This window comes from Pseudomonas mucidolens (assembly GCF_900106045.1).
Lineage (GTDB): Bacteria > Pseudomonadota > Gammaproteobacteria > Pseudomonadales > Pseudomonadaceae > Aquipseudomonas > Aquipseudomonas mucidolens.
This window is the reverse complement of the sequence record NZ_LT629802.1, coordinates 4581298-4637696: the sequence shown is the minus strand read 5'-3', so window position 1 is coordinate 4637696 and position 56399 is coordinate 4581298. Positions and strand designations below refer to the sequence as shown.

54 protein-coding genes, 2 tRNA genes and 3 pseudogenes (2 of these 59 only partly in view) are annotated in these 56399 nt (G+C 56.1%); 14 read left to right on the top strand and 45 right to left on the bottom strand.

Going from position 1 to position 56399, the window contains the following annotated elements:
• Window positions 1–248, top strand: partial view of a peptidoglycan-binding protein LysM gene (gene lysM / locus BLU75_RS21365; protein WP_084380998.1) — the 3' portion only. 193 nt of this gene lie to the left of the window's left edge; 248 of the gene's 441 nt are visible here — the last part of the coding sequence; its start codon lies off the left edge, out of view; it ends in the stop codon at window positions 246–248.
• A gap of 106 nt (window positions 249–354) precedes the next feature.
• On the opposite strand, the gene yrfG is transcribed toward lysM, so the two are convergent.
• Window positions 355–1023 carry a GMP/IMP nucleotidase gene (gene yrfG, locus BLU75_RS21360; protein ID WP_084380997.1) on the bottom strand — a complete coding sequence of 223 codons (669 nt, stop codon included), beginning with the start codon at window positions 1021–1023 and terminating at the stop codon, window positions 355–357.
• Between the two features lie 91 nt (window positions 1024–1114).
• On the opposite strand from yrfG, the gene nudE reads away from it, so the two are divergent.
• Together nudE and cysQ are read left to right on the top strand one after the other, a co-directional pair.
• Window positions 1115–1681: an ADP compounds hydrolase NudE gene (nudE, locus tag BLU75_RS21355; RefSeq protein WP_084380996.1), complete on the top strand. Its 567-nt coding sequence runs from the start codon at window positions 1115–1117 to the stop codon at window positions 1679–1681.
• The gene (cysQ, locus tag BLU75_RS21350; RefSeq protein WP_084380995.1) at window positions 1678–2514 is read left to right on the top strand and encodes a 3'(2'),5'-bisphosphate nucleotidase CysQ; all 837 of its coding nucleotides are present in this window, start codon (window positions 1678–1680) and stop codon (window positions 2512–2514) included. Before nudE ends, cysQ begins: the two co-directional genes overlap by 4 nt.
• A gap of 60 nt (window positions 2515–2574) precedes the next feature.
• On the opposite strand, the gene BLU75_RS21345 is transcribed toward cysQ, so the two are convergent.
• The 7 genes from BLU75_RS21345 to rfbB are packed head-to-tail and all read right to left on the bottom strand — an operon-like array spanning window position 2575 to window position 9643.
• The gene (locus BLU75_RS21345; protein WP_084380994.1) at window positions 2575–3030 is read right to left on the bottom strand and encodes a thioesterase domain-containing protein; all 456 of its coding nucleotides are present in this window, start codon (window positions 3028–3030) and stop codon (window positions 2575–2577) included.
• A gap of 26 nt (window positions 3031–3056) precedes the next feature.
• Window positions 3057–4439, bottom strand: coding sequence for a sigma-54-dependent transcriptional regulator (locus BLU75_RS21340; RefSeq protein WP_084380993.1), 1383 nt, complete (start codon window positions 4437–4439; stop codon window positions 3057–3059).
• Window positions 4436–6244 carry a sensor histidine kinase gene (locus BLU75_RS21335; RefSeq protein ID WP_084380992.1) on the bottom strand — a complete coding sequence of 603 codons (1809 nt, stop codon included), beginning with the start codon at window positions 6242–6244 and terminating at the stop codon, window positions 4436–4438. Before BLU75_RS21335 ends, BLU75_RS21340 begins: the two co-directional genes overlap by 4 nt.
• 36 nt (window positions 6245–6280) lie before the next feature.
• Window positions 6281–7150 carry a dTDP-4-dehydrorhamnose reductase gene (gene rfbD / locus BLU75_RS21330; RefSeq protein ID WP_084380991.1) on the bottom strand — a complete coding sequence of 290 codons (870 nt, stop codon included), beginning with the start codon at window positions 7148–7150 and terminating at the stop codon, window positions 6281–6283.
• A complete protein-coding gene (gene rfbC / locus BLU75_RS21325) occupies window positions 7147–7692 on the bottom strand; it encodes a dTDP-4-dehydrorhamnose 3,5-epimerase (RefSeq protein ID WP_084380990.1) in 546 nt (181 codons plus the stop codon). Before rfbC ends, rfbD begins: the two co-directional genes overlap by 4 nt.
• A complete protein-coding gene (gene rfbA, locus BLU75_RS21320) occupies window positions 7689–8564 on the bottom strand; it encodes a glucose-1-phosphate thymidylyltransferase RfbA (RefSeq protein WP_084380989.1) in 876 nt (291 codons plus the stop codon). Before rfbA ends, rfbC begins: the two co-directional genes overlap by 4 nt.
• Window positions 8561–9643 (bottom strand): dTDP-glucose 4,6-dehydratase, encoded by a 1083-nt coding sequence (gene rfbB, locus BLU75_RS21315; RefSeq protein WP_084380988.1) that lies wholly within the window; start codon window positions 9641–9643, stop codon window positions 8561–8563. Before rfbB ends, rfbA begins: the two co-directional genes overlap by 4 nt.
• A 353-nt stretch (window positions 9644–9996) precedes the next feature.
• Between rfbB and aguB the strand changes: the two genes are divergently transcribed.
• The 4 genes from aguB (at window position 9997) to BLU75_RS21295 (ending at window position 14156) form a co-directional block, all read left to right on the top strand.
• Window positions 9997–10875, top strand: coding sequence for an N-carbamoylputrescine amidase (gene aguB / locus BLU75_RS21310; protein ID WP_084380987.1), 879 nt, complete (start codon window positions 9997–9999; stop codon window positions 10873–10875).
• Window positions 10876–10880: 5 nt separating this feature from the next.
• Window positions 10881–11987 carry an agmatine deiminase gene (aguA, locus tag BLU75_RS21305; RefSeq protein ID WP_084380986.1) on the top strand — a complete coding sequence of 369 codons (1107 nt, stop codon included), beginning with the start codon at window positions 10881–10883 and terminating at the stop codon, window positions 11985–11987.
• A gap of 244 nt (window positions 11988–12231) precedes the next feature.
• Window positions 12232–12444: a hypothetical protein gene (locus tag BLU75_RS21300; protein ID WP_084380985.1), complete on the top strand. Its 213-nt coding sequence runs from the start codon at window positions 12232–12234 to the stop codon at window positions 12442–12444.
• A gap of 416 nt (window positions 12445–12860) precedes the next feature.
• A complete protein-coding gene (locus BLU75_RS21295; protein ID WP_084380984.1) occupies window positions 12861–14156 on the top strand; it encodes an OprD family porin in 1296 nt (431 codons plus the stop codon).
• A 307-nt stretch (window positions 14157–14463) separates the two neighbouring features.
• Here BLU75_RS21295 and BLU75_RS21290 read toward each other — a convergent pair whose 3' ends face one another.
• From BLU75_RS21290 to BLU75_RS21275, 4 genes are all read right to left on the bottom strand, one after another.
• A complete protein-coding gene (locus BLU75_RS21290; protein ID WP_084380983.1) occupies window positions 14464–16029 on the bottom strand; it encodes a M48 family metallopeptidase in 1566 nt (521 codons plus the stop codon).
• 12 nt (window positions 16030–16041) lie between these two features.
• Window positions 16042–16407: a hypothetical protein gene (locus BLU75_RS21285; RefSeq protein ID WP_084380982.1), complete on the bottom strand. Its 366-nt coding sequence runs from the start codon at window positions 16405–16407 to the stop codon at window positions 16042–16044.
• 37 nt (window positions 16408–16444) lie between these two features.
• Complete coding sequence (locus tag BLU75_RS21280) at window positions 16445–17788, bottom strand: CHASE2 domain-containing protein (RefSeq protein WP_084380981.1); 1344 nt, start codon at window positions 17786–17788, stop codon at window positions 16445–16447.
• A 213-nt stretch (window positions 17789–18001) separates the two neighbouring features.
• The gene (locus tag BLU75_RS21275; protein WP_084380980.1) at window positions 18002–18880 is read right to left on the bottom strand and encodes a LysR family transcriptional regulator; all 879 of its coding nucleotides are present in this window, start codon (window positions 18878–18880) and stop codon (window positions 18002–18004) included.
• Window positions 18881–19028: 148 nt separating this feature from the next.
• Between BLU75_RS21275 and BLU75_RS21270 the strand changes: the two genes are divergently transcribed.
• Complete coding sequence (locus BLU75_RS21270) at window positions 19029–19922, top strand: DMT family transporter (protein ID WP_084380979.1); 894 nt, start codon at window positions 19029–19031, stop codon at window positions 19920–19922.
• 38 nt (window positions 19923–19960) lie between these two features.
• On the opposite strand, the gene BLU75_RS21265 is transcribed toward BLU75_RS21270, so the two are convergent.
• Window positions 19961–20425: an Lrp/AsnC family transcriptional regulator gene (locus BLU75_RS21265; protein ID WP_084380978.1), complete on the bottom strand. Its 465-nt coding sequence runs from the start codon at window positions 20423–20425 to the stop codon at window positions 19961–19963.
• A gap of 127 nt (window positions 20426–20552) precedes the next feature.
• Between BLU75_RS21265 and BLU75_RS21260 the strand changes: the two genes are divergently transcribed.
• Window positions 20553–21152, top strand: coding sequence for a LysE family translocator (locus BLU75_RS21260; protein WP_084380977.1), 600 nt, complete (start codon window positions 20553–20555; stop codon window positions 21150–21152).
• A 45-nt stretch (window positions 21153–21197) separates the two neighbouring features.
• Here BLU75_RS21260 and BLU75_RS21255 read toward each other — a convergent pair whose 3' ends face one another.
• The 4 genes from BLU75_RS21255 to BLU75_RS21240 all read right to left on the bottom strand — a co-directional run bounded on the left by BLU75_RS21255 (window position 21198) and on the right by BLU75_RS21240 (window position 23656).
• A complete protein-coding gene (locus BLU75_RS21255; RefSeq protein WP_169716219.1) occupies window positions 21198–21497 on the bottom strand; it encodes a DUF4156 domain-containing protein in 300 nt (99 codons plus the stop codon).
• A gap of 99 nt (window positions 21498–21596) precedes the next feature.
• Window positions 21597–22193, bottom strand: coding sequence for a LysE family translocator (locus tag BLU75_RS21250; protein ID WP_084380975.1), 597 nt, complete (start codon window positions 22191–22193; stop codon window positions 21597–21599).
• A 108-nt stretch (window positions 22194–22301) separates the two neighbouring features.
• Complete coding sequence (locus tag BLU75_RS21245) at window positions 22302–23138, bottom strand: AraC family transcriptional regulator (RefSeq protein WP_084380974.1); 837 nt, start codon at window positions 23136–23138, stop codon at window positions 22302–22304.
• A 188-nt stretch (window positions 23139–23326) separates the two neighbouring features.
• Window positions 23327–23656 carry a hypothetical protein gene (locus BLU75_RS21240; RefSeq protein WP_084380973.1) on the bottom strand — a complete coding sequence of 110 codons (330 nt, stop codon included), beginning with the start codon at window positions 23654–23656 and terminating at the stop codon, window positions 23327–23329.
• A 1428-nt stretch (window positions 23657–25084) separates the two neighbouring features.
• Here BLU75_RS21240 and BLU75_RS21230 point away from each other — a divergent pair.
• Window positions 25085–25741 (top strand): hypothetical protein, encoded by a 657-nt coding sequence (locus tag BLU75_RS21230; protein WP_084380971.1) that lies wholly within the window; start codon window positions 25085–25087, stop codon window positions 25739–25741.
• Between the two features lie 214 nt (window positions 25742–25955).
• Window positions 25956–27230: a hypothetical protein gene (locus BLU75_RS27375; RefSeq protein ID WP_130909367.1), complete on the top strand. Its 1275-nt coding sequence runs from the start codon at window positions 25956–25958 to the stop codon at window positions 27228–27230.
• Window positions 27231–27630: 400 nt separating this feature from the next.
• Here BLU75_RS27375 and BLU75_RS21215 read toward each other — a convergent pair whose 3' ends face one another.
• The 12 genes and pseudogenes from BLU75_RS21215 to BLU75_RS21160 all read right to left on the bottom strand — a co-directional run bounded on the left by BLU75_RS21215 (window position 27631) and on the right by BLU75_RS21160 (window position 36922).
• Window positions 27631–27831 (bottom strand): histidine phosphatase family protein, encoded by a 201-nt coding sequence (locus tag BLU75_RS21215; protein ID WP_231982585.1) that lies wholly within the window; start codon window positions 27829–27831, stop codon window positions 27631–27633.
• Window positions 27832–28222: 391 nt separating this feature from the next.
• A complete protein-coding gene (locus BLU75_RS21205; protein ID WP_084380968.1) occupies window positions 28223–28981 on the bottom strand; it encodes a retron Ec48 family effector membrane protein in 759 nt (252 codons plus the stop codon).
• On the bottom strand, window positions 28974–30170 hold the full coding sequence (locus tag BLU75_RS21200; RefSeq protein WP_084380967.1) for a reverse transcriptase family protein: 1197 nt from the start codon (window positions 30168–30170) through the stop codon (window positions 28974–28976). Before BLU75_RS21200 ends, BLU75_RS21205 begins: the two co-directional genes overlap by 8 nt.
• Before the next feature lie 393 nt (window positions 30171–30563).
• A pseudogene (locus BLU75_RS21195) lies at window positions 30564–30824 on the bottom strand (integrase domain-containing protein); the annotation flags it as partial.
• Window positions 30825–31303: 479 nt separating this feature from the next.
• Window positions 31304–31633: a hypothetical protein gene (locus BLU75_RS21190; protein WP_084380965.1), complete on the bottom strand. Its 330-nt coding sequence runs from the start codon at window positions 31631–31633 to the stop codon at window positions 31304–31306.
• A 309-nt stretch (window positions 31634–31942) separates the two neighbouring features.
• A tRNA-Thr gene (locus BLU75_RS21185) sits at window positions 31943–32018 on the bottom strand.
• Window positions 32019–32128: 110 nt separating this feature from the next.
• A complete protein-coding gene (locus BLU75_RS27370) occupies window positions 32129–32467 on the bottom strand; it encodes a hypothetical protein (protein ID WP_130909366.1) in 339 nt (112 codons plus the stop codon).
• A 203-nt stretch (window positions 32468–32670) separates the two neighbouring features.
• On the bottom strand, window positions 32671–33894 hold the full coding sequence (locus BLU75_RS21180; protein WP_084380964.1) for a methyltransferase: 1224 nt from the start codon (window positions 33892–33894) through the stop codon (window positions 32671–32673).
• Window positions 33875–34564 carry an ABC transporter permease gene (locus tag BLU75_RS21175; RefSeq protein WP_084381018.1) on the bottom strand — a complete coding sequence of 230 codons (690 nt, stop codon included), beginning with the start codon at window positions 34562–34564 and terminating at the stop codon, window positions 33875–33877. The genes BLU75_RS21180 and BLU75_RS21175 overlap by 20 nt, the downstream gene beginning before the upstream one ends.
• A gap of 38 nt (window positions 34565–34602) precedes the next feature.
• Window positions 34603–35298, bottom strand: a complete 696-nt coding sequence (locus BLU75_RS21170) for an ABC transporter permease (protein ID WP_084380963.1) — start codon at window positions 35296–35298, stop codon at window positions 34603–34605.
• Between the two features lie 75 nt (window positions 35299–35373).
• Entirely contained in the window at window positions 35374–36135 is a 762-nt protein-coding gene (locus BLU75_RS21165) for an ABC transporter substrate-binding protein (protein WP_084380962.1), read from the bottom strand.
• A gap of 13 nt (window positions 36136–36148) precedes the next feature.
• Window positions 36149–36922 carry an ABC transporter ATP-binding protein gene (locus BLU75_RS21160; protein WP_084380961.1) on the bottom strand — a complete coding sequence of 258 codons (774 nt, stop codon included), beginning with the start codon at window positions 36920–36922 and terminating at the stop codon, window positions 36149–36151.
• 554 nt (window positions 36923–37476) lie between these two features.
• Between BLU75_RS21160 and gabP the strand changes: the two genes are divergently transcribed.
• Window positions 37477–38868 carry a GABA permease gene (gene gabP, locus BLU75_RS21155; protein ID WP_084380960.1) on the top strand — a complete coding sequence of 464 codons (1392 nt, stop codon included), beginning with the start codon at window positions 37477–37479 and terminating at the stop codon, window positions 38866–38868.
• A 225-nt stretch (window positions 38869–39093) separates the two neighbouring features.
• On the opposite strand, the gene BLU75_RS21150 is transcribed toward gabP, so the two are convergent.
• Window positions 39094–39507 (bottom strand): hypothetical protein, encoded by a 414-nt coding sequence (locus BLU75_RS21150; protein WP_084380959.1) that lies wholly within the window; start codon window positions 39505–39507, stop codon window positions 39094–39096.
• 150 nt (window positions 39508–39657) lie between these two features.
• Here BLU75_RS21150 and BLU75_RS21145 point away from each other — a divergent pair, with 150 nt between their 5' ends.
• Window positions 39658–40635 carry an arsenic resistance protein gene (locus tag BLU75_RS21145; RefSeq protein WP_090221553.1) on the top strand — a complete coding sequence of 326 codons (978 nt, stop codon included), beginning with the start codon at window positions 39658–39660 and terminating at the stop codon, window positions 40633–40635.
• A gap of 175 nt (window positions 40636–40810) precedes the next feature.
• Here the strand turns inward: BLU75_RS21145 and BLU75_RS21140 are convergent, their stop codons facing one another.
• The 11 genes and pseudogenes from BLU75_RS21140 to BLU75_RS21090 form a co-directional block, all read right to left on the bottom strand.
• A complete protein-coding gene (locus BLU75_RS21140) occupies window positions 40811–41083 on the bottom strand; it encodes a YceK/YidQ family lipoprotein (protein ID WP_084380957.1) in 273 nt (90 codons plus the stop codon).
• Between the two features lie 33 nt (window positions 41084–41116).
• Window positions 41117–42007, bottom strand: coding sequence for a DUF3592 domain-containing protein (locus BLU75_RS21135; RefSeq protein ID WP_084380956.1), 891 nt, complete (start codon window positions 42005–42007; stop codon window positions 41117–41119).
• A gap of 348 nt (window positions 42008–42355) precedes the next feature.
• A pseudogene (locus BLU75_RS21130) lies at window positions 42356–42544 on the bottom strand (IS5/IS1182 family transposase); the annotation flags it as partial.
• A 95-nt stretch (window positions 42545–42639) separates the two neighbouring features.
• The gene (locus BLU75_RS21125; protein ID WP_090221552.1) at window positions 42640–45225 is read right to left on the bottom strand and encodes a T6SS phospholipase effector Tle1-like catalytic domain-containing protein; all 2586 of its coding nucleotides are present in this window, start codon (window positions 45223–45225) and stop codon (window positions 42640–42642) included.
• The gene (locus BLU75_RS21120) at window positions 45210–45731 is read right to left on the bottom strand and encodes a DUF3304 domain-containing protein (RefSeq protein ID WP_165447482.1); all 522 of its coding nucleotides are present in this window, start codon (window positions 45729–45731) and stop codon (window positions 45210–45212) included. Before BLU75_RS21120 ends, BLU75_RS21125 begins: the two co-directional genes overlap by 16 nt.
• A gap of 115 nt (window positions 45732–45846) precedes the next feature.
• Window positions 45847–46365: a DUF3304 domain-containing protein gene (locus BLU75_RS21115; RefSeq protein WP_165447481.1), complete on the bottom strand. Its 519-nt coding sequence runs from the start codon at window positions 46363–46365 to the stop codon at window positions 45847–45849.
• Window positions 46366–46480: 115 nt separating this feature from the next.
• Complete coding sequence (locus BLU75_RS21110) at window positions 46481–47002, bottom strand: DUF3304 domain-containing protein (protein ID WP_165447480.1); 522 nt, start codon at window positions 47000–47002, stop codon at window positions 46481–46483.
• A gap of 115 nt (window positions 47003–47117) precedes the next feature.
• Window positions 47118–47636 carry a DUF3304 domain-containing protein gene (locus BLU75_RS21105; RefSeq protein WP_165447479.1) on the bottom strand — a complete coding sequence of 173 codons (519 nt, stop codon included), beginning with the start codon at window positions 47634–47636 and terminating at the stop codon, window positions 47118–47120.
• Complete coding sequence (locus tag BLU75_RS21100) at window positions 47636–48442, bottom strand: DUF4123 domain-containing protein (RefSeq protein ID WP_084381827.1); 807 nt, start codon at window positions 48440–48442, stop codon at window positions 47636–47638. Before BLU75_RS21100 ends, BLU75_RS21105 begins: the two co-directional genes overlap by 1 nt.
• 36 nt (window positions 48443–48478) lie before the next feature.
• A complete protein-coding gene (locus BLU75_RS21095) occupies window positions 48479–50551 on the bottom strand; it encodes a type VI secretion system Vgr family protein (RefSeq protein WP_090221551.1) in 2073 nt (690 codons plus the stop codon).
• Between the two features lie 86 nt (window positions 50552–50637).
• Window positions 50638–51156 carry an Hcp family type VI secretion system effector gene (locus tag BLU75_RS21090; RefSeq protein ID WP_084381829.1) on the bottom strand — a complete coding sequence of 173 codons (519 nt, stop codon included), beginning with the start codon at window positions 51154–51156 and terminating at the stop codon, window positions 50638–50640.
• Window positions 51157–51667: 511 nt separating this feature from the next.
• On the opposite strand from BLU75_RS21090, the pseudogene BLU75_RS28400 reads away from it, so the two are divergent.
• Window positions 51668–51802, top strand: a pseudogene (locus tag BLU75_RS28400) (hypothetical protein); the annotation flags it as partial.
• A 1400-nt stretch (window positions 51803–53202) separates the two neighbouring features.
• Here the strand turns inward: BLU75_RS28400 and BLU75_RS21080 are convergent.
• From BLU75_RS21080 to BLU75_RS21065, 4 genes are all read right to left on the bottom strand, one after another.
• A tRNA-Phe gene (locus tag BLU75_RS21080) sits at window positions 53203–53278 on the bottom strand.
• Between the two features lie 103 nt (window positions 53279–53381).
• Window positions 53382–53654 (bottom strand): oxidative damage protection protein, encoded by a 273-nt coding sequence (locus BLU75_RS21075; protein WP_084381830.1) that lies wholly within the window; start codon window positions 53652–53654, stop codon window positions 53382–53384.
• Complete coding sequence (mutY, locus tag BLU75_RS21070; protein ID WP_084381831.1) at window positions 53651–54718, bottom strand: A/G-specific adenine glycosylase; 1068 nt, start codon at window positions 54716–54718, stop codon at window positions 53651–53653. Before mutY ends, BLU75_RS21075 begins: the two co-directional genes overlap by 4 nt.
• Window positions 54715–56399: the 3' portion of an AsmA family protein gene (locus BLU75_RS21065; RefSeq protein WP_084381832.1), read on the bottom strand. Its footprint extends 532 nt past the window's final position; 1685 of the gene's 2217 nt are visible here — the last part of the coding sequence; its start codon lies beyond the right edge, outside the window; the stop codon is at window positions 54715–54717. The genes mutY and BLU75_RS21065 overlap by 4 nt, the downstream gene beginning before the upstream one ends.

Here is a 56399-nt window from a genome sequence, read left to right as displayed (position 1 = left end):
AGAAAATTTTGCTGGCGCTGGGCAATATTGCCGGCGTGGCTACCGTGGATGACCAGATCACCGTGGCTGGGCCTGTGGTTGTGGCGGCGGTCTTCTATACCGTTGTGAAGGGTGACACGCTGAGCGCCATCTCCAAGAAGCATTATGGAGATGCCAACAAGTACAACAAAATCTTCGAGGCCAACAAGCCAATGTTGTCCCATCCGGACAAGATCTATCCAGGGCAGACGCTGCGCATTCCTGAGTAAGCTGCCCCTTTTGTAGGAGCGAGCTGGCTCGCGAAGGACGTGAACGCTGACGCGGACAGCCTGGCTGAACGCGTTGCCCGGAGGTTTTTCGCGAGCAAGCTCGCTCCTACGACGTTAACCCTGCGATCAATTCCCGATAATCGCCCACCGCGGCGAACTCTGCCGTGTCCTTCGGCCCCTTGTGGCTGTCCGGCGCTTGCACCGCCAGCAAATACTCCACGCCAAAATCCCGTGCACTGCGCAAGATCGGTAAGGTGTCGTCGATAAACAGGCTGCGGGCCGGATCGAAGTCGATGTCTGCTTGCAGGGCGTCCCAGAACTGCGGGTTTTCCTTGGCGAAACCATAATCATGGGAACTGATCAGCCGCTCGAAATACGGTGCCAGTTCGATACGTTCCAACTTCAACGACAGCGAATCGCGGTGGGCATTAGTTATCAGGATGACCCGCTTGCCGGCTTGTTTGATCGCCGCCAGAAAGGTGTCGGCGTCCGGGCGCAAGGCGATCAGGTGAGCCGTTTCCAATTTGAGTTCGCGCACCGGGAGCTTCAACTCGGCGCTCCAGAAGTCCAGGCAATACCATTGCAATTGTCCGGCGTTACGCTCGAACAGCGGCTGCAACTCCATCTCGGCCATCGCCCGGCTCACGCCATGCAGTTCGGCGTACCGCTGGGGCAAGTGTTCCATCCAGAAATGGTTGTCGTAGTGCAGGTCGAGCAAGGTGCCGTCCATGTCCAGCAGGACGGTATCGATATCGGACCAGGGCAATGACGGCATGATGAGCTCTCAAGCAAGTAAGTAAATATATCCGACACAGACAATCGGAAAAGCCACGGTATAGTAACCCGATCACGTCAAGGAGCCGTTTATGCGCCAGAAACCCACCGTCCTCGCCCGCGAAATCGTCGCCAGTAGCCGTTTGTTCCGAGTGGAGGAGGTGCAGCTGCGCTTTTCCAACGGTGTGGAACGAACCTACGAGCGGTTGGTGGGCAGCGGCACAGGTTATGGCGCGGTGATGATCGTGGCAATGATCGACGCTGACCATGCGCTGCTGGTGGAAGAGTACTGCGGCGGAACCGATGAATATGAGCTGTCGCTGCCCAAGGGCCTGATCGAGCCGGGTGAAGATGTTCTGGCGGCGGCAGACCGGGAGCTCAAGGAAGAAGCCGGTTACGGCGCTCGGCAGTTGGAGCACCTCACCGAACTTTCGCTGTCCCCTGGTTACATGAGCCAGAAAATCCAGGTGGTGTTGGCCACGGACCTCTACGAGGAACGTCTGGAGGGCGATGAACCCGAGCCAATGCGGGTCGATCGGGTCAACCTGCGCGAACTCTCGCAGTTGGCGCAGAACGAGCAGTTCAGCGAAGGCCGGGCGCTGGCCGCGCTGTATCTGGTGCGTGACTTGCTGACTCAGCGTGGAGCGTTCCAGCCATGAGTGAATTGTTCCTCGGTCATTCGTTGATTGCGCCTGTGATTGAGCTGGCCCGTCAGGCGGGCGAAGTCATCCTGCCGTACTGGCGTGCCGACGTGGCCGTGACGGCCAAGGCGGATGATTCGCCCGTCACGGCAGCCGACCTGGCTGCTCATCACCTGATCCTTGAAGGGCTCACCACACTGGACTCGAGCATTCCGGTGCTGTCGGAAGAAGACGCCGATATCGATCAAAGCGTGCGTGCCGGTTGGCAGCGCTGGTGGCTGGTGGACCCGTTGGACGGCACCAAGGAATTTATCAGCGGCAGTGAAGAATTCACCGTCAATATCGCCTTGATCGAACAGGGCCGCGTGGTGTTCGGCGTGGTGTCGATGCCCACCAGTGGTCGTTGCTACTTCGGTGGCGCGGGCCTGGGTGCGTGGCGCTCCGATTTGAATGAAGCACCCCGGCAGATTCAGGTACGTCAGACTCCGGCAACGGGCGAGGCCTTTACGGTGGTTGCCAGCCGTCGCCATACCAGCCCCGAGCAGGATCGTTTGCTGAACGGGCTGAGTGAAGGGCTGGGCGAATTGAAGCTGGCGAATATCGGCAGTTCATTGAAGTTCTGCCTGCTGGCCGAAGGCAGCGCCGATTGCTATCCGCGGCTGGCGCCGACTTCACAGTGGGATACCGCAGCGGCCCAAGGTGTGCTGGAAGGGGCTGGTGGGGAAGTGCTGGAGTTGAATGGCCGGCCCTTCAGCTATCCGCCGCGTGAGTCGCTATTGAATCCCTACTTTCTGGCCTTGCCGGCCAAGGCCGCCTGGCGTGAGCGCTTGCTGGCCTTGGCGCGTTCTTGAGCGCAATGCAAATCAATATGTGGGAGCAAACCCACCCACATTGGTCAGGTGTTGTGGCTTTTAGCGGTGCAGAACGTATTGGCCGGTAAAAGCCACCGCCTGCTCTTCACTGCCCTCATTCACAATCCATGTGTCCAACGTCAACCGCGCCCGGCCATAACGCTTGTACGTCGCCACAAAGCGTTTCCAGACCTTGTCCTCCGGTGCCTGGCAAAGCACCGTGGCATCGCGGGTGACGGGGAGCGGATAGCTGATCTGACCCTCTTGAATCACGATATGTCCGTCCTCGATCCCCTCTTCACGCAGTTGCAGGTGCAGCCAGCCCCAGCCCGCGAGTACCGCGCCACAATACAGGCTGCCACCGAACATGGTGCTTTTGTGATTGATGTTGGCTTGCAGCGGCAAATGCAACTGTAACTGCCGATCCTGCCAGCCGAGTACCTTGAGGCCCATCTCCCGGGTCAGGGGGATATCGTGATGAAGGATGGATTCCAGGTAACGGCTATCGCGGCTCATGGTGGTCTCTTGGCGGGTGGAAAGGGTTATTCGTCGTCGGTATTTTGGTTGCCGCTGTCGGCAAAGCTCAGCCCGTGTTTGCGCAATTTGTCGTGCAAGGTTTTGCGCGGTACCCCCAGGGCTTCGGCAAGGCTGCGCACGGAGCTGTGGGGACGCGCCAATTCGGCGGCGATCAAGGTTTTTTCGAAGTGCTCGACTTGTTCGCTCAGCCCGCCCATCGCCATCGGCGCACCAGCTGCCGGGCTGTTCGGCGTGTTATCCAGCGCCAACTCCAGGCCCAGCGCGAAGCGTTCGGCAACGTTTTGCAATTCCCGCACGTTGCCTGGCCAGTCATGGCGCAAGAGCATCGCCCGCTGACCCGGCTGTAACTCATGTAGTGGCAGGCCGTGACGACTGCTGGCTTCGTCGGCGAAGTGCTGGAACAGCATCAAGGCATCTTCGCCACGTTCGCGCAGGGGCGGGATGCGCAGGGGCGCGACATTGAGTCGGTAGTACAAGTCGGCGCGAAAGCGTCCCTGATCGGCAGCCTGGCGCAGGTCTTCCTTGGTCGCGGCGATGATACGGATGTCCAGCGGGATCAGTTGATTGCCGCCCAGGCGTTCGACCACCCGCTCTTGCAGCAGGCGCAGCAATTTGACCTGCACGTCCAGGCTCATGCTTTCGATTTCGTCGAGGAACAGCGTGCCGCCGTTGGCGAATTCGAACTTGCCGATGCGCCGTTTCTGCGCGCCGGTAAACGCTCCAGGTTCGTGGCCGAACAGCTCGCTCTCCACCACCGATTCGGCCAGGGCGCCCGCATTGATGGCCACAAACGGCCCGGTGCGACGGTTTGACAGGTCATGCAGCGCGCGCGCCACCACTTCCTTGCCCGCGCCGGTCTCACCGAGGATCAGCACGTCGGCCCTGGTCGCCGCCAGCGCACCAATTTGCTCGCGCAGACGCAGCATCGACGCAGATTGTCCCACCAGCCGGGTGCTCAATTGCTGACGATCGCTCAAGGCCAGGCGCAGGCTACGGTTGTCGAGCACCAGTTGGCGCAGGGCCAGGGCGCGGCGCACGCTGTCGAGCAAGGCGTCGCTGGCGAAAGGCTTTTCCAGGAAGTCGTAGGCGCCGGCGCGCATGGCCTGCACCGCCAGCGGCACGTCGCCATGACCGGTGATCAGCAGCACCGGCAGCTCCGCATCCTGGCCGTGAAGTTCAGCCAGCAACTCCAGGCCATCCATCCCGGGCATGCGGATATCACTGACCACCACGCCCGGCCAGTCCCGCGACAGGCGCGCCGTGAGGCCTTTTGCTTCGCCAAGCGGCAGGACTTTCAATCCGGCCAGGTCCAGGGTCTGGCACAGGGCCTGACGCAAGTGTGGATCGTCATCGATCAACACCACCTGAGTCTGGTTATCGATACTCATACGCTGCGGTCCTCGGACGGTTGCAAACTGACGCCCGGTGCTCCGGCACGTAGTTTCAAGGTTAACAATGCGCCACCTTCCTTGTGATTAGCGAACAGCAGTTCACCGCCAAAAGCACGCATCAGCGTGTCACAAATGGCCAGGCCCAACCCCAGGCCCTGAGTACGGGTCTTGGTGGTGTAGAAGGGTTCGCTAGCGCGACCCAAGGCCTCCATGCAGAATCCCGGTCCATTGTCGCGGATGTACAGGTTGACGCCGTCTCCGGTGGATTCGGCACTCAGCCACAGTTTGCGCGGCGGGCCTTTCTCGGTCAGCGCGTCGAGGGCATTGGCCAGCAGGTTGCCCAGCACCTGGCGCAGCCGGGTTTCGCCGGCTTCCACCCACAAGGTTGCCTCCGGCAAGTCGCGAATCAGCTCGACTTCCATCGCCCGGCGACGCTTGGCCAGCAATGCCAGGGCATCGTCCAGCGCCGGTTGCAGCGCCACGCTTTCCGGTGCATGCCGATCGCGACGGGCAAAGGCTCGCAAATGCGCAATGATCGAGGCCATGCGCCCGGTCAGTTCGCTGATCAGCTTGAGATTGCCCCGCGCATCGTCGTTGCGCTGATGATCGAGAAGAATTTCAGCATTTTCCGCGTAGCTGCGAATGGCCGCCAGTGGCTGGTTGAGTTCGTGGCTGATACTCGCTGACATGGTACCCAGCGCCGACAGTTTGCCGGCTTGTACCAAGTCATCCTGGGCCCGCACCAGTTCCTGCTGGGCGGTCTCGCGCTCCAGCACTTCCTGCTTGAGACGCCGGTTGAGGCCTTCCAGGTCGCTGGTACGCTCGATCACGCGCATTTCCAACTCGCGCCTGGCCTTGGCCTCGAAGGCGATGCGCTCAAGGTAATGGCGCCGACGCTGCATCATCAGCCCCAGCAGCAACATCAGCACCAGCAAGGTCGCCCCACCGACGGCAACCACCGTGTGCACCGGTCGATCAATCAGGGTGCGTGGCGCAAGAATCGAGACATTCCAGCCGGTTTCGGCGATTTCGGTGGATTGTCGCAGCCAGGCACTGGCGCTGAGGTTCAGCGGCTGTGGGTTGCGGGTGGGGTAGGGCTGGATGGCGATGATGGCCTGGCGTTCGGCGTCGGTCAGGGGGCGGGTGGCACGAAAGCGCCATTGAGGGCGCGAGGTCAGGATCACCACGCCATTATGGTCGCTGACCAACAGTTGTTCCGGGGTCTGGCCCCAGAGGCTTTCGGTGTGGTCCAGGTCGACCTTGACCACCAGTACGCCTATCACGTGTTCGTCTTCACGCACCGCGGCGGCGAAGAAATAGCCGCGCTTGGCCGACGTGGTACCCAGGCCGAAAAAGCGTCCCAGGCGCCCGTCCATGGCTTCCATGAAGTACGGACGGAAAGAAAAGTTGCGGCCAACGAAACTGTCCTGTTTGTCCCAGTTCGAGGCCGCCAGTGTCTTGCCGCTGGTGTCCATCAGGTACATCACTTCCACGCCAGCCTGGGCCGCGACCTGCTTGAGCAACTGGTTGGCGCTGACCAGGTTGGTGCTGACTTGCGGGGTTTTCAGGGCGATGCGCAAGGCCGGCAAGTCGCCGAGGATCTGCGGCAGGATTTCGTAGCGGTGCAGGGTGCCCAGCAGGTTGGCGACGTACAGGTCCAGGGTCTGGCGATTCTGTCCGGCCAGTTCACTGCGGTAATAGCGTTCGGCCAGATGCTCCAGCGGCCATAGCAGCGGTGCCAGGCACAGCGCCAGTAAGGCGAGGCTGCGCCAGCGGGGTCTTCGCGGAAGGGCTGGAGTCATGGAAGTCGTGCGCCTGTGGGTACAGGCGCATTATGCCTAGTGCTGCTGTGCAAGACACTCGCGCAATGCTTCGTGCCACTGCGGTTGAGCTATTTTCCATTGCTGGTGCAGGCGACTGCAGTCGAGACGCGAGTTCAGCGGACGCTGGGCTGGCGTTGGGTAGGCGCTGGAAGGAATCGGCTCCAGCTGGGCGCAGGGTTTACCTTCGGCCAGCAGTTGCTCGCCAATGGCTTGGGCAAAACCGAACCAGGACGTCTCGCCCCGGGCTGTCAAGTGATAGACACCCCACTCTCCGGCCTGACCAGCCTGCCAGCGCTCGATCAGTGCGCGGGTGCTGTGGGCGATGGTGCCGGCCCAGGTTGGTGCGCCAATCTGGTCGGCAACGATGCGCATCTGCGGTTTTTCCTGCAGCAAGCGCTGCATGGTCAGCAGGAAATTCTTGCCGTGGGACGAGTAGACCCAACTGGTGCGCAGAATCAGGTACTCGCCGCCCACTGCCGCGATGGCCTGTTCGCCGGCCAGTTTGCTCTGGCCGTAGACACCCAGCGGGTGGGTCACGTCGTCTTCGGTGTAGGGTGTCGATTTACTGCCGTCGAACACGTAGTCCGTGGAGTAATGAATCAGCGGAATGCCCAAGGCCTTGGCTTCCTCGGCGAGGATGCCCGGCGCGATGGCGTTGATCGCGAAGGCCGCATCCGGTTCGCTTTCGGCCTGATCGACGGCGGTGTGCGCCGCGGCGTTGATGATCAGGTCCGGACGCTGGGCGCGCACTTGCTGGCGGATCTGTTCGACGTCTGCCAGGTCTAGCTGGTCGCGCCCCAGGACGATTAACTCGCCCAGGTCGGCGAGTCGCTGCTGCAACTCACGGGAGACTTGGCCGTGCTGGCCGGTGATCAGGATTTTCATGGGAACAGGTCGGCTTCCGTCAGGGTTTTACCAATCCGGTCCTTCGCGGACAGTTGTGGCGGCTCGCTCAGTTCCCAGTCAATGGCCAGTGTCGGGTCATTCCAGAGAATGCAACGTTCGGCGCTTGGCTGGTAGTAGTCGGTGGTCTTGTAGAGGAACTCGGCGTGGTCGCTCAACACCACAAAGCCGTGGGCGAAGCCTTCCGGCACCCATAGCTGACGGTGGTTCTGCGCCGAGAGCCGCACGCCCACCCACCGTCCGAAGTTCGGCGAGCTGCGGCGGATGTCGACGGCGACGTCCAATACTTCGCCGACTGTGACGCGTACCAGTTTGCCTTGGGTGTGCTCGAGCTGATAATGCAGGCCCCGCAATACGCCTTTTTGCGAGCGGGAATGGTTGTCCTGCACGAAGTCGCGCTTGAGTCCCGTGGCATGTTCGAAAGCGCGGGCGTTAAAGCTTTCGTAGAAAAAACCGCGATCATCACCGAATACTTTCGGTTCGATGATCAGCACGCCTGGGAGCGAGGTCTCAACTGCATTCATTGGCGCTCACCCGCCAGCGAGTAGAGGTATTGGCCGTAGCCGGTCTTGCCGAAATACTTGGCGCGCTCCAGCAGATGATCGCGGTCGATCCAGCCGTTCTCGTAGGCGATCTCTTCAAGGCAGGCCACTTTCAAGCCCTGGCGGTGCTCGATGGTCTGCACGTAGGTCGAAGCTTCCAGCAGGCTGTCGTGGGTGCCTGTATCGAGCCAGGCAAAGCCACGGCCGAAGCGCTCCACATGCAGGTCGCCACGCTGGAGGTAGGCGTTGTTGACGTCGGTGATCTCAAGCTCGCCTCGGGGCGAAGGCTTGACCGCCTTGGCGATCTGGATCACATCGTTGTCGTAGAAATACAGGCCGGTCACGGCGTAGGACGATTTAGGCTTGGCCGGTTTTTCTTCGATGGACAGTGCGCGGCCTTGCTGGTCGAAGTCGATCACGCCAAAACGTTCCGGGTCCTTGACCCAATAACCGAAGACAGTGGCTCCGCTAGGACGCTCTGCAGCGCTGCGCAACTGGTCGCCAAAGTGTTGGCCGTGGAAGATATTGTCGCCCAGGATCAGGCATACCGGATCGTTGCCGATGAACGCTTCACCGATCAGGAATGCTTGCGCCAAACCATCCGGCGCTGGCTGCTCCGCATAGCTGAAGCGCACGCCGAACTGGCTGCCATCGCCCAGCAGGTTACGGTACTGCGGCAAATCCACCGGCGTGGAAATCACCAGGATGTCCTTGATCCCGGCCAGCATCAGCACCGAGATCGGGTAGTAGATCATTGGCTTGTCGTACACCGGCAACAATTGCTTGGAAACACCCAGTGTAATCGGGTGCAAACGAGTGCCGGAGCCGCCGGCCAATACGATTCCCTTCATCATGCGATCAGATCCTTCATGTCAGTGTTGCCGAGTCGTTCGCCTTGATAGCTGCCGTCCTGGACCCTGCGGCACCATTCCAGATTATCGAGGTACCACTGCACGGTTTTGCGCAGGCCGGTTTCAAATGTTTCTTCAGGAACCCAACCCAGTTCGCGTTCGATCTTGCTGGCGTCGATGGCGTAGCGCTGATCGTGGCCGGGGCGGTCCTTGACGAACGTGATCAGGTCGCAGAACTGCGCGACGCCCGCCGGGCGCTGGGGCGCCAGTTCTTCCAGCAGGCCGCAGATGCTGCGGACCACATCGATGTTCTTCTGCTCGTTGTGACCGCCGATGTTGTAGGTCTCGCCCACCACGCCTTCGGTGACCACTTTGAGCAGCGCACGGGCGTGGTCCTCAACGAACAGCCAGTCGCGCACTTGCAGGCCATCGCCATATACCGGCAACGGTTTTCCAGCCAGCGCGTTGAGAATCACCAGCGGGATCAGCTTCTCGGGGAAGTGGAACGGCCCATAGTTGTTCGAGCAGTTGGTCAACAGCACCGGCAGGCCATAAGTGCGCTGCCAGGCGCGGACCAGATGGTCGGACGCAGCCTTGCTGGCAGAGTATGGCGAGCTGGGCGCGTAAGGCGTGGTTTCGGTAAACAGGTCATCGACGCCATGCAGGTCGCCATACACCTCGTCGGTGGAAATGTGATGGAAGCGGAAAGCGCTCCTGGCCGGCTCTTCCAACTGCTGCCAATAGGCACGCGCGGCTTCCAGCAGGCTGTAGGTGCCGACAATATTGGTCTGGATGAAGTCCGACGGGCCGTCGATGGAGCGATCGACATGGGACTCCGCCGCCAGGTGCATGATGGCCTGGGGCTGGAAACGTGCCAGGACAGCGCTGACGGCTGGCTGGTCGATGATATCGGCCTGGACGAACTCATAGCGGCTATCGGTCGCGATGCTGCCTAGCGACTCGAGATTGCCGGCGTAGGTGAGTTTGTCGAGGTTGAGCACTTCATGGTGAGTGTCTTGAATCAAATGGCGGATCAGTGCGGAGCCGATGAAGCCAGCGCCGCCAGTGACGAGAATGCGCATGTCGAGAGGCCTTTTCCTTAGACGGACATTAAGCGAATGGGGCATAGCTTGTGTTGTGCAGCGCCGCGGTGCAAGGGGCCGCTGCTCGAAGGTTGCGTCATTCCTGTTGTCAGTGGCCGATTATAGATACCTGACAACACCAGAAAAATTTACGATTAGCGGCATTTTATCGATTTTTATCGGGCTGTTTTGAGTATTTTTAGACGAAAGGAATTATTTGTTCTTCAATAGTCGATTTTTATCCGCTATAAAGTCGTCCGCAGCCCCGACGCGATACACTGGCGTCCAGTATTCCCCTTTTTGTCATCGATCACTGCCAATCTGATCACTGACCACCACCCAGGAGATGATTCATGAGCCGTATCGTTACCGTCGCCGCTACCCAGATGGCCTGTTCCTGGGACCTTGAAGCCAACATCGAGACCGCTGAAAAGCTGGTCCGTGAGGCCGCCGCCAAAGGTGCGCAGATCATCCTGATCCAGGAACTGTTCGAGAGCCCGTACTTCTGCCAGAAGCCGAACCCGGAGTATCTGCAATTGGCGACCCGCGTTGAAGACAACGTGGCCATCAAGCACTTCCAGAAAGTCGCCAAGGAACTGCAAGTGGTGCTGCCGATCAGCTTCTTCGAGCTGGCGGGCCGTGCGCGTTTCAACAGCATCGCGATCATTGACGCCGACGGTTCCAACCTCGGGATCTATCGTAAAAGCCACATCCCGGACGGTCCTGGCTACCACGAAAAGTATTACTTCAATCCTGGCGACACCGGCTTCAAGGTGTGGAACACCCGCTATGCCAAAATCGGCGTGGGCATCTGCTGGGACCAGTGGTTCCCGGAATGCGCCCGCAGCATGGCGCTGCAAGGCGCGGAAATCCTGTTCTACCCGACCGCCATCGGCAGTGAGCCACATGACAAGAGCATTTCCTCCCGTGACCATTGGCAGCGTGTACAACAAGGCCACGCCGGCGCCAACCTGATGCCGCTGATCGCCAGCAACCGTATCGGTAACGAAGAGCAGGACGGCTATGACATCGATTTCTACGGCTCCTCGTTCATCGCCAACCAGTTCGGCGAGAAGGTCGAAGAACTCAACGAAACCGACGAAGGCATCCTGGTTCACAGCTTCGACCTCGACGAGCTGGAGCACATTCGCAGTGCGTGGGGCTCGTTCCGTGACCGTCGTCCGAACCTGTACGGCGCGCTGAAGACTCTCGACGGTTCGCTGGAGTCCTGATCGCCATGACCACCTTGCACAGCACACCACGCGCAGACGGCTTCTATATGCCCGCCGAGTGGGCGGCCCAAACCCAGGCCTGGATGATCTGGCCCGAGCGTGCGGACAACTGGCGCCTGGGCGGCAAGCCCGCGCAGGCTGCCCATGTGGCCGTAGCCAAGGCCATCGCGCGCTTTGAACCGGTGACGGTGGCGGTCTCGGCCGCTCAGTACGAGAACGCACGGGCCCGCCTGGACGTGCCGAATATTCGTGTGGTGGAGATGTCCAGTGACGATGCGTGGGTGCGTGATACCGGCCCGACGTTCGTGATCAATGATAATGGCGAAGTGCGTGGGGTGAACTGGGATTTCAACGCGTGGGGCGGTTTTGACGGGGGCCTGTATTCGCCCTGGAACCGTGATTCCCAGGTGGGCGGCAAGATTCTGGAGATCGAGCGCAGCCCGCGTTACCGCACCGAAGGTTTTGTGCTGGAGGGCGGCTCGATCCACGTCGACGGCGAAGGCACCTTGATCACCACCGAAGAGTGCCTGCTTAACCCTAATCGCAACCCGCACCTTGACCGTGGGCAAATCGAAACGCTGCTCAGCGCCAATCTGGCTGTGGATAAGATCATCTGGCTGCCGGACGGGCTGTTCAACGACGAAACCGACGGTCATGTGGATAACTTCTGCTGCTACGTGCGCCCTGGCGAAGTGCTGCTGGCCTGGACCGACGATCCGCAAGACCCGAACCATGCCCGCTGCCACGCGGCAATGGAGGTGCTGCAAGGCAGCACTGATGCGAAGGGACGTTCGTTCATCGTGCATAAAATGCCGATCCCCGGGCCGCTGTACGCCACTGAGGAAGAATGCGCCGGTGTCGATCCGGTGGACGGCACTCAGGAACGTAATCCAACGGTGCGGCTGGCCGGTTCCTACGTCAACTTCCTGATCGTCAATGGCGGCATTATCGCGCCGAGTTTTGACGACCCGCTGGACAGCCGTGCGCGAGAAATTCTCCAGGACCTGTTCCCGCAACACGAAGTGGTGATGGTGCCGGGCCGTGAACTGTTACTGGGCGGCGGTAATATTCACTGCCTGACCCAACAACAGCCCGCGCCGCAGAAAAACTGAGTGCAGTTGTAACAGCCGACTGCTGAGTAAAGCGGCTGGCCGTCGGGAAATGATTCCGGCAAATGCGACAAGCCCATGGCCCGTCAGGGGGCGTGGGCTTTTTTCTTGCCCGCAGGCCCCGGTAAATCGGCACATTGGCATAGCTCTTGTATCAGCGTTGCGACAGTGGTTCGGGAATATGACTGCGCAGTTCTGTCACAAACCTTGAGTAAGTTAGCCGCTCCAGCAGTAGGAGAGCGTCGAAATGAATGCTGATATCAACCTTGTCTACAAGCGCACGTCCCATCCTCTGATGGTGCACCGGGACGCCATTCATGCGTTGGCGTGCTGGTTGAAGACAAACGGTTCGCATCAGATCAGAAAAGCTGATCCGCAACGGCTGATGAGGGAGCGTTATCCGGCCGGCTTGCTCAGCGAGGCTGAAGTGCAAGTGCTGTGTGAGCTGATCAAAAACTAACCAGCTCCGAGATGATCGCTCCCATCTGGAATGGGAGCGACCCGCTGTGTTTAGACTTTATAAGTCCCAGTGCTGGATGCTGCGGGAGCGTTGCAGGCCGCTGAGCCGCGTCCTCGACGCTTTTCACGTCGTGAACCTGAAGCGCATCCGCATTTCTGGGTGATGGCCAATTGGCGTCGCTTAGATTTTTTTCGCCTAAGCCCAGACGATTCACGAAATTGACACATGGCGAAAGGCGCGGCTAGGATTCGCCCCAACGCCTGTGGCTAACCGCCATGACTCTCCAATAATAAAAAAGGCTCGCGGCCATTCAGTCGTCCGCGGGCCTTTTTTCATTGGCGGAAAAGTCGACATCAACAATGCAAACGGAGCCAGGTGCCACAGCGCGTACTCAACCAGTAATAAGGAATAAGAAAATGTTGAACAAACGGATGGGTCTGCTTGCTCTGGGGATTTTGAGCGCTACGCAGGCAATGGCTAACGACCAGGAGCAGTCCAAGGGGTTTGTAGAGGACAGCCACTTGAACATCGCGGTGCGTAATGCGTACATCAGCCGCGACTACAAGAACGGTCAGCAGGACAAAGCCGAATGGGGCCAGGGTTTCATCGGCACGTTCGAATCCGGTTTCACCCAAGGCACCGTGGGTGTGGGTGTGGATGTGATTGGTCAATACGCCATCCGTCTGGACGGTGGTAAAGGTCGCAGCGGTGCTGGCGGCATCAATTTCTTCAAGCAAGGCGACAGCGGCGAAGCGGCGAGCGACCTGGCCAAGGGCGGCGCTGCCGTCAAGGCCCGCATCTCCAACACCGTGCTGAAGTACGGTGAGCAGATGCCAACCGTGCCGGTCCTGCAATACGACGACTCGCGTCTGTTGTCGGAAACCTACACCGGTACTTCGATCATTTCCAAAGAGATCGAAGGCCTTGAGCTGCAAGGCGGTCGCTTCACCAAGGAAGCCCAAAAAGGCGCCGAAGGCACCGACAGCGGCAAACTGAAAAACATCTCCTACCTGGGCGGTAGCTACAAGTTCACCGAAAGCCTGTCGGCGGCCCTGTACGCTTCCGACATGGAAGATGTGTTGAAGAAGCAATACATCAACGTCAACTACGTGCTGGCCCTGCCAGAGCAGCAATCGTTGACCTTTGACTTCAACGGCTACAAGACCAAGCTGGACAAGAGCTTCGCCCTGCAAACCCAAGGTGACGCCAACGCCCGCGACAACAAGATCTGGAGCCTGGGCGCGACATGGGCATTCGGTCCGCACAGCCTGACCCTGGCGCACCAGCGCAGTAGTGGTGACACCGGTTACATGTATGGCGGTTATCGCGACAACACCCGATTCAGCGGCATCGGTGACGGTGGTAACACCATCCTGCTGGCCAACTCGTTCTGGTCTGACTTCAACGGCAAGGACGAGCGTTCCTGGCAGGCAGGCTACGGCCTGGACTTCAGCGCCTTCGGTGTACCGGGCTTGACCTACAACATCGCTTACGTGCGCGGCACCAACATCGACGACGGCAGCGGTCGCGGCGATGGCACCGAGCGTGAGATCTTCAACCAGTTCAAATACGTCGTACAGTCGGGTCCAGCCAAGGACCTGAGCCTGCGTGCGCGTGCTTCCTGGTTGCGCGTATCCAACAACGCCAGCAACTACAACGTGGGTGGTAACGAATTGCGTCTGTTCGCCGACTACCCGATCAACGTGTTCTAAGATCGAGCGTTGCGCCTGATTCAAGGCCTAAAAAACCCGACTGGATCGTAATGCCGTTCAGTTAAGAAAGTCGCGTGCCAAACACCATCCTGTGGCAAGGGGGCTTGTCCCCCGTTGGGTTGCGAAGCAACCCTCAAACCTCCCCCCCCCGGTTTGACTGGACGATCGGGGAGGCCTTTGGGGCTGCTACGCAGCCCAACGGGGGACAAGCCCCCTCGCCACATAAGCGGTATCAGGCGCTTCACTTGCTTAACTGAACGGCATTGCGACTGGATCGGGTTTTTTTAGCGCCGCAGAACCTGCAGGATCAGGCTTTCACCGGCGCCAGCTTCTGGCAGTTGGCCTTGCGGGCCGGGTACTGCTCGCATTTGCGCAAGACACTTTGCACTTGTTGCGCGTTGCGCAATTGCTGGTTGGCCAGCAACTTCTCGGTGATAAACAACTCTTCCGAACCCAAGTGGCGTTCGGCCTTGTCGATCATCGCCAGCGCGGCCTGGCCGTCGCCACGCTTGAGGTGGTAGCTGATCATCAAATCGTAGGTCGAAGGCCCGGCCAGGGACCAATCCTTGATCGCCTGCAATTGCTTCAGTGCTTCGGCGTTTTTACCCTGGGCCAGACGCACCGCGTAAGCCGTGCGACGAATATTCGGCTGATCCTTGACCGGTGAATTCAAGGCACGCCGGATAAAGGCGTCGGCCTCCGGCACTTTGTTTCGTTCCAGCGCGGCGGTGGCGGCGTAGGCGTCCTTGTAACCCTGCAAGGCCTTGGCGACGGCGTTCGCGTCGCGCACTTTTGGCCAGCTCCGGGTGTTGACCCGGGCGCGACGTTCCTTGCGGTATTCGCGTTGCAGGTACTGGCGCAGTTCGGTGTCGCGGTCCATGGCCGACATGTGAGAGCGGTTGAAATACTGGCTGGTGGCGGCAATGCTGGTGGTCAGGCCGTCCTTGACCAGCACGTCCAGTTCCTGGGTGAAGCGATTGAGGTTGAACTGCTGCAACGAGTCTTGCATCGCGTTTTTGCGGGCGGTAAGAAACCCCGCCAGCAACGGCTTCTGCTTGCCCTGGAAATCGTTCAGGCGTTCCAGGCTATGGGTGGCTGCGCGCGGTGCATAGCCGGCACGAATCATCAAGTCGGTGCCGAGCAAATCTGCCTGGTCTTCCTGGCTGCGACCCCAGGCGGTGCTCCAGATGTTGTCGGAAAAACTGTTGGCCAGCGCGGTGTACAGCACGGTGTTGCCGATGGTTTTCTGCGTGCCTATCGGGTCCTTGCTGAGCAGTTTCAGCGTCCCGGAACTGCGATCCACGCGGGTGTCGGCGGCCATCGCCGCCAAGGCTACGGTGGAGGCGACGGTGGTGAACAGTTCTTTCTGTTGCTGGAACGCCGCCGCGCGGTCGTGGTGGTGCAGCAACACGTGGCTCATCTCATGGCCGAGCATCGCGGCGATCTCGTCTTCGCTGCCGACGTTATCCAGCATACCCAACGGCACGAAGATATTGCCGTACGGGTCTGCCGCCGGCCCGAAGCTGTAACTGTCGGTGATTTTCACCTGCAAAGCCGGTAAATCACCCGGCCAGCCCTTGGACAGGCGCGTGACGATACCTTGCAGGTACACCTGCAACATCGGGATATCCACCAGGTTCTGCTGGCGTGCCTCGGCGGCGGGCACGGTGCGACCGTCGTAGCTCAGGCGCTGCTGACCGGCGCGTTGCCGGTCGAGCGTGTAGTACTGGCGCACGTCGCTGTTGTCGACATAGTGACCCTGGACCCGCGATTGGGTCGAGGGTCCGACCAGGTTCAGGAACGCCTGGTCAGCGCCCTTCAACGTGGCGCAACCACTGAGCAGCGCGCTGGCCAGCAATAGATATCCCTTCACCGTGACGCTCCTTTATTGATTGCAGCCGGCACCGTAACCGAGGGTGGACTTGTTATGGCTGTCACTGGCCAGGCTCTTGGGCACTTGCTGGCATGGCAGATCGGTCACATGAAAAGGCGGCTCGATCCGCAGGTCCATCGGGTCCAGCCACACTTTCTGGCCGGCTAACTCCACTTGCACCAGATCCAGGGCCTGGTTGTAGTGCAAGACCGGCACCGGTTGTTTCGGTGCATCTTTTTGCGCGATTTCCCGCTGCAACTTGCCCTGCTCATCCAGTACCGCCACCGGGTCGGCGAGGAACGCCTGGATGGTGTGGGCATCAGCCCGCACTTCCTGGCTGAAGAGTACGACGAGCAACACAATGAGTGTTTTGGTCATCCTTGGTTTCCTTGAGTGAGACGACATGGCGGCGCTCTCAGTTGCCCCGGTCGAAGAAGGCTTCGATCCGCTCGCTGAACAGCACCATCGATAGCAAAACAATCCCCAGCACGTTGACCAGCGTGATGTGGTTCAGGAACAGCACCCCACACACCGCGCCCAACACCGTCATCACCAGCCACCACGAAGGGTGCGGTGAAGTGAAAAAACTGCTCTCCCGACGCTGCCAGCGAGTCCAGGGTTGCACGCCCGCCAGGCGGCGCGCATGCAGCGCCTTGAGCACGATAATCAAGGCCAGTAAACCCAGCTCCAGCAGGTCTACCCAATTGAGATTCCAACCCGCGAAGTTGGCCGGTTCGCGCTCGTAATCCATGCCCTCGTTGATCAAGTTGTCGAGGGCCATGGCATGCAGATAAACCCCGGGAATCAGCCCATGTACCGGCGACTGCACCACATCACCGGTGGAGGTGATGTTCGCCCCGACCAGCACCAGACGGTCGCACAGCAACTCGGCAATCAGCGCCTGATCCGCGGGCGAGCTGACTTCCAGATCACTCGCCGACAAGGTCAAGGTATAGGGGCAGCGTGCCTGGGCCGAGTTGTCCAGCTTCCAGAACACTGCCTGGAGCAACTGCCCCAGGCCATCCAGCAGGAAATTGCGCGCCGGCGCGCAGCCGCGAATATCCGAAATCCGCGCCTGTTCCGGCGCCAGCCTCAAACCCCACTGCACCGCGATCGGCGGCAACTGTGCCGCTGCCTCGGGATCCTTGGGCAGGTCCGCGCAGGGCGAGTCCTTGCAGAGCTTGCGGTACATCGCTAACGCCGGTGTTTCCATCGCGCCTGATGCAGTCGGCATCGCCAGCGGGTATTTGTCACCGATGCCTTCCCATACCACCAATGCCGGCTGACTGACCTCGCTGAAATGCTCCAGGGTATTGGCTCGGCCGTTTTCGCCGCGGGTCACGCCGGTATTCGCCAACCATAAGGGAATGCCCTGGCGCTGGTAACGCTCGAATACATTCGCCAACAGCTGGCTGCCGCGTGCCGGATCGCCGAACGAGTGATCGTGGCTGTACAACAAGTCGACAAACACCGCTTTGGGCTTGTATGCCAGCAAGCGCTTGAACAACTTGCTCTGTTCGCCATACGGCATCGGCCATGAGGTGTTATTGCGCATCAGATACGCATCATCGATCAGAACCATCGCAATGCGTTGCTGACCATCGCGCTCATACCCGCTGGCGAACATACGGTTGAGCCACTGTGCAGATGCCTGGTCACTGGAGCTGGCCAGGCCGAACGGATCGAGCACCGCCAGCAACACGATAAGCGCGGCTAGCCAATAGCGGCGAACCTTGAAAAGTGGGGGATTTTTCGACATCCCTGTCTCGATAAAAACCGCGAGTCGGCGGTTTTGGCTTCCTGGGGCTCCTGCAGGAGCGCGGGTGCTTGCGATGGGGCGTCAACGATCAGCCCTCACCGCAGCGATTGCATGGGTTTTTAAAGGAGCGGGCGGGGGGTGTCAATCAGAAATATGGCAAAGTGCCATCTTTGTCTCGAATTGGACAGGCAGGGCAAGACCGTGCGCCGTGTTTCACGGCGATGTCGGATCCTTGAACTGCGCCTGCAACAGCGCCAAAAAAGCTTCCCGGGCCGGGTGTCGACCCGCGTTTGCATGCCAGTAGAACAGGTTATCGATACGCGTCAGATCCGCGAACTCATAGCCATTCCAACCCGCCCCGTGGCGGTATTGCTCATAGATTCCACGTGGCACCAGCGAGACTCCGGCACCCGCGCTGACGCATCCGACGATGGTGCCGTAGCTGGCGATACTGACGATTTTCCGTGTCTGGTCATGGCGTGTTAGCCACTGTTCAAGCGCCAGGCGATACGGGCAACCCACAGGCCACATGAAGATGTCCTTGCCGTGCAGATCTGCTGCCGTATGCAAGGGGCCATGGGATTCGGCGGCGATGAGCACCAAATCCTCGCGATACATCACTGTCCGCTTGAGGCCGGGACGGTCGATGTCCACCGCGACGATCGCCCCATCCAAGCGGTGATGCAGAATATCCTCCAGTAACTGAGCCCAGGTACCGGTGCTCAATTCCAAGGAAACCTGCGGATGCAGGGCGTGGAACTTGGCCAGTAAGCGTGGCAGGCGTCCTGTCGCGCTCGACTCGATGGCCCCGATGCGCAAGCGCCCGCTCGGCACGCTCGTAGGCGCCACCGCGCGCCGCGCTTCATCGGCGAGGTTGAGAATTTTCGTCGCGTACTCCAGAAAAATCTCGCCAGCCGGAGAGATCCGCAAACCTCTGCCATCCCGGAAAAACAACGGTGTACCCAGTTCACGCTCGAGGGACTTGATGCGTGCGGTGACATTCGACGGTACGCAGTGCAGCGATTCAGCGGCGCGCGCGATGCTGCCGATGTCGGCTACTGTCTTGAACATGCGCAGTTGGGACAATTCCATACATCACCCAAAGTGAATACTGAATCGAGTTTAAGTCACTTGTAGTGATGTCGTCGGTTTTTGATACTTCATGCAGCGTGCGCAGACGTTGAAGCCGTCTCCCGCCCAAATCCCGCGCATAACAGGTGGCTGCTTGTGGTGATTTCCGATGAACGCTAGACCCGAGGTGAAAGTCACCCTCGCGACACTGTTCGTGATCCTCTGCTGGGCTTATTCCCCGATAGGCATCCACATCGGGCTTCAGGCCTATGAGCCCGGTCATTTGGCGCTGATGCGCTTTCTCATTGCCTCGGTGTTCATGGCCGGAGTCGCATCGGTGCTGCGCATTTCCCTGCCACGCCTCAAAGACCTGCCGCTATTGGCGGTATTGGGGTTTTTCGCCGTGAGCCTGCACCATATCGCCCTCAACTACGGCCAACGCGGGGTCAGCGCCGGCGCTGCCAGCGTGCTGGCTCAATCCACGCCACTGTTCAGCACGCTATTGGCCCACTTTGTACTCAAGGACCGGGTCAATGGCTGGCAATGGATCTGCGTGTCGGCGGGCCTGATCGGCGCCGCCGTGGTCGTCATCGGAGACCAAGGTATGGGTGAGATGGATGCCAACGGGCTGCTGATCCTGCTGGCGGCGCTGTCGTGGAGCCTGTACTTCGCCTTGCAGAAACACCATGCCCATCGCCACGACGGCCTGACCATGGTGTGTTACACCATCTGGTCGGGCACGGCGCTGCTGCTGGTCTATGCGCCGGGTCTGTGGCGCGAAGCACAACATGCCTCGCTGTCGGTCAACCTGGCTGTACTCCTGCTCGGCATTTTCCCCAGCGCCTTGGCCTACCTCGCTTGGGCATACGTGCTTGCGCACAGCAACGTAAGCCGCGCTTGCATCTCGCTTTACCTGATCCCGCCCACCGCAATGCTGATGGCTTCGATGGTGCTGGCTGAGCGCCCGACGAGCATGGTGCTGGTCGGCACTGTCATCGTGCTGATAAGCGTGCTGGGGTTGAATTTTAAACCGTCGAAAGCTGCGCTTTCTTGCGAGCTGTGATTAACGAGGTAGGGCGTTCTTTTCGGTTCGCGTTGTGCTTACACAACCTGGTCAGGATTTATGGGTAAGCCGCGAGTTGCCAAGCGAGTCGAAAGCACAATGGATGTTTCGGTTTTGCCGAACGAATCAAAGGCTGAGATTAAGGTTTCCAGGGCAATCAATGACGGGGCAACCACGTTGAGCACGAACGAAGCCTCGCCCGTTACATGATGCGCTTCGCGCACTTCAGGCATTCCCTCAATCACTGACAGCACCCTGGAATAGCTTTCAGCCGGTACATACAGCCTGATAAACGCGGTAACCGGATAACCAATGGAATGACTGTCGAGTTCGGCTCGATAACCGCGCAGTACACCTTGGTCTTCAAGCTTACGAACCCGCTCGGCGGCCGCGGGTGTCGACAGTCCGACTCGTCTGCCGAGTTCAGCAAAACTCAGTCGCGCGTCTACCTGAAGCTCAGCCAGCAAACGCTTGTCCAAACGATCGAGGGGTCTGCTGGTCATGGGGGCCTTGAGGTGCCTTGAAACGATGAATCGTTAAGTGAAGCGCTCTGCAAAGCTTCACTTCGCAATGGAGCCCGTAGTGGCAAGCCATCCAAAATAGCTTATCCCACACAACGAGTCCCCAGCCATGTTACTCAAAGGAATGCTACTCGGTTTAGCCATCGCGGCGCCCGTCGGCCCCATCGGGCTTCTAAGTATTCAAAACACGTTACGGGGAGGATTCAAGGCAGGATTCATCACCGGCATGGGCGCTGCGACAGCGGATGCAGTCTATGCCATCGCCGCGTTATTTGGCTTGGCCGGACTGCTGTCGCTGATCGGTGATACTCAATATCTGCGGATAGCGGGAGCGGTGTTCTTCATCTATCTGGCGTGGAAAACCCTGGAAAAAAAAGCCGAGGTTATCGCCGCCCCTTCTACCGCATGGCATCTGTGGGGCATGTACACCACGACTTGCCTGCTTACGCTCTCTAACCCCATGACCATTCTGGGTTTTGTCACGCTGTTTGCCGGGCTGGGCGTCAGCCAGTCGAACACAGAGACGGGGCTGTGGTTGGTCTTGGGGGTGTTTCTTGGATCTTCCCTGTGGTGGATAACGTTGGCGGGGTCATGCTCGTTGATGTTGAAGCGATTGTCCCGGCGTTGGTTGCGAGGTATTGATTATGCTTGCGCGGTGCTTTTGATCGGCTTTGCGTTGATGCTGCTTTATCAGGTTAGTCGAGCATAAGTTCTGACCTTGACGGGATACTTGCAATGGGTGTCCCGTGGTTTTTCATCGACGGCAATTCAACGCCGCCGTCTGGATCCTGGCGTCTTCCTCTACGTTGACAATGCTCACGCTGTCGCCTCCAAGCTCAGCGGCCTTGTTGAACGCCATATTGAGTGCGTCCCCGTTTGAGGAGCCCTTTACCGTGAATCCTTTGATGACCTTGCAAGCCTGGACTGACGACGCCGTTACCAGGTTGACCTGCTGGCCTGCGTCAGTCAGTTGGGTGGTACAGGCTACGGTTGAAGTGGCGACAATGAGCAGCAACGAAACCGAGTGCAGAGTGCGCATAATTTCAATATCCATGTTTATTGATCGCGCTTTTTTGCGCGAACATCTATTTTAGATTCTTCTGCAAAATCCTTCCTGCCTTCATCCCTGTGTTCAAAAGCTATTCTCCGCGCGTCAGACCATTACCGGCAACCAAGCGGATATCAGCAGCAGGCATGCCAGCACCTGGTTCATACGTTTGAGCGCCTGTGGCGAGCTCAAAACCCGGGCGGTCCCCAGGCCGAGTAATGCCCAAAAAGTCATGCACGGCAAGGAAACCAGCAAAAACAATAACGTCAGGACCATCACGCGTAGGGTCTTGTCGCCATCCCCGACAAACACACTTACCACCGCAAGAGCCATCATCCATACCTTGGGATTGATCAATTGCAGGGTAGCGGCACTGAACACATTGAGGCCCTTGTCACGTGGTGCCGCCACGTCCAGGGCGGGAGGTGGACTACTGAAAATCTGCCAAGCCAGCCAGCTCAGCCACAGTACCCCGCACCAGACCATCGCCTGCTGCACCAACGGAAACCGCAGCAGCGTTTCACCCACGCCGAGACCGACTGCCAACACGATGAGCGCCGCCGCCATGCACGCCCCCAAGATGATCGGCAGCGTGGCATAGAGCCCGGACCGCGAACTGTGGCTTAAAACCAGAATATTGGTCGGCCCCGGGGTAATCGAAGCAACGAACGCAAAGAGCACGAAAGGCAGTAACGATTCCATGGCTCAGGCTCCCGAGAGGGGCATTGAGACAGGGAAAACGAGCAATGACACCAACATGGCATGGATCCCTTGAGCAGAAAGAAATCCATGGTGGCAAGTCAGCCCAAGTCAGTCTGGAAGGTTTGAGCAGCGCTTACGATAATCCGCCGGCGTGAGTTGGTAGGCACGACGAAACCAGCGTCCCATATGGCTTTGATCGGCAAACCCGAGAGCGCTGGCCACCTGCGCCGGCAACTCGCCCCGGGCTAACAGCCGGCGTGCCTTGGCCAGCCGTAGCTGGATCAAGTACGCGTGCGGCGCCAAGCCAAAGGCTGCCTTGAAAGCCCGAGTCAGGCGGAAGCGGTCAACACCACAGGCGTGAGCCAGGTCATCCAGGCCGATGTCCTCACAGACATTGGCATGCAGATAATCACGCGCAACCTGGGCCGTCAGCGGCAGTCGCGGATCACAAGCTTGACGCTTGCGCCAATCAAGGTGGCCAGTAAGTGAGTCCAGCAAAGTGTCGAGGGCACTCTGGCGCACAATGCGCAAATCACCCTCATGGAAAGCGTGGAAGGCCTGGGCAATGGCAGTGGACAGCCCAGTATCCTGGCTCAAAGTGGCAGCAAAACCCAGCTGGCAGTCAGCCGGTACGTGCTCGAACAAAGCGTGCAACTCTCGCTCCAGCCAATGCGGTTCCAGGTACAGCATGGAATAGGTAAACCCTTCCTCGGTAGGCGCATGCCCATCGTGGATCTCCCCTGGCTCCAACATAAATACCTTGCCCGGCGTACTGAGATGACGAACCCGCCGACAATTGAACTGCTGCACCCCTTGCTCCGTGATCCCCACCAGAAAGCTGTCATGCCAATGCGGATCGTACGCATGCCCCTGAAAATGGGCGCGAATCGACTCAATCCCGGTATCGGCATCTTGGGACAGCTCAATCCAGTTGCGGGTATCCACGGATAACTCCAAAAAGTGCCTGATTTACCTGAGTGACTAAATTACTGCGTTACGGGAAGCGGTGTTTAGAATATTTGTGCAGGTGGGGGTGGGCGGGTTTCTGATGCTCGCTTAGAGATTTTTTTAGCAGAAAATGCCGCCCGGTGTGACGTGGGAGGCGCCCGTGAGGCGAACAGATTGCGAGAGTCTTACGGCCGTTCGCTGGCCTTATTGCGGCATTTTAAAAGCCAAAGCAGCGTTAGCACTGTTGGCCAAAACAACGTGTTGAGCATGTCGTGTGCGCTTGCCTGCCAACGCCAGTATCCAAAGCTTTCAATATCATCTCGGCTATCTACCCACTCGGCAGCGCACGCGATGATGAAAACACCCAGCCAGCCCATGTATGGCTTGTGTCGTCGGGTGATGGTGATCAACGTTAAATAGACCGCCATGCCCACATAGATGTGCAACGCATCCTTTGACAGCCCACTCGCCGATACGATGGCGAGCTTGATGCTTTGTGCGGTTGAGATGTCCATGTCAATGCTTCCTTGCTGTGCCAGCGGTGGGCTTCGTCTTCATCCAAGTAAAATACCCTCAATCTGGTTGGCGATCTCACGCGGAGTGACATGCTCTTGCCGGTTGGAGTCCTGGAAAAGAGGGCGGATGTGTATTCCAGAAGTCGCTGGCTAATATTTCGAGAAGAAAAGGGATAAAGACGGGGAGAAAAAATGGCCGTTCAAAAAAATGGGACGAATTCTGGACTGAGGCCGCTTTTTGGACGGTTGGCAGGGGGGATTTTCCAAACTCCAGAAACCACAAAGCCCCGCGTTGCGGGGCTTTGAGATATGGTGCGGCACCAGACGAACGGTAGCTAGGAGCGGGGCTAGGTTTTCTGCGGGACTGGAGTTCGGTGGAAAATTTGGCGTACCCCAACCGGTAACTATAAATAAATCAGCTAGTTATGGATTTTAGTGGAATCGAACCCGGTATTTACAAAGTGTCAGCACCTTAATCTTCCAAAGACGCGTACGGAATGGTAAACATTCTTAGTCCGACCGTTACCGTTACCGCTGCGGCTAATAGGCAGGAATCGGCCGATTCTGCTGAGCAAGTCACCCCGGCTTGGCCGCCCATACATTGAGCAGTAAAAAGGCCCTTTTTGCATGCTGCTACGTCAATTTGAGCCCTGAACATTCTGCGCAAAGCGGATTACAATTTCCGACGCGTACTTTTCTGCCGTGGAAACCGAAGCCGATTTTTCCAACAGTATCGGCCAAAAACGATCATTCACCCTAGGCTATGTAAATAGCCCTTGATTTTGATGTGCTACCAATCTATATCCTAATATTTTGGCCATCTAGCCAGGGATCGAAAATGACTGATTTTTGCATTTCAGCCGTTAGGTATGACACGTCGAATCAGCATATCGCTATGCTGAAAGTTCATGAAGATAAAGGATCGAAAATAGGCCCGGCCCGTATAGTACCAAGAGAATTCGTAGCTGACTTGATTCGTCTGAATAAAGCTACATTTCAGACGATTATTCATAGCAAAGAGAGCAAAAATTGGAGTAATGGTGCATTAGTGCATGTCATAGATGACACGTAACTATCGACTGATCGAAATGATATCAGTAAAGACAATTTAGGAAAATTGCCAGGGTTTTAATTCATACAGAGGGGAGAGCTAAAATTACTCGCCCCTTGTTTTTTAGTTGGTTAATGCATAGGTTTTTTTGTGTGTCCAGTTTGGGTCGTTAGTAGCCTGCCATGAGTGGCAGGCAACAGTCAGTAGTGGAGGATTGAAGTGGTCGGAGTAAGTCGCGAGCGCCATTTTTCATACTTAGTGAAATTGTATTTGTACAAAATTTATAATCAGGTAGACCTGAACGGAAAGCAATGCTTGCAGAAGTTAATTTAAGTTGGACATGACAAGGTGTCTATTTACCTCTTGAGGCGCAATAAATGTTTAACTGGGTTTATGAAACATTTTCCTTGCCAGCAGCATTAGCTTGTATCGGGGCATTGATCAGCGCTGGTGGCGCACTTTGGGCATCTCACGAACAAAATAAATCTCAGAAAGAATCCGAAACTCAAGTAGTCCAAATAAAGCAATTGAATACCAAGATTCTGGCTCTCTCAGAGGAAAGTAGGGTTCTTGCAAAGGAAGGAATAGCATCTATAACTGGCGGCGACGGATTTGCTTACGTAGATATATTGAAAGGTTTTTTTCCAGGGGCTCTTTCGCCTGCGATTATTTCGGAAAGCGAGTACCCGCAATATGATTTATCAATTCGTTTCTTTGACGAAGACAGAAATCATGAAGAACAGATTTCTCAGCCCTTGATACTTAATATCGCAACACTTCCACCGGGCCAGAGCGGTTTTCATAAAATTCCAGCATTCGACATTGAAAAGAAAGATGATTATGCAAGATTCAATCTATTCATTAGTGCGCGGAATGGTTCTTTTATTGAGGAGCTTCGTTTAAGGAAGGTTGACGGCGACTGGTTCTCTGCATTTCGCGTATTCAGGAATAAGCCCACAGGGGACAAAATACTTCTGATGGAGCGCGCCATGGAGAAGTATCCGAGAGCCCAAGACAGATCCCTCATTTGGTAGTGGGGATTGCCAGTTCTAAACAGGACATAATGTTATGTGCTCTGGTGGCAGGGCACGTAGAATGATAGCAAGGCTCATTTGATCGGCAATGGTCGATGAGGCTTCAGGATTCAGCCTGACGAGCCGATAGTTAATCATATCGATATTATTATGTTGGTAATTTGGAGGTTCTGTGAGGTTTGAGCATGAAGGTCTACTGGTAGATGATTACAATTTGAGTTTGGATCGTCACTGCAAAGACTGCGGCAAGGCGTACACCATTGGTGATTATATGGGCGGCTTTTCCGAGCATCATTTTTATAGGCCTGTTGATTATAAAAGCGGGTGCGAAAGAAGCTGTTTGGAGTGCTGGCTTGGAGTTTCTGAATTTGTGAAGCCGAGACCGCAGAATCTGCAGCCTGTATTTCATAATCTGAATCTTACCTTTCCGCTTGAGCATGGGCATTGGTACGATGACAGCCATTATGAACAGATCATCACCGGTCAGTGGGCTGTTACGTATGAAAAGTATTTAAAGGACGGTTGTCATCTGGTCGTGTTGCCGCTTGCAAGGCTGCAGACTGATAGGGTTGTATTAATCCCTAACGGTGTTGCTATTTATCCTGTCGGTCGATTTGGATTTTCAACGATAGCTGGCGATCAAAGCGCGTTGATGGCGGCGGCTCTCCAATCCGCAGCATCAGGCGTGTCGATAGCAGATTTAAAGTCTCACCCAGTCATGGTTTTTCCTGTGAGATTTTCTTGGGAGGCATTGATTCATGCAAACCATAAAGACCATATGATAATGATCGATGCTCTGTCTGGATTGACTGAACCCTTGTGTTTCGATCTGTTCAGGTACTGGCATTGTAGATTGGGACAAACTCCTGATGAGGGGCTTCCTGCATTGCCTGGTCAGTTGCAATCGAACTTGATGATGGCGGGGGCTCTACTGATCAACGGGCTCACTCATCAGTCAGTAGTTCTAGGTGGCGCAGCGTTCAGCCATAAGATAACCCGTGGGCTAGGGTTGGTTCTTCGGCAACCTGAGTGGGAACAGATGCCGTATGGGGGAGAAGTGGGGGGAATAGTTATCCATGCTCTGTCGCTATATTCCCAGATGATACAAACACAATCCTCGACTGCGAAATTTATTCAAGCCCTAAGTCTGTTGGAGTTTCTGGCTTTTCCTAAAGCTTATCAAAAATTCACAAAAGTCAAGACAGTCATATCGAGATACATCACAACATGTCCTTCCGAACGAAAAAAGATTTTGGATAGGTTTGAAGAACTTACTGGAAAAAAAGATCCTGTCACGGGAGATGAAATGGGTCTGAGAACACGGATAGTTCATATTGGTGGCCGTTTGGAGTTTCTCGTCCCGTCAGGCAGGGATCGTGAGGCGTTGTTCTTAGAACTCGATGGATATGTTAGGTGCGTGATCGATCATATGATCGATCATTCGTCCTTGTCTTGGGATTCTTATGAGGAAGTTAAGGCGCAGATGTAAATCCCTAGTGTGATGCGTGCCAGTACGGTTCCTGCAAACAAGCGCATACATTGCGCTTGAACTGGCAGGGCCGATCCAAGCATAGGAGCCGCGTCAGTAGCGATGAAAGGCAGCCTTTCTTCTAACCAACATCATCAAAGCAAGTGGGAGTAGACGATTACTCACACTAATTTTTTTAATTCGAATGGTTATGCTGGCTGCTAATTAATCAGCACTGTAATCCTTGACTTCTTGTAAGATTGCGATAATTGGATTCATCAGTCCATCATAGTCTTTATTGGAAATAACTTGATTGAGCATGAGTAGTACGAAAAGAATTGCTTTCAGGCAACTCCTCGAGCTCGCACACGATGTGGACTGTGCCGAGTGAAAAACGGGGTCAGACCACGATTTTCGTTATTTAATTGAAAACGTGGTCTGACCCCCTATTCCCGCTTATGCGATGGGAGGCGACGAGTGCATCAAGATTCTTGGGCAAGTATTCGCCAAGCGCTTCAGCTTGCCGCCGCCCCAGTTCGGTCAGCGCTGGATCAAGTGAACCGAGATAGCGCTGTTCGGCATTGGCCCAGATTTCCCCGTGCCGTACGACGTATAAATGCATGAAATCCATCTTAATGAGTTAAACCGGGAACTTTACCAACTGAAGCCGCCCGGGCTGTTGTGACGAATCGGGTACAGGATGCTTACACTTGAAAGGATTCAGGGGATGCGTAAGAGCGTGGCGGCGGTCAATCAAAGACTGGTCGCGCCAAAGAATTGGTTGGGATCAGAGAGCGTAAATGTGTTGCAGGTGCTTTGTGATTTGCTCGCCTGGTGCAGCAAATGAATGTTCAGTTGGCGAGCCATACTCATGGAGCAACGCCAGTACCTAATAATGCTTCAGTATTTTCCGAAAATTTAACTTTGGCTTCCTCTCTTTACGCGAAGTTGCAGTCTGTTACGTTGTAATAGATGTGGTGGGTGTGCAGTGTGATAAGTCTAGACTCTGTTAACTAAAGGTATATTCTTTTTTCGATTTTAAGGTTTTCCGTCGACTTGCAGAAGGATTTGTTGATGATTTCGATAAGTTGTATTACCTCTCCCTCCACCTCGTGAAAGTCTAGGCGTGGAAGCGCTGATAACTCAATGCCTGCTTGGATCAGTACCGACTTCATAAGTGCTTGATGTGTTTTGTAGAGGTATCTTCCATCGTCTTCTTTTGTAATCAGCCTGTTTGAGCGTTGTATTTGGAGGTTGATATCTGAAATGAATAATTCGTATTTTTTAGATACTATAAGTTCGCCTAGCTCCTGATCATGATATATGAGGTTGTACCATTTTAAGGTGTCGAAGGAAGACTTGTTTAATCGACCCTTCTTTTCTATTTCGCGATGAATGTAATTTGAGAATATTGACATGTGAGACAGATGGTTAGCCAGAGCTAGCGCTCTATTGCTACTTAAGTAGCTTAATAGTGCAATAATGATTGCGCCCAAAGTGATTAGGCCGCCGAGGATTACTCCGGTGGTGCTTATTATATCTAGCACTGAGCTGAAAATTGACTTGAAGTTTTGTATGCAATTGTTTGTAAAACATAGGTTCCGAGAAAATGCTTTGTCTCCAAAGCCAGTCGTTAATAGGACAATAGTGGAAAAGGAAAATCCGAGAATAATAATAAATATTGACGAGCTTACAAGGGCTTTGAAGATGTTGTCATCTATGTCCTTGATATTTTTTACTGCTAGTAGAAGCGTGCTTTTTTTATTATTCATATACTGGTTTCAGTTTTTTCAGTCTTAGCTTCAAGAGTTTGGTCATTCGTGGGTAAGATATTTTCAGTACGTTTAGTCGCTCATATGCAATATAAAATCTTCGGGAATACCAGTACGTGTTTTTTTTGAGATAAAAATCTCTTTCAAGACGGCTCACAATTTGTATTGCTCGGCTGATGTCTTTCTTTGAGGGCAGAGGTGGAAGTTTAAGAAGTCTTTTTAAAAGCGGGCGGTGTTGATTATGCTCAACCCGAGCTAGCTTGTTTACCCTTCCCATGCATCTATTAAAGTCATGGCGATAGGCATGAGTCATTCTATATGAACGCTCGTCAGCTATTTTTTCTATGTTTCGCACCGCAGCTCTTATTCGACCCACCTCATCCGAGGGAAGCCTTGGCTTAGAGAAACTAACTCGTAAACCATGCACCGTTAACGGTGTGGACGAAGCATGAGAAACTTTTGTTTTCTGGCTGTTTAGCGGTAAATCTTTTGAAATAAGCATCTCTTCTATAATTGCTTGTGCATAAGAGAAGTCATATTTAGCGACTTTTGAGGAGATAGTTATGTCATCAACAAAGCGTGTATACACTAAGTTCTTTTTTGCAAGTCTATCCACTACAAAAGCTTCGACGTCATGCAAACACAGGTTGGCCAAAAAACTGGAAGTGAGTGCACCTTGTATGAGATGCGAGTCTAGAGTGCAGATATTTGTTAGTGATGCTGCGACTAAATGGGGGAATTTCAAAAGCTTATTGAAAACTCCATAAACTAAGTCGGAGTGCACATTGTCAAAAAAATCTTTTACGTCTAGCTTTAGAATGGATTTTGCACCGCAGTGCTGTGCTGCGCAGGTAATGTAATCTCTTGTGACTTCATTGCCTAGCGCGTCTCGTGACTTAGGTATAGAACCGAATAAAAAAGGCGGCCAAGCTAGAATGTGAGAGTTTGAAAAGATTCGAGTATTTACTCTTCGTTGAACTAAACGAATCTCATGAGAAGGGTTGTAAATTATTCTCAAACCCCCATCGCTTTTTGGGAGCTCATCTCTGCGATAGCGCTCAGACTTCGGCAAAGTTAAGGTTTTTTGAAGTGTTAGTAAGGGCACGCTTAAAGCTGTCGCCAAATTTTGCAGGTCAGCTATTGAGCTGTTAGATACTTTAAAGCTTCTAGCTGCAACAGTCCTTGTCATGCTAGTACCATAATAAGTGTAGGCTTCGCCAGCTCAACCTAAAGAGCTTATAGAGGACTTGTCACTTTCATTGACATAAACACTGATAGCTACCAAATCCTCTATTGGCTAACCTACCGTCCATCGCTACTCCAGGATGGAGGCGGCGTGCGGTGCCCCCCTCCGGACATACTCATTGGAAAACCAATAAGTGCCTTTTTCAAGGCGTGCTCAGTGCATATAAATGTCAACTGCTGTAAGCAAGCGAGACGCTTGCGTGGCCAAAATTTAGCTCATTTGAAATATGGTGGCAATAGGCTTTTTTCAGCTATTCAAGACTGACAGCGTCAGTTTTTTTCGATGGCCAGTCATGGCTTTGATTTATATGTATATTTTTAACAAAACCCTCTGGGTGATAGCACCGTGTTCAACTTGTTGGCGCAGATGCTTGGTGTAGTCCAGCAAGGTCTGCCGATCAATCTGTCGCGCATCGTTGACGCCTGGCCCATCCTCCGACCGACACCAGCGTACAAACGCCTGCCACCGATCACTGTGTGCTTTGACCGTCCCGTAATGCCCACCGCCAAACAGGTCTTTCAATGCCTGCGGTCCTGCATAGCTCAGTTGCCGGCCATAGCCAAAATTGCATCCATCTCGCCTACCCACCAATCCCATGATCGAACTCCTCTTCAAGCCAAACGTTTGTGGAAAAAGGGGACTGGAAAAAGGGGACGGAAAAAGGGGACGGAAAAAGGGGACCGGAAAAAGGGGACCGGAAAAAGGGGACAGATTTATTTTCTTGATAGCTCAACCGCCTGGCTTTTCTAACCTGTCGCAGTGGGAGAGCCGCCCGGTGTGACGTGGGAGGCGCCCGTGAGGCGAATAGGCTGCGAGAATCTTACGGCCGTCCGCTGGCCTTATTGCGGCACTTTAAAAGCCAAAGCAGCGTTAGCACTGTCGGCCAAAACAACGTGTTGAGAATGTCGTGTGCGCTTGCCTGTCGTCGGGTGATGGCGATCAACGTTAAATCAGGAAAAAGGGGACAGATTTATTTTCTTGATAGCTCAACCGCCTGGTTTTCTAACCTGTCGCTGTGGGAGAGCCGCCCGGTGTGACGTGGGAGCCGCCCGTGAGGCGAACAGACTGCGAGAATCTTACGGCCGTCCGCTGGCCTTATTGCGGCATTTTAAAAGCCAAAGCAACGTTAGCACTGTCGGCCAAAACAACGTGTTGAGCATGTCGTGTGCGCTTGCCTGCCAACGCCAGTATCCAAAGCTATCAATATCATCTCGCCTATCTACCCACTCGCCAGCGCACGCGATGATGAAAACACCCAGCCAGCCCATGTATGGCTTGTGTCGTCGGGTGATGGCGATCAACGTTAAATAGACCGTCATGCCCACATAGATGTGCAACGCATCCTTTGACAGCCCACTCGCCGATACGATGGAGAGCTTGATGCTTTGTGCGGTTGAGATGTCCATGTCAATGCTTCCTTGCTGTGCCAGCGCCGGGCTTCGTCTTCATCCAAGTAACAATACCCCCAATCTGGGTGGTGATCTCACGCGGAGTGACATGCTCTTGCCGGCTGGAGTCCAGGAAAAGAGGGCGGATCTGTGCTCCAGAAGTCACTGGCTAATATTTCGAGAAGAAAAGGATAAAGACGAGGCGAAAAAATGACCGTTCAAAAAATGGGACGAAACCTGGACGGAGGCCGCTTTTTGGACGTTTGACAGGGGCGATTTTCCAAACCCCAGAAACCACAAAGCCCCGCATTGCGGGGCTTCGAGATATGGTGCCGGCACCAGGAGTCGAACCCGGGACCTACTGATTACAAGTCAGTTGCTCTACCAACTGAGCTATACCGGCGTGTTAGGGCGACGATTATAACGATTGGGAAATTTCTGTAAACCCCTGAATTCTGACTATTTTTCAGGTCCCTGCTTTTCCTCTGTAACGCTCGCGTCGTCCATCCCCATTCAGCGGCTTTCCTTCAGCACTGCCGCTGTCGTTCCGGTACGGATTTGAAGTCCCTGCACGCCGAGAATACGGTGCCCAGCAGTCTGATCAGGCTCAGGATGATGAGTTCTGAAGTGATCGGCCAGATAGCCGCCGAGGATGTTGCCGAAAATGGCGCCGATGGCCAAGAAGACCACGCGCCACCAGTAGCTGCCCAAAAACGTGCCGATGGGTACGCCAACGCTACGGACAGGGTCAGGCTGTCGGGTGGCGATTACCGCCAGGGTCGCCAGTGATAAGTGCAGGCTAATTCGATGTGTGTGGGGCGCATATAGTGTTATGCGCAGATGCTTATGCACAATTCATCGGTTAGACATCAGCCGTAACCGCTATTCTGTAGAGCTATTCTCATTAAGCTGCAACTGCCTGTTTTGCGTGCGTTTTATTTTGTGAACAAAAAATGACCAGTCAACAATTTGCTCTGTAGCACCTGTCTTTACGGCCTTCCATAGAATTCCATCAACAGAGTTATCCACAGGGCGGGGATTGGCTGGCGTGCCCTTTAATCGCGCTCGGCGAGTAGCATCAGGTTGCGCGGTGTGAGTGCCGTCTCACAGAAGCAACCTAACTGGACCCTGTAGCCGTTTTCCAGCAGAAACAATGCCCGGTCGAGTACCAGCCACAGTTCCAGCGGGCGGCGAAACAGCCCACGGACCAATTCCAGGTTGCGTACGTGTGCCAAGCGCTGCCAGCCTTGTTGCTCCAGCGCCGTCCAATTCTGTTCACCTGTGGATAACCCTTTGAGCGCCGCCAATTGCTGGCAGTACTCGGCGTAAGGTTTGTTCAGCCAAGCGCTGGGCAGTGAAGGGGTGGGCAGGTATTCGTCGCACGCGCGCAGTTGCCGTTGCAGTTGATCAAACCCCAGGCGCCGGGCCATCGAGGTATCCCGCTGCTGCCGTACGCGGGCGCCAGCGGTGACGGTTTCGCTCAGGGGCAGGCCGAGATCGTCCACTGACAGGCGCAGTGTCGAGCCTCGGGCCGGGGCTGACAGCGGTTGGTAGTGCTCGGCGCTGATGCGGTTATAGCAGCAGGGCGCCACGGCCAAGTGTTTGCAGCCGGCGGCGCTGGCCAGTTGCAGCAGGCGCACATGCAGGTCGCCGCAGGCGTGGAGGGCGACGGGGGTGTGATCGCGGGTGAGTTGCTGTCCGGCGTCATCCGCCATCACGTCTTGCTGGCAGTGTTTGGCGGGCAGTTGATGATGTTCGCTGAGAACCTTGCCGGCGGCGATCAGTGCGGGATCGTATTCCAGGCAGGTCAGTTGCTGGCCGGGTTGCAGCAGCCGACGGCCGAGGTGACCTTTTCCGGCGCACCAATCGAGCCAATGGCGGGGGGCGGCGGTAAACCCCAGGGCGGCGCCGAAGGCTTCGATCTGTTGCCATTTGCGGCCGGGTACATCGACATTCAGTCGCGCCGGCGCCGCAGGCAGTTTAACCCTCGGTAACTGATCCACGGCACTCAGCGCGATGGACTGTGTTGCCCACTGGGCAAACGGCGCCGGAGCCTGGAGTTCGTGGGGGCGGTTGTGGCTGCTTTCGGCGTCCTCCAGCGAACGCTGGCGCAGCCATCGGGCCAGCTCGGCGTGCCGGGTTTCCCAAGGCAATTGCAGGTGGGTAAAGGGCCGTGGACGCCACAGCCCTTGGTGCTCGATGAGAAACGCATCCAGCGCCTGGAAGCGGGCGAGCAACTGCGCGCCCGTCAACCGGCTGTCAGCGTCCCTGGCAGGCATCGACCCGCAACCAGCGTTCCAGCAGCTTGAAGCCGCGTACCAGCACGTAGGCCATCAGCAGATAGAACATTCCGGCGGCGAAGAAGATCTCCACCGGCAAGTAGGTGCGGGCAATGATGGTACGGGCCATGCCGGTCAGTTCAAGCAAGGTCACGGTGCTGGCCAGGGCGCTGGCCTTGAGCATCAGGATCACTTCGTTGCTGTAGGCCGGCAAGCCGATGCGCGCGGCCCGTGGCAGGGTGATGTAGAACAGGGTTTTCGGCTTGGACATGCCCAGGGCCCTTGCGGCTTCGATTTCGCCGGGCGGAATGGCCTGGATCGCACCGCGCAGAATCTCGGCGATATACGCCGCGGTGTGCAGGGTCATGGTGGCCGCAGCGCACCAGAACGGGTTGCGCAGATACGGCCAGAGCGCGCTTTCGCGCACGGCATCGAACTGCGCCAGGCCGTAGTAGACCAGGAACAGCTGCACCAGCAGCGGCGTACCACGGAAAAAGAAGATGTAGCAGTAGGGCAGCGTACGCACGTACCACCGCCGCGAGGAGCGCGCGATACCCAGGGGAATTGCCAGGATCAGGCCGACGATGACCGCGATGGCCACCAGTTCCAGGGTCAGGGTGGCGCCCTGGGCCAGTCTCGGCAGCCACTTGATGATGACGGCCCAGTTCAGGCCGAGGTCGAAATGCGCCAGCCAGCTGTAGTCGCCGTTCATTGCGTGCTCCTCGCAAAGCCGCGCGCGGCACGTTTTTCCAGGAAGTACATGCCGACCATGGCCAGGACGGTGAGGCCCAGGTACATGAAGGCCGCGACCATGAAGAAGGTGAAGGGTTGCTTGGTCACGGTCACGCCGATCTGGGCGTGACGCATGATTTCTTCCAGGCCGATCACCGAGACCAGCGCGGTGTCCTTCATCAGGATCATGAACAGGTTGCCCAGGCCCGGCAGGGCGATTCGCCACATTTGCGGCATGATCAACCGGGTGAAGATACGAAACTTCGACAGGCCCAGCGCGACGCCCGCTTCGCGGTGGCCCTTGGGAATCGCCAGGATCGCGCCCCGGAACACCTCGGTGGCGTAGGCGCCAAAGCATAGGCCGAGGGCGATGACCCCGGCGGCGAAGGCATTGAGTGAAAGGTCGGGGTTGCCGAACCACTCTCCGAGGGCACGCATCATGTTGACCGTGCCGAAATAAATCAGCAGGACCCACAGCAGTTCCGGAATTCCGCGAACCACGGTCGAATAGGCGCCGCCAAGCCATTGCAGCGGCTTGTACGCAGAAGTCTTGGCCAAGGCACCGGCAAGGCCGAGCACCAGTCCCAGGCACAGGGCCGTGAGGGCGAGTTTGACGGTCATCAGCGCGCCGGCAGCGAGTGCGGGGCCGAATCCGTAGAGATCGAAATTCATGGTTTAGTCATATCGCGGCAGGCATTGCGAAGAGCCGGCGCGCTCAAGCGAGCGCGCCGGGCAGGCCAGTCAGGATCATTCGATACTGAAAGGGAAGTACTTGTCGTTGATCTTCTTGTAAGTGCCGTCGGCCTTGATTTCAGCCAATGCCTTGTTCAGGCGCTCACGCAGCGGATCGCCTTTACGCACGGCGATACCGATTTTGTCGCTGTCGACCACAGGCTCGCCCTTGAACTCGTAATCGGAGCCGTCTTTGCTCTTGAGCCATTCGTATTGCACGTATTTGTCGGCGAGGATTCCGTCAACGCGACCGGACGTCAGGTCGAGGTAGGCGTTTTCCTGGGTGTCGTAGAGCTTGATGTCGACGCCATAGTCGTCTTCCATGTTGCGGTCATCCAGCCAGGTGCCGGCCAGAGTCGCACGCTGTGCGCCGATGACTTTGCCCTTGAGGTAGGCTTTGTCGGTCTTGAAGTCGACCTTTTTCGGCGCGATGAACTGCAGCTTGTTGGAGTAGTACGGGTCGGTGAAGTCGACGGCTTGCTTGCGCTCGTCGGTGATCGACAGCGAAGACACCAGGAAGTCGAACTTCTTGGCGTTCAGGGCCGGGATGATGCCGTCCCAGTCCGACACATACACTTCGCACTTCTCGACTTTCATCTTGGCGCAAAGCGCATCGCCGATGTCTTTGTCAAAACCGACGACTTGACCGCTGGCGTCTTTATTGTTGAACGGCGGGTAAGCCGCTTCGATCCCCATTTTCAAGGTTTCGGCCATGGCCGTGGCGCTGAAAGCCATGCTCACGGCGGCGGCCAGGAGGAATTTTTTATAGTTCTGCATGCATGTTGCTCCGTTAGCGGTTGCTGGACATGAATTGTTTGCAGCGCGCCGAAAGCGGGTTGTCGAACACCTGCTGTGGCGATCCTTGCTCTTCGACCAGTCCCTGGTGGAGAAACACCACTTCGCTGGACACTTGGCGGGCAAAGCCCATCTCGTGGGTGACCAGCAGCATGGTGCGGCCTTCTTCGGCCAGTGCGCGGATTACATTAAGTACTTCCTGAACCATTTCCGGGTCAAGCGCCGAGGTGGGCTCATCGAACAAAATGACTTTAGGTTGCATCGCCAGGGTGCGGGCAATGGCGGCGCGTTGTTGCTGGCCGCCGGACAATTGCGCGGGGTAAGCGTGACGTTTGTCGCTGATCCCGACCTTGGCCAGCAACGCTTCGGCCACTTCGATGGCTTCAGCCTTGCTTTGGCCGAGCACGCGGCGCGGAGCCTCGATGATGTTGTCGAGAATGCTCATGTGCGGCCACAGGTTGAAGTTCTGAAACACAAAACCGATTTCGCTGCGCAGACGGTTGATCTGCTTGCCATCGGCAGCCATCAACTCGCCGTTTTTCGCGGCTTTCAGTTTGAGTTCTTCGCCGGCTACCAGGATCTGGCCCTGATGCGGGTTCTCCAGCAGGTTGATGCAGCGCAGGAACGTGGACTTGCCGGAACCGGAGGAACCCAGGATCGAGATCACATCGCCGTCGCGAGCGGTCAGCGAGATACCTTTAAGCACCTCCAGCTCACCATAGCGTTTATGCAAGTTGCGGATTTCAAGCGCGGGCGTGGCCTCGGCCATGTGCGGTCCTCATTGTATTCATTGCGTTCCTGCTGTTAGGCCGCCTTCCTGGCGAGGCGCCAAGCTAGCATAGCGCCCGGATGACAGCCAACAGCGCCACGGGCGTTAAACAGACGGTATGCGGCAGGTTGTCGCATCGACACAGCCGCGTGTCGCGCCATCAACAACCGAACAGCTGTTTTAACCGGAAAACCCGTAGCAGTCGCGTAAAAAAAGGCGCGATGGTGCCAGCTTTGGCCGGGGGTTGGAAGGATTAAACGGGTAAACGGTCCGTATCAGGCATCGAATGGTGCGTCACGCACTTTTTGTGTGTGTTTTTGGTGCGTTTTTTCGTCGGGGAAATGAGTAGGCAGGTAACGTTCTGGCAGTTTGCCATTAATCTCAATGACTTGCGTTGATTAGGGGATCTGCCTGCAGCCCGCGTCAACCTTGAGCTTGTTACATTTTGGCGTAAATCTTGCGTAAAAAATAAAGAACACTCTGTTGGTTTCTTTTCACGAAAGAGATTCCGGGTTGGGTGGACCGTATTCGCAAATCCTCGCAAAGGTGTGTCAATGAGTAGTACGCAAAGCTCCAATGACCTCGAACAGGGGCTCAAGCCGCGGCATGTCACCATGTTGTCGATTGCCGGGGTAATCGGCGCCGGTCTGTTTGTCGGCTCCGGTCACGCCATTGCCGCGGCAGGTCCGGGGGTGTTGTTGGCGTATGCCGCGGCCGGGACCCTGGTGGTGCTGGTGATGCGCATGCTGGCCGAGATGGCGGTGGCCTCGCCGGACACTGGATCGTTCTCCACCTACGCTGACCGGGCCATCGGTCATTGGGCCGGCTTCACCATTGGTTGGTTGTATTGGTGGTTCTGGGTGCTGGTGATTCCCCTGGAGGCCAACGCCGCGGCGACGATCCTGCACGCCTGGTTCCCCGATGTGGCGATCTGGGCATTTACCTTGATCATTACCCTGCTGCTGACCGCGACCAACCTGTTCAGCGTGAAGAACTACGGTGAATTCGAGTTCTGGTTCGCGCTGATCAAGGTTGTGGCAATCATTGGCTTCGTGATCCTCGGCATCCTGGCGATTTTCGGCTTCTTGCCCAACAGTCAGGTCAGTGGCGTATCGCACCTGTTCGACACCCAAGGCTTTCTGCCTAACGGCATGGGCGCGGTGCTGGCAGCGATCCTGACCACCATGTTCTCGTTCATGGGCACCGAGATCGTGACCATCGCCGCCGCTGAATCGAAGAACCCTGGCCAGCAAATCACCAAAGCCACCAACTCGGTGATCTGGCGGATAGGTTTGTTCTATCTGGTGTCGATCTTCATCGTCGTCGCACTGGTGCCGTGGAATGATCCGACTCTGGCTGCCGTAGGCTCCTACCAGACTGTGCTGGAGCGCATGGGTATCCCGAATGCCAAGTTGATCGTCGACCTGGTGGTATTGGTGGCGGTTACCAGTTGCTTGAACTCGGCGCTGTATACCGCCTCGCGCATGTTGTTCTCCCTGGGGCGTCGCGGTGATGCGCCGGCGGTGGCCAAGCGCACCAACAAGAGCGGCACGCCTTACTGGGCGGTGATGTTGTCCACTGGCGCGGCGTTCCTGGCGGTCTTCGCCAACTACGTGGCACCGGCGGCGGTGTTTGAATTCCTGCTGGCCAGCTCTGGCGCCATCGCGTTGCTGGTGTACCTGGTGATCGCGGTTTCACAACTGCGTATGCGCCAAAAGCGCACGGCGGCGGGCGAGAAAATTGCTTTCAAGATGTGGCTGTTCCCGGGCATGACCTATGCGGTGATCGTGTTTATCGTCGGTACGCTGACCATCATGGCGTTCCAGGACGCGCACCGGGTGGAGGTGCTGTCCACGGGCGCGTTGAGTCTGCTGGTGGTGATCGCAGGTTTGATGGTGGCGCGTCGACGCAAGATCCAGCGGGCCGGGGCCGCGGTGCTGAACTAAGGCGCGAGCCTCCTGTGGCGAGGGAATGAGGCACCTGTAGGCGCGAGGGCGCGCATAGCCCTTGCTTGCGAAAAACGTTAACGATAACGCGGGTTTCCTGAATGAACGCGGCGCCTATCAGTTTTTCGCGAGCAAGCTCGCTCCTACAAAAAAAGCTTAAAACTATTCGGCCGAGTGTGTTGGGAAAAATGCGAGGCAGGCCTTTCGTCTGAGTCCGGCTTTCGCCTATTCCCCCGCGCTGACCAGTGCCTGGGAGGCCGCCACGTAATCGGCCTGGAATTCTGGCGATTCAATCCATGCCAGCGCTGCCGCTTCATCATCGGAATCGGTGGACCACTGTCGATACTCGATCAGCGCCGCGAGGATAAAGTCGGTTGCCTCTTCTTCGCCTTCCTGCTCCAGCACCAATGCCAGTAGCGGGTGCGCCAGGAACACTGCGCACAGCGCCTGTTGGCTGGTTTCGCCAGCGGTGCGCATTTCTACAAACAGTTCGGTCAAATCCACCGATTCAAGATCAATGCGGCTGTCGTCGCCGGCGAACGCATCCTGCTTGGGGGCAACGGCCCGCTGGGTGCGGTTCTGCTTGGCCTTGGCCTTTGCCCGGTGGGCGCGTTTTTGCTGTTTGTTCGGCGAAGCCATGGGCTCTCGTCCTTGGGTCAGGATCTGGGTGGAGTATTGAAGCGCAGGTCTGGCAAAATCCCAAGGATTTCCAGCACCAAGTCTTTTATTCCTCGACCTTGTCCGCCCGGATGCCTAGGCTTGGCGTCTTGGGACCGAGCAGAGCCAACCATGACCCGCGATACCCTCGAACAAAACCAGATACCGGTGTATTTCGTCACGGTCGCGCTGGCTATCGCCCTTGGTCTGCTGGCGCCATCGGCGTCGCAACACCTGGAACTGCTGGTCACGCCCGCTATCGCGATGCTGATGTACGCGATGTTCCTGCAAATCCCGTTTCTGGACTTGCGCCAGGGCTTGAGTAACGGGCGCTTCATGGCGGCATTGCTGCTGGCCAATTTTGTGCTGATTCCGCTATTGGTGTGGTCGCTGACCCGCGGACTGGTGGATCACCCGGCCATCCTGCTGGGCGCCTTGCTGGTGTTGCTGACACCGTGTATCGATTACGTGGTGGTGTTTACCCATATCGGCAAGGGCGATGCGCGGTTGATGCTGGCGGCGACGCCGGTGCTGTTGTTGCTGCAATTGCTGCTGTTACCGGTGTACCTGGGTTTGATGCTGGGTGCGCAATCGGGTGTGGTGGTTGCGGTCGGGCCGTTTGTCGAGGCCTTTGTGTTGCTGATTGTCGCGCCGATGATCCTGGCGGTGCTGACAGCAACCTTGTCGCGTCGCTCAGCCGTCATCAGTCGATGGTATGACGTCTGGGCCTGGCTGCCCGTCCCGGCGATGGCCCTGGTATTACTGGTGGTGATCGGCTCGCAAATCGTCTCGGTGGTGCGCGATATCGAGCTGCTGGCACCGGTGATTCCGGTGTATATCGGCTTCCTGCTATTGGCGCCGTTGATGGGCGCCTTGGCTTCCCGCGTGTTCACCTTGCCCGCCACGGCAGCGCGGGCGGTCACGTTCAGCGCTGCGACACGCAATTCGCTGGTGGTCCTGCCTTTGGCCCTGGCACTGCCCGACGGCGTTCGTGAGCTGGCCGCGGCTGCGGTCATTACCCAGACGTTGGTCGAGCTGGTAGGCGAGTTGGCCTACGTTCGGCTGATCCCGGCGTTGCTGAGGTCCACGGGCCGGCCGCCAGCTTCCTGACACCGCGCTGTCGGATCCGTCGTCGTATTCATCGTGCCGCCGCGGCCAGCTGTAGGGCCTCTCGACATGACCTTGTGTGGGGCCCTTTGAACCACAGTGTCGGCGAGCCCGCAGACTAGCGATGAATAGAGAGCGGAAAACAACTTTTGTATCGACTCCTATAGACGGGTAACCACTAAAATTTTCGTGGACAGCGATCCCCACCATCAGCTTTTTCAAGCGTAAAGGTATCGAAAACAAAGGAAAAAGGTAAATCAATAATGGCCAGTGGAAGAATACCGCCGTAGGTACTTTTTAGCGTCGCCCAATCGGTTGCCGCATATACATCCAACTGAACCCCCTGATACGGGCAAGTTGGCCCATGAGAAATTCCCGTCACAAATGAGCCACAACCTGAAAGGTACATTGCAAAAAAGCTTATTAATAGACTAAGTTTCATTTTTAACATTGAATGACCTCGAAATGTTCATGCACTATCTTCTCAGCGTCGAGTTATTGATCTTGATAGCCGCCTAGGCCAACTGACCATTCCCACCACTAAAAACGGAAAACCTATCAAAAATAAAATTACTGGGATAAACATGCTATCCCAAAAGCTATCGAGCATGGCGTGCCGAGGATTAGCAGGGGCGTAGCGAACAGATACCGTTTCACCACGGTCATAGCCGTTACTGCAGACTGAGGTGCTAAACTGATATGACTCATGATTCGGGGTCTGAAATTCGATCAACGCGCAGAGAAACTTGCTGTTTCGTCCAGTATTGGCATAGCCCGGGTTAATTACTATGCCTGTCGTTGTTTCTGTCATCGGAGCCTGTCGCGCTAATTCAAGCTGCAAAACCCAAAAGCTGAGCCCGTATAGGACTAAGGCTATGCCCCAAAATGAGAGGGTTAAACCCCATTTATCCATGAGGCTCTTGTTAAACCCAGTTCTATCTCTAGGCGTATGAGTGCAAAGAGCAAATACCCACATCATCGCGCCGAACCCACACGACAAAACAACGTAAAACCACTCATCAGCGTCAACGACTAGAAGCGCTTGCTCAGGGTGTTCCGGGGGGTAAAAAACCTTAACTTGGTCATTTACTTCGTACTTCGAGTAACTGGTGCATTGGCGTCCCTCCACGGTTACCGGGATTTGAGTAAGGGTATAAAAACGGACGCGCGGGCACTTGTCGGTTTTTTTAAATCCCTCGCCTCTGTCCTTTTGAAAAAACGAGATTAGAATTCCAGTGGTTTCCTGCATTCCTTGTTTTTCTATTTCTCCTCGAATATGCAGTGTTATGCCAAAGACAATAAGCACTGCCCCTAAAAATGAAAAAAATACAGTCGGTCGTGAATATCGAGGTGGTGGAGATGAATGAAGTAACATGTTTTTTCCATAAGATGCATAAGTCCGTCGGCCGAAAAGGGTTTTTTCGACAAACAATTAAAGCCTTTATTGCACGCAATACAGCGGTAAAAAGGTAGTCGTACGTTCTGACTGGCATCAAACCTGGATGACCGCCCGCTGGGCGTTCGACCGGTGACTTATTGGGCAGCTATAGTCGATAAAGGCACCCGCTTCACTGTGGAGTTCGACAGGTAGGCATTTGTGGTAGTCGGGTGGAGCACGGGTATCGGACATTGAACTTGAGTTTTTCATGGGGATCTAGTGAGTTAACTGGTCAATCTCGAGTCGCAGGCTGGTCGGAAGATAACCGAACCAGTTCTGCATCTAATGAACCCGCAACATGGCCATCAACGGATAGGTCGGACGGCCACCGTCGCCCTTCGGATAATGCGGCTCGATCAAGGCAACCAAGCTCTTCCAGGGCACCACCTGCTCCATCTCGATCAGGAAACGCTCGCGGCGGGTCGGCTTACGTTTGCCGGCATACTCGGCAGCGGCTCAGGACATCTGTTTCATCGGGGCTCAACCGTTCAGTTTGTGCGAGGTGAGTAGTTCACCAAATCTGGAAGTCTTTTTCAGAGTGTCCTTAGCAATCGAGCTCAGCGTCAGTTCTAGGTCGTGAGACCTTCCACCGTGCCCTTCGCCTGATCCAACCAGCTCTTGGGTGGTGGCGTCTGGGCCAGCGTCCCATCAAGTAGGTTCGTCGACGGAGTGGGCACTCTTGCTTTAAGTGCTTGAGAGGCTTTGAGCATCGCAATCAAGTCATCAGTGGTGGCGGTTTTCTCCGTCAGTAGCGGGGGAACCGGCAACGCCTGGGCCGCTTTTGACATGCTGCCCGTGTCGGCGCTGAAGGTCCGAATCGACTCCAACCCATCAAGCATCGGCAGTGCCAGACCGGTCACACTGTCAAACGCACTGATGCCTGGGAAATCCACCTTGCCGCGAAACACCGGGGTGCCCAGCGACGGAAGAATGAGTCCCACCAAGAAGCGTGGGTCGCGGCGTTTAATGGTCAAACCAACACTGGCCACCGCCAACGCCACGCCAACCACTTGTTCGGCGGTCACCAACAGCGATAGCTCGTTATTGGACTCATTGTCGAAAAATATGCCGCGATAACGAAAGTAGTCGCTGAAAACTTCCCGCTCATTCAATGCCGCGTTCATAAACCACGCGCGCGAGTCATGCACATGCTCATCAAACAACCGGATAAGCGGAAGGACTTTATCGTTTAACGGTTTACCGTCTGCGCCAAACAGCGTGGCGTAATTCATCTCTCCAGCCTTGCGCAAGTCGGCATAGTGCTGGGCTTCATCCTGCGAGTTCGTCATGTATACAAGCCCACCCACCAAGGTGTTGGCAAGGGTGCCAAGACTAAACATTTCTCCTACGCTCAAGTTCCATTCCGGCACATAATCACGCCGGAAATCGGCCATTGCGTTGAGCAATTGTCGACAATCAAGGTTCGGCTCATACATCTTGCTGGTGTTGAAGGTGTTCGTGGGCGTGGTGCCGGTACGTCGTTCATACTCCAACTTGATAGCTTGATTAGTCTTTTGAGTTGCCAGTTGACTTTCAGACCAGACAGGCGCCGAGGTGCCTGCACGGTTGGCCGCATCTTCCTCAAGTTGCATCTTGTGTAAAGCTTCAAAGGCGTCGACTTCCTCGGAGGTCATGTCTGCCCCCGGACCGTTTTTCATCACCTTGACATAAGCCTCAGTGTGGTTGGCCCGCCCCTTGGCATAACGACTGATTCGCCAACCGGTAATCAACCCTGCTTCACGGGCCATGACCTCTTCCAATGGACCGTTATCCATGGCGTCAAGCCAGGTGTTGAAGCGCTCGATGAGCTTGGAACCTACCGCGTATTCAAGGTAAGTCGAGTCACTCATGGCTAACCATGGCCAACGTTCTTTCAACTCATTGCTAAACGCCTTTGGAGGGGCCTGCAACGGCGCCCCAATGTTGTATGCCTCACTGTACATATGGTGCAGAGCAATTTGCGACAACACCAAGTGGCCACCCTTTGCGGCCCTGCCTTGGTCGCCGGGCGGGTAGCCGCCGCCGACGTCGGAGTGCATGCCGGGGTAGATGTATTCCGCTGTGCCCTGGCGATAGGTGGAAGGGCATTTTGGATCGTCAGGGTTGGCTTTGCGCCGAATCGAGTCTACGGGGAAGCAACTGCGCTGTTCGTGAGCTGCAACCAGATGCACGCAGTGTTCAAGAAATTTCTCAGAGTCCGACAAGCGCATGGTGCCATCGGCCCAGCCCATGTGCCCGGCAGCAAACGGCGCCAAGTACGGAATGCCCACCGAGGCCACGGTGTCGAACAACCCCATAAACACAATTTTGATCGGTAGCCCGGCAAATAAGTAGCAGGTATCACCCTCCACATCGACCTTGGTCAAGGCTTCCAGCCAGGCGGCAAACGCTCGCGCCTCGGCGGCCCCCCGTGAAAAACCATAAACAAACAGACGCACTGCCATGATTTTAGGGATCGACTTGGCCTTATGAGCTGCATCAATTTGGCTTTCAAGTTCCGCCAGCGGTTGAGCCAAAACCTCTCGGCGGCGCGTGTAGCTGCTTTTGAATACTGAAGCCCCGAGTGCGTCTTCGGTAAGGCTGGTGCCCATTTTTTGTACAAGGGCGTAGGCATCCGGATTTTTAAGGCGTGACTTACTACTGGCTCTTTTCAGCGCATCAATCAAACGGGTCAATCCCCAGTTGATCCGGTTCTCGCCACCCGTCGACATCGTCAGCCCTAGGCTATCAGGTTTGAACTCGCCTATTTCTTTGAACTCAGTACCGACCCCCTGCATGTAGTATCGGTAAAAACCTTCTCTCTCTTCTGATTCGGTGCCAGAACCTCCGAGGCTCGCATGAAACAGGCGAGCCACATTGGTCGTGGTTGAAGGTAATGCCAGGCTGTCTGACGGTTCATGGTTGTTCGTGCCGTCAAAGCACAGCGTGACCGTCACGATCTTCATGCATGGCGCGCCTGCGTAAACCCTTCCAGTTGCACGGTCTGCGTCCATCGCCTGCTGTTCAAACGGATGATAGGCCGCCTGTTGCGTCCGATAGTTACGCAATACATCCCCTGGTGTTTGCGGCAGCAGCCCACCTATTTTGAAATCAGGTGTCGGGCTGAGGAATGCCGCAGCAGTTTTTTGGAGTGGTGGAGTCATGGCTTCGGACATGTGGCTGGCTCCTCCATTTTTTGAGGGAAGTTAAATGGGTAGCCTGGTTGGCCAGGGAGTACGGCTACAGCTGATACCGCTACTTGATTGCAGGGTAGAAAATGAACGTCTATTGCGCCCAGCTCTTCATATGGCGCAACAGCCACAACCGCACGATGACGGGTGTAGTGAGTTTCGTGCTCTCTAGCAGCCTTGCGCCAAGCATCAGAAAATGGAGGGTCTGGCCAATTGGCGGAATCATGCGGATTTGGGTCCTTCTCCCATTCAACCACCACGGTCAAACCGGGATGCCACTTCACTGGAAGCGGTACGCAGCACATTTGCCCGCCCCCGTATCCGTAAGGGGACAAATTCGGCCCGCCGTTACCATTGACCGAGAACCGATTAATCGCCGCCGAGGTATGGCTATAACCCTCGATAGGCGTCCCTAATCTTTCAGGCTCGGACTGCGCACAGCCCAGCAGCGAGATACCGCCAATTAACATGACGAGGAGTAAACGAATCATCAGGTAGCCTCGCCATGAGTCAGGGTTAGTGGAAGGTGTTCGCTCAGCGCGCAGGCGATAATTGAACCAGTTGTCGGGCTCAGGAATGCCGCAGCAGTTTTTTGGAGTGGTGGGGTCATGGCTTCGGACATATGGCCGGCTCCTGCATTTTTTGAGGGAAGTGGAACGGATAGTCTGGACGACCGGGATACGTAGTTCCCGCCGATACAGCAACCTGGTTACACGGTAAGAAATGCACGTTTACCAACCCCAAGTCTTCATATGGCGCAACAGCCACAACCGCACGATGACGGGTGTATTTGGCCGCATGCAGCTTGTAGGCAGCCCGGTAGCCATCTGTCCCAAGCGGAGGCCAATTTGCTGAGGCATGCGGATTTGGGTCTTTCTCCCATTCAACCACCACGGTCAAACCGGGGTGCCACTTCACTGGAAGCGGTGCGCAGCACATTTGCCCGCCCCCGTATCCGTAAGGGGACAAATTCGGCCCGCCGTTACCATTGACCGAGAACCGATTAATCGCCGCCGAGGTATGGCTATAGCCCTCGATAGGCGTACCTAATCTTTCAGGCTCGGACTGCGCACAGCCCTGCAGCGAGATGCCGCCAATTAACATAACGAGGAGTAAACGAATCATCAGGTAGCCTCGCCACGAGTCCGAGTTAGCGGAAGGTGTCCGCTCAGCGCGCAGGCGATAATTGAATCAGCTGTCGGGCTCAGGAATGCCGCAGCAGGCCTTTGAAGTGGCGGGATCATGGCTTCGGACATATGGCCGGCTCCTCCATTTTTTGAGGGAAGCGATAGGGATAGCTGGGTGTACGGGGCAACATAAGTCCTGCCGTAACAGCTACTTGGTTACAGGGCAAAAAATGCACATTGACGACACCTAGCCGCTCATATGGCGCAACAGCCACAACCGCACGATGACGGGTGTAGTGAGTTTCGTGCTCTCTAGCAGCCTTGCGCCAAGCAGCCGAAAATGGAGGATCTGGCCAATTGGCGGAATCGTGCGGATTGGGGTCTTTCTCCCATTCAACCACTACGGTCAAGCCGGGGTGCCACTTCACTGGAAGCGGTGCGCAGCACATTTGCCCGCCCCCGTATCCGTAAGGGGCCAAATTCGGCCCGCCGTTACCATTTACCGAGAACCGATTAATCGCCGCCGAGGTATGGCTATAGCCCTCGATAGGCGTGCCTAATTTTTCAGGCTCGGACTGCGCACAGCCCAGCAGCGAGATACCGCCAATTAACATGACGAGGAGTAAACGAATCATCAGGTAGCCTCGCCACGAGTCCGAGTTAGCGGAAGGTGTCCGCTCAGCGCGCAGGCGATAATTGAATCAGCTGTCGGGCTGAGGAATGCCGCAGCAGTTTTTTGGAGTGGTGGGGTCATGGCTTCGGACATGTGGCTGGCTCCTCCATTTTTTGAGGGAAGTTAAATGGGTAGCCTGGTTGGCCAGGGAGTACGGCTACAGCTGATACCGCAACTTGATTGCAGGGTAGAAAATGAACGTCTATTGCGCCCAGCTCTTCATATGGCGCGACAGCCGCTACCGCCCGATGACGCGTGTATTTGGCCGCATGCAGCTTGTAGGCAACTCGGTAGCCATCTGTCCCAAGCGGAGGCCAGTTCACATACTCATGTGGATTTGGGTCTTTCTCCCATTCAACAACCACGGTCAAGCCAGGGTGCCACTTCACTGGAAGTGGTGCGCAGCAGTTCTGTTTTCCTCCGCCACCATAAGGGCCGACATTCGGTCCGCCGTTACCATTTACCGAGAACCGATTAATCGCCGCCGAGGTATGGCTATAGCCCTCGATAGGCGTGCCTAATCTTTCAGGCTCGGACTGCGCACAGCCCAGCAGCGAGATACCGCCAATTAACATGACGAGGAATAAACGAATCATCAGGTAGCCTCGCCACGAGTCAGGGTTAGCGGAAGGTGTTCGCTCAGCGCGCAGGCGATAAAATCTTCGTGATGCCGTTTTTCCAGTTTCTGCCGGCTGATATCCAGATGGACTGTGAACAGGCAGCGAATCATGGCTTCGCGTGAAGTGAACCCATGTTCATTTGGCGTTTTTTCATAGGCCTTGAACCACTGAACTGCAGCGCTTACGGCTTGCAAGTGCAAAACTTGCTCATCGCTCATGCTCATTCCGCTCAGCGTATTCTGGTTGTCTGGACGGCTGTCGAACCCTGAAAGAGTTGCGGCTTTGCTGTCATGGTCGATCCAGTGCCACTGAATTACCGGGGCGTGAAAAAGCCCTTGCTGGTGGGGGGTAAGCTGGTCGCAAAAATACCTGAACAGGCGCGTGTCGTAATAACGCAGCACACCGCAGCAGGCTCCATTGCTCCAGGTGGCCTGGGTGGCACCGCGCAAGTGCGCGGTCAAGTCCGTGAAGGGCCAGCGACTGATAAGTATCAGCGCACAAAAGTTGTGATGGGCCGCGTTAAGCAGCTCCGCAATCCCCGCACATTGCTCCTGGCTGGCCAACACAATGCGCAACAGTACCGGGCCTTGATGCGCCAATTCTTGCTCAGGCGTTTGCTCAAATAACCAGGCGCACGAAGGCGCGGGTGTCAGTTCAAACAGTTTCGGTAGCAGTGGGGCTGGCAGCGCTGCGCAATTTATCAGTACATCCAGGTGATCAAGCTGTGCACTACGGGCCTCTGTCATCAGGCGATGCAGCCAATCCTTTGCGGTCGGTATCATGACCTTCCTTTTTCGATGATTTTCGCTAAGTAAGTGTTAACGCTGCACTAACGCTTCGGCCTTGGCCTGTGCGGCTAACAAGCAATCCTTGCACACCGGTTTTGGCGGCAGTGGAAGCTCGGGTTCCAGAGAGGCTTGATTCGACTGGTTTTGTTTCTGCTCAAGTAAGGACGGCACGGCCAACAGGCCGAGTAAGTTTGGCAGTAACGGCGCCGCCGCTGTCCCGCTGATAGGTGCGCCGCCGATTTGAATCTCGGTGCTGCTGAAGATTCCTCCGGGGCCGATGACAAGGTGCTGACCTCCGGCCTTCAAGGTAATGCTCGCACCCGCGTCGAGGATCAGATTGGCCCCGGCTTTGAGATGGACTTCCTGGCCCGCCTCGGCGACTAAGGTCTGCCCGACGCGAGTGTGACTGCTGCTGGCTACCTGCAAGTAGTCGTTGGCCCTGAGCTCTACCTTGCGATCCGCCGTTACCGTGCGCTGATCCTCGGCTTCGAACACCACGATGTTGTTGCCCTTGATGGTTTCATGCCGTTCGTTACCAACCTCAAGACGGCTGTCGTTTTCAACTTTCTGTTCCATGTCGCGTTGAGCGCGCAGATAGATCAGCTCCTGACCCGCGCGGTCTTCGAGGTGCAGCTCGTTGAATCCGGTGCTGCCCGGTGAGCTGCGGCTGCGCAATACGCTGCGGGTCTTGTGTGCAGGCAACTCATAAGGCACCGGGTTGAGGCTATTGGCCAAGCAGCCACTGACCAGTGGCTGATCAGGGTCGCCTTCGAGGAAGGTGACCAACACTTCCATCCCTACCCGTGGAATCGTGACACCGCCGTGGCTGCTGCCGGCCCAACTGGAGGCCACCCGCAGCCAGTAGCTGGACTTGTCATCGGCCTTGCCTTCACGATCCCAGTGGAACTTGACCTTGATCCGGCCATAGGCATCGCAGTAGATCTCCTCCCCGGCAGGCCCAGTCACCAAGGCCGTTTGGCTGCCCAGCACTCGGGGCTTGGGGTACGCCTGTTGCGGGCGATAAAACGCGTCCCACGGGGTGACTACGAAGCGGTTGCGATAGCCCTGCTCAAAGCGTTCATCAGACAAACTGTCATTGGTGATGCTCTCCTCCAACACTTGAGGCTGGTAGCCTTGATGATGGACTTCAGTGAGCAGCCAGAGCGCGTTCCACTCTTTGCGCGGGTGCTCGATGAGCGACATGAAGTGCCCGCTGACCAGTGTTGGTTGATCGCTTTTGCCCTCGGCCTGACGGTAGTCGGCGCGGTGACGCTCAAGGGCGCGCTGGGTCAAGGGCTTGCCGCGCTCGCGTTGGACGAACAGTCCAGGGTAGTCATAGTCCTCAAGATCAGGCTGAAGGTTTCGTGCTTCAGGACGGTGGGCAACTTCGACCAGAACCCCGGCCTTCTGGAAGTCGTAATCTCGACGTGTAGTGCGGCTGGTGCGGGCCTCAAAGCGCAGATTAAAGTGCTTGATGGCAGGTTCATCCGCCACCATGCCGTTGCCCTGTACATACGCTGTGGCTTTTTCCAGTTTGGGGAAGACCGTCTGGTCATCGCCGAATACCAGCAAATGAGCGTGTTCGGAATGCTGGAAGTGGTAATGAATGCCTTCTTCATGGGTCAAGCGCTGAATGAAGTGCAAATCCGACTCGTCGTACTGAACACAGTACTCACGCGGCGGGTAGATTGAGTTCAGTTGGAACTGGTAGGCATTGCCTTGGATTCCGTGTTCCTCGAGAATTTCTGCAATGATCTGTGGAACTGTGCGCTGCTGAAAAATGCGCTGATTAGTGCGATGCCTAAGGTACGAGAGCTGTGGCACCAACGTTAGGCTGTAACGGGTCAGACGCTTGCCTGAATCGCCCTGAGCAATACGGTAAATCTGCCCGTGAATGCCGTTTCCACTGTTGTTGAAAGCCAGGAAGGCCTGCTGGTGAAGCAGACTTTCGAGGTCTAGATCAGGGCGTTCGCTGACCAACTCTACATTGATCGCAAAAGGTGTGCTGATCGCCTCCCGCCCCTGAAACTCAAGTACGCGAAAATCGCGCTCAAGCCCCTCGATGGTCAGGCTAAATTGCGTGTCGTTGGCAGGGCTGAACATCCGTTGTTCCTCATGGTGGACACCTTCGACGTAATAAACGGCATCAACCGCCAAAGAGGTTGATGCCGTGAAACGGCGAGTCAGTTTCAGCCTGCGACTGGGGTGCGCCAGTCATCAGAACCGGAGGTGCCAGACACTTCGTGGGTCCAGGTGATTTTGCGGTAGGTGAACTCAACATCTTCCAGATGCGTGAAGTGCGAATTCGACGGATCCTGGCAGTTATGCATGTAATCCTTGATGTCGACGATGATTGCGTCTTCGAGTTTGGTGGTGAAGTAGTGCTCTTGAGTACCCGCTGCCGAGGTGCGATACCACTGGATGGTAATCTCAGTCAGGCGCTCGCCGGACGTCAGTGCAGCCAGCAGCAGCGGCGAGGACTTGTCGAACACCTTGGTGATTTTGACAGGCTTATGAACCCGTTGACCGGTCGGTTGACCCGATTGCGGATCGCGAGGAATGATCACTTCGTGGTTAAAGCCCTGAACCATGACCTGGTCTTCATGACCTTCCTGATAAGTGTTGCCGACCGAGTCAGCGGTGAACGCACCGGCAGTGATCAGGCCCTGTTTGGTACCTGTGATGGACATATACGCTGGCGTAGCCATGGATGCTCTCCTTGCTGAAAATAGAGGAACCCGCAGGCATGTTTGCACTGCAGGTGCCGTAAACTCTTTCAAGGTTTATGCCAATAAGATTAAATTCCTTATTTATCAAATATATGGATTTAAACTCGTAGATTTAGCTAGCGCCTAACATAGGAATTATCAAAAAAAGTGCGCAAGAAGTTGCGCAATGCTGTGCAACTTCTTGCGCACTTGCCTGTAAGTAGTTAAGTGCGTGCCCTGTAGAGATTTATTCACAGGGTTATCCACATTTTAGTGTGCAACTTTTGGCGCATGATGGCAATTTAGCGCTATTCGATTTCAGCATCCATAAATATCAGCCGCTCAGGAATTCTCCTGATGCGTTTTAAGAATAGTCCTACATTTCTGATGATTGCGTCGCGCGCACAAAGTAGCACGCGCTCGTAATGAGAGAATTTGAATCTCATGTTTTTGCCCCGCGTCGTTACGAGTCCAAGGGGCGTGTTGCGCTAATCTTAATTAAAGGTCATGGATGTTCTACTCCAGTAAACTTTCTGCTCATTATCTTGAACTCGCGAAAACCTCTATTTCCAAATGAGACTTTGCGGGCGAGGACGTTCGTTTTTCGAGCGAATATGGAGCATTGGACAGTGAGCTGGGTAAAGCCCCGCCTGGCTTGGTAGCCATGGCGTAACGGTTCGGACTGTTGGTCATGAGGTAGTCCATCAGCGCCTGGCGTTGTTTGTGCAGAATAGTCGCGCCCAGGTTGATCAGCACGGCGCACAGTTCGGAGCCGTCGCCGGCCAGCATCTCCATAGGCGCATGCTGGGGTTGGACTGCTATCGAGGTCTCAGCACGTTTGAGGGAGGCTCTCATCCTGACAATTCAAACGAAGTTCAATACATTCAATTCTCGTCGTAGTCCTGTAAACCCTTGGATGGTTTTCAATCTTGCTGCCAAAGTGACTTGACCCAGAAATGAATGTCTACAAACCACTACAGTGACAGATAGTTCTCGCCTGTAGGGCTGAAAGAATATGGGCCGTCAAAGAGCTAATGTTGCTCTGCGCACGCGGGGCTATAAGAAAATAAGCGATCGTCTGTGCCGATTTTGACATATCAAACCTCCAGCTCTCTCAGGTAAGCCTCCACCCATTGTCGAGGAGATCGGCATCGAATGATCTTGTTCAAGCGTGACCGAAACTCAGCACTGACCTTGTCCCTCAGACTGTGGCGATTACTGCTTGGTCAGTTTCGTGTATCCGCTCGGCAAGAACTAAACAGAGAAAGGCATCGCCGAGTGTTAGTTGATGGATTGTCGTGGGGTGCATGCGAGGTCAGTCCTGAATTTGAAATGACCGGCCATAAATTGCGGTGTCGATTGTGGGTCCTGAGACTGGGTTAGCTCTAGGCAGTAGGGGTTACTGGTCGTTCGTTTTCGCTGGGCTTTTACGGGCATATCAGATGCCGTTTAGATCATGGTGCTGGACAACTGAGGTGTCTTTGCTGTGGTCGAAGGGTTTTCCTGTGCCTTGCTGGCGTTGTACCTGTTGTTTCGACGGGTTGGCGGCGGAGGTTCAGTTCCGGCGAGCTTGATCACGATGGTCTCTCAGCTAGAGCCCTTTAGGGTCGGCGATCTTGGTGAAGTTTTTACGTAGATCTGCCGACCCTTGATCAGAAGCGGCGCTAAGTCTTCTCCTCAACGGTTTCGCATCAACGTATTGGTGTTTAGTTGTTCGTGCCCTTGCACACCGCACATACCGCGTGACTTCAGATCCTATGAAAAACAAAAGCTACGAGGGTTGCTGAGAGGCCCTATAGCGCGTCGGGGGAACGAAAGAGCCATGTTGGGGCGGACTGTTTTGCCGACGTCTCAGCTTGCCTGAGGGGAGGCTCTCAACCGAACAATTTAAATCAGGTTAAAAATATTCAATTTTCGTCACTGTTCCATAAATCCCTTGGGCTGACTTCAATCCCACTGCCAAAGCACCTTGGTCCAGAGCCCATTAAATCGCAGGCAATAAAAAACCCCAAGGAATGATCTTCGCTTGGGGTTTTTCGGTATTAGTGGTGCCCAGAGACGGAATCGAACCGCCGACACGGGGATTTTCAATCCCCTGCTCTACCGACTGAGCTATCTGGGCAACGGGGCGCATTAAACGGGTTTTTCAGGGGGTCGTCAAGCAAGTTTTCAAAAAATATTTAATTATTACCGTCGCTTACGTTCCGACCCCGGATTTTGATCAGTTATTGAGCAGGCGGCACGTAGCCGTCGGCCTTGGCGTAATCCTCGCCGGAAAAGAACTTGTCCATCTCGCCCTGAAGGTATTTGCGGTCTTCGGCGTTCATCATGTTCAGGCGCTTTTCGTTGATCAGCAGGGTCTGGTGCTTTTGCCAGTCGCCCCAGGCCTTGGCGGAGACGTGGTCAAAAATGTCCTGGCCCTTGGCGCCCGGGTAAGGAAGGCGCTCAAGGCCTGGCAATTGTTCTTTGTACTTGCGGCACATTACGGTGCGGGTCATGGCAAAACTCCTGCGTTCAATACGTCGGCCGCGCGCTTCAGCAGTTTTTTGACCGGGGCGGCAAGGCCCAGGCGCGGTGGGGTGGCGAGGTTATACCAGAGCCAGTCGGCCTCGGCCACGTGATGGGCGGATTCCTTGACCTGGACCAACCAGGGTTCGATGGCCAGTTGGAAATGGCTGAACGTGTGGATCAGGCTCGGCAGCGTCTGCTGTTCACCCAACACTAGCGAGTGTTGGTTGGCCAGGTGCTCAAGGTCGTCCAGTGCGTCCAGCTCCGGCAAGCTCCACAAGCCGCCCCACAAACCCGTAGACGGGCGCCGGTAAAGCAGAATCGCGCCCTCGGCATTGGCCAGCAACGGCATCAACGTGCGCTTCTGCGGGATGCTCTTGCGCGGCTTGGGGATCGGGTAGCGTGTCTCCAGGCCCAGCAGGTGGGCTTCGCAGCCTTTTTCCAGCGGGCACAGCAGGCAACTGGGCTTGCTGCGGGTGCAAAGGGTGGCGCCCATGTCCATCATCGCCTGGGTGTAGGCGTTGACGCGGTCGTGGGGCGTGAAGCGTTCGGCGGTGGCCCACAGTTGCTTGGCGACCTTGGGCTCGCCCGGATAGCCTTCCTGCGCGGTAAAGCGTGCGAGCACGCGCTTGACGTTGCCGTCGAGAATCGGCGCCCGCAGGCCCATGCTCAGGCTGGCAATCGCGCCGGCGGTGGACAAGCCGATACCTGGCAGCTCGGTGAGTTTTTCGACGTCGCGGGGGAATTCGCCGCCGTACTCGGCGACGATGATTTTCGCGGTCTTCTGCAGATTGCGCGCCCGGGTGTAATACCCCAGCCCGGTCCACAGGTGCAGCACTTCGTCTTCCGGCGCGGCGGCCAGGGCTTCGACCGTTGGCAGTGACGCCATGAAGCGCTCGAAGTAATTGAGCACAGTGCTGACCTGGGTCTGCTGCAGCATGATTTCCGAGACCCACACCCGGTAAGGGGTGATGCCCTGTTGCCAGGGCAGGTCATGGCGACCGTGGCGGTCGTACCAATCGAGCACCGCCGTGGAAAATTGCTCGTCTCTCATCGATTGAACAGACCTTTAAGGGCGTCCTTGAGCTTGGGATTGACCTTGTCGAGTTTCTCTTCCAGCTTCTCGCTGATCTTGTTGCCTGCCATCTTGGCAGCCACTTGACCGAGGCCGTCCTTGTCCAGGCGGCAAGCCTTGGCGCCCAGCTCCAGCGGGCCACGGCAGCGCAGCGGGATTTCGATGTCGCGGAAATTGGAGCCGACCTGGCACGCCGGGTCCGGCATGTCGCGCTTGTCGCCTTCGACAATGATGCCGACGCGGTAGTCCATGCCCAGCACGCGCAGATCGACGTCGCCGTTGCCGTTGACGGTCAGGCCGGGGATGCGCACTTTCAGGTCGGGATTGCTGGCCACGCCATTGCGCACCGTCAGATTGCCCCTGAGTTCCTGGAACGGTGTGTCCTTGCTCCGAGGTTCGCTAGCGAGGGTTTTACGGTTGAGCAGGGCAATGCCAGTGCACAATTGCTGTTCGATGTTGGCGTTGAGCAGTACACCGTTGGTGACCACGAAACTGGCGGTGCCATTGAGGCTGTCGACCAGCGCTTTCTGGCTGTTGCCTTGACCGCTCAGGTTGCTGTCGAGGGTGACCTGGCCCTTGATCGGTGGTTTTTTCCCCTGGGCTTGCAGGATTTGCTCCACCGGAACTTGCTTGATGTGGGTTTGCAGCGCCAGTACCGGCACATCCTGGCGTACGTCGAGGTTGCCATTGGCTTGGAACGTGCCGTTGTAGAGACCGCCGCTCAAGGTGTCGAGCTTGAGTTGACCGTCCAGGCCCGAAGCTTTCAGGGTGGCGTTCTCAATGGGCAATTTGCTCAGGGTCAGTTGGCCGAACGACAGGTCGGCAACCACATCCAGTGTGCGCAGACGCGGCAACGGCAACAGCTTGTCGGTGCTCCAGGCACCTTTGGTTGGCGCATTCGGCAGCGGTGTGCTGCCGCCCGCAGCCATGGCCCCGGCTTCGCTGCCCTGGACTTCGGCCTGGCGGGCTGCCGCCGCGCTATTGGCCGCTTCGGACTTGGCCGGCAAGTAGTTGTCGGCATTGAAGGTGTCGGCCTTCAACTGCACGCGCAGGGATTGCTTGGCGAAGTCTTCCACGGCCAGGCGGCCGGTGAAGGTGCTGCCGTCGAGTTTCAGGTTCAGGTCTTCCAGGGCTATGCGGGTAGGCGTGCCCTGCAGACGGCTGACCAGCTCGACCTTGCTCAGACTACCGGGAGCCATGGCGGGCAGAGGGTGGCCGACGCTTTCGAGAAACTTGCCCAGGTCGAACTGGGCAATCGACAGGGCACCGCTGATATTCGGGGTTTTGTCCAGGTCGTTGACCTTCAGCTCGCCCAGGGCGCGCAGTTGGTTGGCCGAGAGCTTGAGGTTGGTCCATTCGGCAATGTTGGCCGACAGGTCCACCAGCAGTTGACCCTGGGTGGCGAAGGACACAGTTTTGCCTTGCAGCGGTTCACCGGTGGCTTCGCCGGTGACTTTCATGTCTTCGAACTGGTAGCGCTTGAGCGCGCGGTCAAAGCGCAACTGGCCGCCTAGCTCGCTCTTGACCCGCATGAGTGGCTGGTTGCTGCCGAAAAATGCGGTGAGCTTGACCGGAATGCTCGAGCCTTCATGCACGGCGCCGGTGCTCAGCTGGATACTTTCGGCGCTGAACTGTTTGCCGGTTTGTTCGTCGTTGTATT

Coding starts and splice junctions, on each gene's coding strand:
- yrfG (WP_084380997.1), bottom strand. CDS start 1,023: ATGCCGTCATTGCCCTGGTCCGATATCGATACCGTCCTGCTGGACATG.
- nudE (WP_084380996.1), top strand. CDS start 1,115: ATGCGCCAGAAACCCACCGTCCTCGCCCGCGAAATCGTCGCCAGTAGC.
- cysQ (WP_084380995.1), top strand. CDS start 1,678: ATGAGTGAATTGTTCCTCGGTCATTCGTTGATTGCGCCTGTGATTGAG.
- BLU75_RS21345 (WP_084380994.1), bottom strand. CDS start 3,030: ATGAGCCGCGATAGCCGTTACCTGGAATCCATCCTTCATCACGATATC.
- BLU75_RS21340 (WP_084380993.1), bottom strand. CDS start 4,439: ATGAGTATCGATAACCAGACTCAGGTGGTGTTGATCGATGACGATCCA.
- BLU75_RS21335 (WP_084380992.1), bottom strand. CDS start 6,244: ATGACTCCAGCCCTTCCGCGAAGACCCCGCTGGCGCAGCCTCGCCTTA.
- rfbD (WP_084380991.1), bottom strand. CDS start 7,150: ATGAAAATCCTGATCACCGGCCAGCACGGCCAAGTCTCCCGTGAGTTG.
- rfbC (WP_084380990.1), bottom strand. CDS start 7,692: ATGAATGCAGTTGAGACCTCGCTCCCAGGCGTGCTGATCATCGAACCG.
- rfbA (WP_084380989.1), bottom strand. CDS start 8,564: ATGATGAAGGGAATCGTATTGGCCGGCGGCTCCGGCACTCGTTTGCAC.
- rfbB (WP_084380988.1), bottom strand. CDS start 9,643: ATGCGCATTCTCGTCACTGGCGGCGCTGGCTTCATCGGCTCCGCACTG.
- aguB (WP_084380987.1), top strand. CDS start 9,997: ATGAGCCGTATCGTTACCGTCGCCGCTACCCAGATGGCCTGTTCCTGG.
- aguA (WP_084380986.1), top strand. CDS start 10,881: ATGACCACCTTGCACAGCACACCACGCGCAGACGGCTTCTATATGCCC.
- BLU75_RS21300 (WP_084380985.1), top strand. CDS start 12,232: ATGAATGCTGATATCAACCTTGTCTACAAGCGCACGTCCCATCCTCTG.
- BLU75_RS21295 (WP_084380984.1), top strand. CDS start 12,861: ATGTTGAACAAACGGATGGGTCTGCTTGCTCTGGGGATTTTGAGCGCT.
- BLU75_RS21285 (WP_084380982.1), bottom strand. CDS start 16,407: ATGACCAAAACACTCATTGTGTTGCTCGTCGTACTCTTCAGCCAGGAA.
- BLU75_RS21280 (WP_084380981.1), bottom strand. CDS start 17,788: ATGTCGAAAAATCCCCCACTTTTCAAGGTTCGCCGCTATTGGCTAGCC.
- BLU75_RS21275 (WP_084380980.1), bottom strand. CDS start 18,880: ATGGAATTGTCCCAACTGCGCATGTTCAAGACAGTAGCCGACATCGGC.
- BLU75_RS21270 (WP_084380979.1), top strand. CDS start 19,029: ATGAACGCTAGACCCGAGGTGAAAGTCACCCTCGCGACACTGTTCGTG.
- BLU75_RS21265 (WP_084380978.1), bottom strand. CDS start 20,425: ATGACCAGCAGACCCCTCGATCGTTTGGACAAGCGTTTGCTGGCTGAG.
- BLU75_RS21260 (WP_084380977.1), top strand. CDS start 20,553: ATGTTACTCAAAGGAATGCTACTCGGTTTAGCCATCGCGGCGCCCGTC.
- BLU75_RS21255 (WP_169716219.1), bottom strand. CDS start 21,497: ATGGATATTGAAATTATGCGCACTCTGCACTCGGTTTCGTTGCTGCTC.
- BLU75_RS21250 (WP_084380975.1), bottom strand. CDS start 22,193: ATGGAATCGTTACTGCCTTTCGTGCTCTTTGCGTTCGTTGCTTCGATT.
- BLU75_RS21240 (WP_084380973.1), bottom strand. CDS start 23,656: ATGGACATCTCAACCGCACAAAGCATCAAGCTCGCCATCGTATCGGCG.
- BLU75_RS21230 (WP_084380971.1), top strand. CDS start 25,085: ATGTTTAACTGGGTTTATGAAACATTTTCCTTGCCAGCAGCATTAGCT.
- BLU75_RS21215 (WP_231982585.1), bottom strand. CDS start 27,831: ATGCATTTATACGTCGTACGGCACGGGGAAATCTGGGCCAATGCCGAA.
- BLU75_RS21205 (WP_084380968.1), bottom strand. CDS start 28,981: ATGAATAATAAAAAAAGCACGCTTCTACTAGCAGTAAAAAATATCAAG.
- BLU75_RS21200 (WP_084380967.1), bottom strand. CDS start 30,170: ATGACAAGGACTGTTGCAGCTAGAAGCTTTAAAGTATCTAACAGCTCA.
- BLU75_RS21190 (WP_084380965.1), bottom strand. CDS start 31,633: ATGGACATCTCAACCGCACAAAGCATCAAGCTCTCCATCGTATCGGCG.
- BLU75_RS21180 (WP_084380964.1), bottom strand. CDS start 33,894: ATGCCTGCCAGGGACGCTGACAGCCGGTTGACGGGCGCGCAGTTGCTC.
- BLU75_RS21170 (WP_084380963.1), bottom strand. CDS start 35,298: ATGAATTTCGATCTCTACGGATTCGGCCCCGCACTCGCTGCCGGCGCG.
- BLU75_RS21165 (WP_084380962.1), bottom strand. CDS start 36,135: ATGCAGAACTATAAAAAATTCCTCCTGGCCGCCGCCGTGAGCATGGCT.
- BLU75_RS21160 (WP_084380961.1), bottom strand. CDS start 36,922: ATGGCCGAGGCCACGCCCGCGCTTGAAATCCGCAACTTGCATAAACGC.
- gabP (WP_084380960.1), top strand. CDS start 37,477: ATGAGTAGTACGCAAAGCTCCAATGACCTCGAACAGGGGCTCAAGCCG.
- BLU75_RS21150 (WP_084380959.1), bottom strand. CDS start 39,507: ATGGCTTCGCCGAACAAACAGCAAAAACGCGCCCACCGGGCAAAGGCC.
- BLU75_RS21145 (WP_090221553.1), top strand. CDS start 39,658: ATGACCCGCGATACCCTCGAACAAAACCAGATACCGGTGTATTTCGTC.
- BLU75_RS21140 (WP_084380957.1), bottom strand. CDS start 41,083: ATGTTAAAAATGAAACTTAGTCTATTAATAAGCTTTTTTGCAATGTAC.
- BLU75_RS21135 (WP_084380956.1), bottom strand. CDS start 42,007: ATGTTACTTCATTCATCTCCACCACCTCGATATTCACGACCGACTGTA.
- BLU75_RS21125 (WP_090221552.1), bottom strand. CDS start 45,225: ATGTCCGAAGCCATGACTCCACCACTCCAAAAAACTGCTGCGGCATTC.
- BLU75_RS21120 (WP_165447482.1), bottom strand. CDS start 45,731: ATGATTCGTTTACTCCTCGTCATGTTAATTGGCGGTATCTCGCTGCTG.
- BLU75_RS21115 (WP_165447481.1), bottom strand. CDS start 46,365: ATGATTCGTTTACTCCTCGTTATGTTAATTGGCGGCATCTCGCTGCAG.
- BLU75_RS21110 (WP_165447480.1), bottom strand. CDS start 47,002: ATGATTCGTTTACTCCTCGTCATGTTAATTGGCGGTATCTCGCTGCTG.
- BLU75_RS21105 (WP_165447479.1), bottom strand. CDS start 47,636: ATGATTCGTTTATTCCTCGTCATGTTAATTGGCGGTATCTCGCTGCTG.
- BLU75_RS21100 (WP_084381827.1), bottom strand. CDS start 48,442: ATGATACCGACCGCAAAGGATTGGCTGCATCGCCTGATGACAGAGGCC.
- BLU75_RS21095 (WP_090221551.1), bottom strand. CDS start 50,551: ATGTTCAGCCCTGCCAACGACACGCAATTTAGCCTGACCATCGAGGGG.
- BLU75_RS21090 (WP_084381829.1), bottom strand. CDS start 51,156: ATGGCTACGCCAGCGTATATGTCCATCACAGGTACCAAACAGGGCCTG.
- BLU75_RS21075 (WP_084381830.1), bottom strand. CDS start 53,654: ATGACCCGCACCGTAATGTGCCGCAAGTACAAAGAACAATTGCCAGGC.
- mutY (WP_084381831.1), bottom strand. CDS start 54,718: ATGAGAGACGAGCAATTTTCCACGGCGGTGCTCGATTGGTACGACCGC.